We start from the raw sequence: 56,583 nt of genomic DNA, 5'->3' as shown, positions 1-56,583 counted from the left end.
CGTGCCGCCTGCGGTGAGGCGACCGTGCTGCTGTCGGGGCTCGGCGTCGAGGAACTCTTCCTCGGCTACGAGCGCTACCAGGCCGTGCTGCTGCTGCAACGGCTTCCCGCGTGGGCACGCCCCGCCCTCGGCGCCACCACCGTGGTTCCCGGACCCCGGCGCTACCGGGGCCGTGTCGACAAGTTCGGGCGGCTGCTCCAGCTCGGCCCCCGCGACTGGTCGTGGGCGACTCAGGCGTACTACTCGGGGCGGGAGTGGGCGGCGCTGTCGCCGTTCGTCGGACTGGAGGCGGTCACCGAGCGGCATCGCGAGGTGGCGGGCGGCGTGCTGGACGCGGGCGGGACGCCCCTTTCTGCGCTGGCCGAGTGCGACCGGCGACTGTTCCTGCCGGGGCTGAACCTGCTGTACGGCGACCGCGCGTCGATGCGGGCGAGCGTCGAGCTGCGGGTGCCGTTCCTGGGGGAGCCGGTGGTGGCCGCCGCCCTCGGCGCCGTCGCGGAGGAGCAGCTGCGGCTCGGCGACGGCAAGGCGCGCTTTCGCGCGGCGGCGGTGGCGTCCGGTGTGCCGGAGTTCGTCGCCAGGCGCCCCAAGACGGGGTTCGGGGCGCCGGTGCGGTCGCTGCTGCGCGAGCACGGTGACCGTCTGTGGGCCGAGGTGCGGCGCTCCCCGCTGTTCGACGACGTCTTCGACCGGCGGACCGCCGACCGCCTCGTCGCCGAACATGTCCGGGGCCGGCGCGACCGGGGGCTCGCCGTGTTCGGGCTGTTCTGCGCGGCCGTGTGGTGGGAGCGGAACGCGGCGGGAGGCGCGGGGCGGACCGCGGACGTCCTGTCGGGCTACGAGGCGGCCGTCGTCGGCTGAGCGGCCGGGGCGGCGGGGTACCGGCCGCCCGGCAGGACGGCGTGGAGGGCGGTCAGGGCGTCCAGTAGGGGAGCGGCGCTCCATCGGGGCGACTCCCACAGGGACCTGTTCCGCGGGGAGCCGCCGGCCCGTGTGTCCGCGCCGAGACCGGGGTAGCGGTCCACGACGGCGGTCAGCACGGCCCGGGGGAAGTCGGTCCGGACAAAACCGTGATGGGCCGCCCACGCCGCCATACGTACCGCTGTCGCGTCGTTGTTCGGGTCCCGTCTGCTCCGGCCGTCCGCGAAGTAGCGGGGCAGGGGGCCGTCGAACAGGTACCGCAGGTAGTGGTCCACTCCCCGTTCGAGGGGGCGCCGGACGTCAACGTCGAGCAGCGTTCCCGCCTGTTCGAGGCGCAGCAGCACGTACCCCGTGTGGAAGCCGTCCACCCAGCCCAGCCGCGGGCCCCGCCCGTAGGGCCACGAGCCGTCGGGGCGCTGACCGTTCAGGCTCACCTCGACGGCACCGCGGGCGGCATCGGCCAGGCGGTCCGCCAGTTCGCCGGGCAGCGTCCCGATGCATGCCAGGCGGCCGGCGAGCGCGGCACCCATGAGGTTGGCGTTGTGGACGAGGACGTCACTGGCGGGTGTGTAGGTGAAGAAATCGCCGTTGTGCAGGTGTTCCAGGAGCCCGTGAGCGAGGGTCCGTACCGCCTCGTCGCCGAGCGTCCCGGTGTCCAGACAGCCGTCCGCGCAGAAGGTGGTGGCCACGAGGTTCGGGAGGGAGGCGGGGTAGTACGCCCAGCGGGTCTGCACGTCGAACTCGTAACGCCACAGCCCGGCGTAGCGCCCGGACAGCTGCTCGGAGGCCGCCGACCGGCCCAGCCGGAGGGCGCGCTCCCGCCACACGGGGGAGGCCGAGAGCCTGGCGCAGGCGCCGGCCGCGGTTCCGGCGGCCGTCGCGGTGCGCAGCGGGTGAATGCCCAGGACCGGACGCAGGTCGATCCGGCTGCGTTTGACGGTCTGCAGGAGCACCTGCCGAAGCACACGGTGCACGGCCAGCCGTCCCAGCGGGCCGGTCAGCCCGTCGTATGGGTCCGGGCCCGCCCAGTCGCGGGCGTCGGCCCACCGGAAGAGCCGGTCCGCCAGGGCGAGCACGTCCGTGGCCGCCGGCGGCGAGCCGAGGCGGTCCCCCGGGGCGTGGTGGTCAGGTCCGAGGCGGTCCCGGGGTGAGTGGTCGGTGGGGGTTCCGGGCGGCATGAGCCCTCCAGGGGGATCGCCGGTGCTGGTGGATGCGGTGGACGTCAGTGGATGTCGGCGGTGCTGTCGGGCGTGGTGGCGGGTCGGGCAGTTGCTCAGTAGGCGCCCCTGCCCGCCACGACAGCGCCCACGGTCCGGCACAGCACCTCGAGGTCCCCCGACGGGGACCAGTTGTCCACGTACCTGAGGTCCAGGGCGACCGTCTCGTCCCAGGAGAGGTCCGAGCGGCCGCTGACCTGCCACAGGCCGGTGAGTCCGGGCTTGACGGCCAGCCGGCGCCGCTCCACCTCGTCGTAACCGGCGGCCTCGTCGGGCAGCGGCGGTCGCGGACCGACCAGGGACATGTGTCCCCGCACCACGTTGAACAGCTGGGGCAGTTCGTCCAGGGAGGAGCGGCGCAGCACCCGGCCGACGCGGGTGATCCGCGGATCACGGCGGATCTTGAACATTCGGCCGTCCTGCTCGTTGGTCCCGGTCAGCTGATGCCTCAGCCGCTCCGCGTCGACGACCATGGTGCGGAACTTGGCCATGGTGAACGGTTTTCCGCCGCGTCCGATGCGCGTCTGCCGGTGCACGGCGGGGCCCGGGGAGTCCATCCGTACGGCGAGGGCCACCGCCACGAACACCGGGGCGAGCAGCATGATCAGCAGCGCCGCGCCCAGCCGGTCCGTCACCGACTTGAGCAGCGTCGCAAGCCCCCGCCTCAGGGGCGGGGCCACGGCCAGCATGGTGAGCCCGGCCACGGAGAGGACGCCCACCCGGCGCCCGGCGACCTCGGTCAGACCCGGTACGACCACGAGCGGGCACTCCTCGCCGTGCAGGGCCCACGACAGCCGCCGCAGGCGCGTTCCGTTCATGTACGGTCCCGGCACGACGAGGACCACGTCCGCGTAGAGCCGCCGGGCCGCATCCAGTACCGGGGCGGAGTCGGCCGACGGGCGTGGCGGTGCCTGCCGGCCGATACGGGTGGCGACCGGGGCCAGTGTGTGCGGGTCCTCGTCGCCGATCGGGCACACCCCGACGACGACGAACTCGTGGTCGGTCCGCTTCGCGAGGTGGCTCACCAGACCGTCGACGGCGTCGGCCTCCCCGATCACCAGGGCCCTGCGGACGGTCCGGCCGTCGCGGCGTCGGGCGACCAGGTGACGGTGGATCAGATTCTGTACGGCGGCGCTCGTCGGGGCGCAGGGCACCAGGGCGGCCAGCGCAAGGAGGAACGGGGATTCCTCGCCTGTCGCAGCCCGTACCACCGCGAGCAGTCCGATCAGCACCAGCCAGTCCTGTACCGCGGGGCCGATGTTGTCGCGCTCACCGAGACGGGGCTCGCCGTAGCGGTCCCGTGCTCCGCGCACGAGCAGCCATGCTGCGGCCGCCACCATCGCGTAGGCCACGGCATGCGTGCCGCCGGTCAGCGTGAAGGCCAGATACACCGGCACGGCGGCGCCGGCCACTTCGCCGATGACGGCGGCCGGCGCGTACCAGACGGGCTTGCCGGTGCGGCGCCCGGTCGGCGGCTGCTCCCTGATGACCTGTCTCTGCGCAGGTCTTGCCACTGGTACGTGGGGCATCGTCTCCCCGAACAGCCACATTCGCCCTCCAAGCGCATCAAAAAAGGACTATTCGAGTGTGAACGGCTGCCCGGTGAACAGCGGGGTGCGACGCTGGGCTTCGAGCAACTCTCACCCGATGAGCAGAGCTCCATGCCTCGTGCATATGCGGACACCCGGGCCGGGAGGCGAGGGGTCCTCGTGAGGGCACTGAAGGTGTGCGGGGCCGCCCGTCCGTCAGGCCGGGGTCAGCGCGACGCGGAACATTCTGGGCCAGAACTTCCCGGTGATCAGGAACTGATGGGTGCCGGGGACCGCCGCGATACCGTTCAGCGCGGCCCCGGGGACGAGTTCGTCGTCGCGCAGCAGGCCCGAGGCGTCGATGCTCGCCGTCACCGCTCCGGTGACGGGATCGATGCGCACGATCCGGTCGGTGAAGAGCACGTTCGCATACACAGCGGCACCGACGCACTCCAACTCGTTCAGCTCCGTCAGCGGCCGGCCTCCTTCGGTCACGGCGACCTCGCCCGTCTTCGCGAGCGACCTGGGGTCACGGAACGTCAGCCGTGACGAGCCGTCGCTGGTCACCAGCCGGTGCCGGGCCCGATCGAGGCACACGCCCCAGCCGTCGTCCTGGTAGGGGACGCGACGCAGTTCCTTGAGTGTCCTGGCGTCGCGCTCGATGGCGGTCCGGTTCCGCCAGGTGAGCTGCCACAGGGTTCGGCCGAGCACGGTGATGCCCTCACCGAACAAGGGTGCGGGGAGTGCCGCGCGGACCGCGGGCTTCTTGCCCAAAGGCCCTGCCCGTACCGAGGACCGGCCGGAGATGCCGGTGCCTTCGTAGAGCGTGTCGCCGGCCATCTCGAGTCCCTGGGTGAACGCTCGGGGGTCGTGCGGAAAGGTCTCGAGCACCTTGACCCGCAGGTGCTCGACCCGGTGCGCGGCGACCCGCCGCCCACCCGCGGCCCCGTCTGCCGGATCGTCCGGGCCGTGCTCTCCCGTCGCGCACGACGCGAGCAGCAGCACCCCCAGGAGCACCGCCCCGGAGTGGCGCAGGCGCTCAGACACGGCAGGCACCGTCCGGTTTCAGTGTGGCTCGCAGTGGCGTCACCAGGGACTGGCGCAGAAGGACCGGGGCGCGGTCCGCGTGCGGCTCCAGCAGGTGCAGCACCAGCGTGCGGCTGGAGTGGGCGGGCAGCTCCAGGTCCAGCGTGTACACGGCGTGGCCGCGTTCGACGCCGGGCGCGAGCTGCGCCGGGCGGCCGTCCAGGGTGGCGCCGGTCAGGGAGGCGCCGACGCCCGCGTAGTACGACACCAGGAGCCGGTTGTCGCCCGGCCGGGTGCGGTAGGGCGGGGAGTCCTCCCGCAGGGTGACGTAACCGGGCAGTCCGGAGACCGGGGCCCGGTTGGTCAGGGTCACGGTCGCGGTGACCGGGCGGTCGCCGCGGGAGCAGCCGTTCGCTTCCCAGACCAGGCTCCGGTCGAGGTAGTAGTCCAGTTTGGAGCCGGCCGCGTTGTTGACCACCAGCCCCGCGAAGGGGCCGGGAGTGTCCGGGAGCGCGCCCGAGTAGGAGCGCGACTCGAGGAGACGTTGCTCCGCCGCATGCGCGCTCCACACCTTCAGCCGTCCGTCCCGCTGGGCGTCGTTCAGAGCGACGAGCAGGGCGGGCAGCCGGCGCATGTCGCCGGTCGCGGAGATCAGGGGCGCGGCGGCGGCGCGGGCCGCCTCGACGAAGAACGCCTTGCGTCGGGCGACGTCGTCGTACATCGCGTAGCTGGCCCGTTCGGTGAGGTCCACGACGTTGTCGGCGGTCAGCTCGGTGCCGCCCGCCATGCGGGCCGGGCCGGTGACGCGCAGCAGACGGCTCAGCGTGGCGGGGTCGACGGCGAACACTCCGTCCACGCGCTCGCCGGTGTGTTCGCGCCACGCCGCGGCCCAGATGCGGGCCGCGTAGGGGAAGTGCGGGCTCATGTTGGAGTTGGCCCACACGCGGGTGGGGTCGCTGCCCTGGTAGCGGGCCGTGAAGTCGGCTCCCAGGTCGAGGTCCGTCTTCGCCGTGGCCATCTCGGTGTTGTTGCCGAAGCGCTCGAAGGACAGATGACCCCGGTCGGCCGACAGCACGGCGAAAGCCCCCGGAACGCCCCCGGTGCCACGCGCCTCGGCGATGTTCTGGAACGCGAGGAAGTAGCGCCGTTCCCCTTGAGTGCCGAGCAGGGGCGGCAGGACGCGGGCCGCCAGGGAGGCGTCGGTCATCACCGGGCCGAGGTGGTCGATCTGCCGCGCGAGCCCGGCCCGGGCCCGGTCGACCGCCGGCAACCAGGTGGACCGGGGCAGCCCGTGCACGTCGGCCTGCACCTCGGCCGCGGCGCGGGCGGCCCGGACGACTTCCGGCGCGTGCCTCTGCAAGGTCATCAGGGCCTCGGACATCCCGTCACCGCGGCCGTCCGGCGTGGCTGGTGGCAGGGCTCGCACCAGCGGGGACAGCACATCGCCGGCCAGCCGGTCGGCCGCGTACGCGGCCCCGCGCACGGTCCTGACCGGGCCGCCGAAGAAGGGCAGCGCGGCTGCGGGGTACCAGGCCGGGCCGGTGGTGAGGCGATGCGCCCGAGCGGCGTGGGCGGCGGCGGAACGCACCTCCCGTTCCCGCTCCTGGGCGGACGCGGGCACGGCACCGGAGGCGGCGCCGGGCACGGGCGCCACCGACTGCCGCAGCGCGTCGAGGTCCCGTCCGGCCGCGATCAACTCCGAACGGGCGAGCAGTCCGGTGACACCGATCCAGACGGCGCCGGCCAGGGGGAGCGCCGCGGCGGCCAGCAGGGTGTTCCTGAGTACGCGACGGCGCCCTGATGCCCTCTCGCGGGAGTGGCCGGGCCCGCGCATGCGGAAGGCGTCTCGGCCGGGGCCGGGACGCCTTGATTCCGCCGTGCCGATGTCCTGCTCCGTCATGAACTGCGGCGACGGCGCACGGCCAGCATCGTGCCCCCGCCCGCCGCGACCAGCCCCGCCGCGGCGCCGCCCAGTGCCAGGGCCTTTTCATTGCCTGTTTCAGCGAGGTTGGGACGGTGATGGGGGTTCCACGAGCCGCCGGGTTGGCTGCCCGGCCGACCGACCCTGTTCTGCACATTGATGCGGACGGAAAGCGTCAGGTTGGGGTGGCGGGCGATCAGTTTGAACGTGTGGCGGCCCAGCACGGTGCGCCTGGGGATGGTCACCGTGCCTCTGACGACTCCTTTCCTGTCCGCCCTGTACCTGCCCAGGTCGACTTCCTTCGAGAACAGCGCCGCGGTGACCAGCTGCCTGGCGGCGAAGCCGGTGCCGCGGAAGGTCAGTGCACCTCCGGCGGGCAGCGTGGTGCGGCTGAGGGTGAGGCTCGGGGGTGGTGGCGGGTACTGCGCATGGGCGGTCTGCGCCCCCACCAACGGTGCCGCGACGAGCACGGCAGCTGATCCTGCCGATGCCAGCGCAACCCGCCATCTGGGCGATGTCGTCATCTTCTTCACTCTCCTCGACTTCGGTCCGGGCCAAGCCGCAGCGTCGGCCGTGAGCAAGATCTGGGTACCAACATCTAGATACATGGAATAAATGGGACATATAGCCATCGACTGGCGTGATGCCGGGCAGAAGCCACCGGATGGTGGAGTGCTCGCTTCCCGAATGGCCCACGTTCGGCGGGCCGACACAGGGGTGGCTCCCCCGGTTGGTGCGCGCGAGTCCCTATCGTCGGCTGCGTACATAGGGAACAGAACATTCCATTTCGGGTGGTTCCCTCGGTCCCATGAGGGGTGCAGCTTGGATCTCCACGGATTCCTGAAGGCTCTTGCCAGACGCTGGCCGACCGTCGTGGTCTGTCTCGTTCTCGCGACCGGGGCGGCGCTCGCCGCGACGAGCTTGAGCACACCCGTCTACGAGGCGAGGACCCAGCTCTTCGTCGCCACCCGCACCGGCGACGACACCGCCCAGATGAACCAGGGGCAGAGCTTCTCGCAGGCGCGCGTTCAGTCGTACGCCGCGATCGTGACCACCCGTCAGGTGACCCGGCCCGTGGTGAAGGAGCTGCGACTGCGCACCACTCCGGAGGAACTGGCGTCGCGGATCACCGCCGTCGCCCCGCTCAACACCGTGCTCATCGACATCACCGTCCGGGACACCGAGCCCAAGCGTGCGGCACGCATCGCCAACGCCGTGGCGCAGCGGTTCAGCGCGGTCGTCGAGCGACTGGAGGCGCCCAAGCGCCCGCCCGGCTCGGAGCGGTCAGGAAAGAGCCTCCGTACGGGCGACGGCACCTCGCCCGTCTCCCTGGGCGTCACCCAGGAAGCTGTCGCCCCCATCGGCCCGGTCTCGCCCCGCCCGCTGCTGAACCTGGCCGCAGGAGTGCTCGGCGGCCTGCTGCTCGGTGCCGGACTCGTCGCCCTGCGCGAGACCCTCGACACCACGCTCAAGACCAGCGAGGCGCTGGGCGAGTTCACCGCGCTGCCGGGTCTCGGCACCATCCCGTACGACAGGAACGTCCCCAGGCAACCGCTCGTCAGCGCCGACGGGCACTGCCACCGTGCCGAGGCCTTCCGCAAGTTGCGCACCAACCTGCAGTTCTCCCAGGTCGACGAGCCGCCCCGGATCATCGCGGTGACAAGTTCGGTGCCTGGTGAGGGCAAGACCAACACCGCGGTGAACCTCGCCCTCTCGCTCGCCGAGGCAGGTCTCTCCACCTGCCTCGTGGACGGCGACCTGCGCCGACCGTGCGTGGCCTCGACCTTCGGTCTCGTCCAGGACGCCGGTCTGACCACCGTGCTCATCGGACAGGCCCGTATCGAGGACGTGATGCAGCAGGCCGGCGGCCGGCTCTCGGTTCTCGCCAGCGGCGCCGTACCGCCGAATCCCACGGAACTGCTCGCCTCGGCGCGCATGGAAGAGGTACTGCGCGAACTGGCGGACACCTACGAGGTCGTGATCGTCGACACCGCGCCGCTGCTGCCGGTCGCCGACACCCTCGGACTCGCCTCCTTCGCCCAGGGCGCACTGCTCGTCGTGCGCGCCGCGAAGACCAGCCGGGAACAGGTCCGCACCGCCGCGGAATCGCTGGACCGCGTGAGTGTCCGCGTCCTCGGCACCGTCTTCAACATGGCTCCGGTGCCGAGGGGCAATCGCTACGGCACCTACGGGTCGTACGGCGAGCTGCCCGCTCCTCGTGTGTCGGACCCCCGGAAGGAGGCCGCCGCGGCGACACGTCTCGCGGGCGAGAAATGACCCAGGTCCTGTTCGTCTGCACGGGCAACGTGCACCGCTCGGTGCTCGCCGAACGGCTGCTGGCCGCGAGGCTTCCGCCCGGTTCGGCGATCCGGCCGAAGAGCGCCGGAACGCAGGCCCGGCCCTGGTCCGGCATGGAGGCCTCCACCAGGGCGGTGTTGGAGGAACTGGGCGGTGAAGGCTCCGGCTTCGCGGCCCGCCCGCTCAGCGCACAGCTCGTCGCGGAAGCAGCGCTGGTCCTCGGGCTCGCGCACGAACACCGGGAGGCCGCCGTACGGCTCGTGCCGACGGCGCTGCGGCGCTGCTTCACCCTGAAGGAGTTCGTACGTCTCGCTGTGGGGGGAGTCGACACGGTGCGGGGCGGGGAAGGTACGGCGACCACGCATGGCGACGTACCGCAGGGGCACGTCCCGTCGGCCGTGGACGGTTTCGACGTCGTGGTCGCGGCGACCGCCGGCCGTCGGGGTGCCGTCGCCCCGGTCCCGCCGGCCGAGGACGACATCTCGGACCCGTGGGGGAGGCCCCACTCCGTGCTGTACGAGTGCGCCCGCGAGATCGACGGGACGGTGAGCGCACTCGCCCGGCTGCTGTGCGGCGGAGCGAGCCTCTGAGCCGAAGGCCCTTCCGGACGCGATTCGGCTTCTGGGTCACCCTGGCCGACAGTGTGGGGGCCACGGTCGACGGGGAATGGCAGCCTCTCTCAGAGGCCGCGTGACACGCCTGCGCCGGGCCGTCACCCGCGCAGATAGGCAAGGACCGCCAGCACCCTGCGATGGGTGGCGTCGGCCGGAGGCAGGTCCAACTTGGCGAGGATGCTGCCGATGTGCTTGCCCACGGCCGCCTCGGACACCACCAGTTCGCGGGCGATCGCGCCGTTCGACCTGCCCTCGGCGATCAGCGCCAGGACCTCGCGCTCACGCGGGGTGAGCCGCTCCAGTGGATCGCGGCGCCGGCGCAGCAGTTGGCGTACGACTTCGGGGTCGACGACCGTGCCGCCGTCCGCGACCTCGCACAGGGCGTCCACGAACTCCTCGACCTGCCCCACCCGGTCCTTCAGCAGATAGCCGATCCCCGATCCGTCGCCGGTGTCCAGCAGCTCCGAGGCGTACGTCCGCTGCACGTACTGGCTGAGCACCAGGACCGGCAGCGTGGGCCGCTTCTCGCGCAGCCGCACGGCCGCGTGCAGCCCTTCGTCCTCGAACGCGGGGGGCATGCGTACGTCCGTCACGACGATGTCGGGTGCGTGCTGCTCGACCGCGGCGACCAGAGCCGTGGCGTCCCCGACGGCCGCGACCACCTCGTGGCCGCAGCGGGTGAGCAGGCCGACGAGCCCCTCCCGCAGCAACACGCTGTCCTCGGCCAGAACTACGCGGAGGGATCGGTCCGTTCGCAAGGAAACTCCACACGCAACAGGGTCGGTCCGCCCCGCGGACTGGACAGGGAGAGTCTGCCATCCAGCACCGACACCCGGTCCGCGAGCCCGGTCAGCCCGCTGCCGGCGTCGGCGTCCGCGCCCCCACGGCCGTCGTCGCGCACCTGAAGGAACAGACGCCCGTCGCGGTGCTCCCCGCTCACCGCCGCGCGGCTCGCCCCGCTGTGCCTGGCGACGTTGGCGAGGGCTTCGCAGACCACGAAGTACGCGGCGGCCTCGACCGCCCGGGGCAGCCGTCCGGGCAGTTCCAGGCCGTCGATGTCGACCGGGACCGTGGAGCGGTCCGCGGCGTCCGCGACCGCTGCCTGGAGGCCGTAGTCCGTGAGGACCTTGGGGTGGATGCCGTGGATGAGTTCACGCAGCTCCGCGAGTGCCCTGCCCGCCTCCTCGTGGGCCGTGGCGAGCTGGTCGGCCAGTGGTCCGGGCGGCGCGTCCAGACGGGCCAGGCCGAGCGTCATCGTCAGGGCCACCAGGCGTTGTTGAGCCCCGTCGTGCAGATCGCGCTCGATGCGCCGCCGCTCCGCCTCGAAGGCGTCCACCAACCGGACGCGTGAACGCGCCAGTTCCGCTACCTTCGCGCCCAAGTCGCCCTCGCGCGGCGCGATCAGCACGCGCGTCAGTTCCGCTCGGGCGCCGGCCGTGACCCCCAGGACATAGGCACCCAGCGCGAGGAGGACGAGCCCCAGCACGGCTGTGCCGAAGGCCGTCGGCCAGGTGGTGACCGTCCACTGTTTGAGCACCTTGGTCTCCCGGCCGTCGCCGGCCGTGGCCATCAGCAGCGGGGTCGCGGTCATGGACAGCGGGGCGAGCAGGGCGACCGTGATCGCGAGGGCGTCGACCGGCCACAGCAGCCCCGCGAAGAGCAGCGCGTACCCCAACTCCCGCCATGTCACCCGCTCCCTCAGCCGCGTCGTCAGCCAGGACCGCAGGCCCCCCGCCTCGGGCACGCGATGCCGGTCGGGGGCCGGGTCCCGGTCGATCAGGCGCAGCCTGTGCCGCTCCACCCAGGTCACCGGAATACCGGAGAGGGCCGCGAGGAGCAGCAGTGGAAGCCCCACCAGCACGAGGGCGAGGACGCCGCCCGCGGCCACCGTGATCACGATTCCCACGAGGGCGGCGAAGCCGGTCAGGACGCCGGTGAGCAGGTATCCGGCCGAACGCCACGGCCACGACGACAGCAGGAAGTCCGACCTGGGCATGGCCTGCCAGACATTCCGGGGGTGCGGGGGCGGAGGGTTCATGGGCCGTTGCCGGGGATGCATGGGCGTCACCGTAGAAGGGCCGCCCCGGGCGGTGCCATCGGGGCAGGGGGTGGACCGGGGGTATGCCTGGCCCTACCCCAAGTCTCGTTTCTGCCGCACTGCGCCGCGGTGCCTCCACACGGTTTCGTGAAGCCATGAACATCGACGCGATCCAGTTGCACTCCGTCAGCAGGCGGTACAGGTCGGGCGACGGAGTGGTGACGGCACTCGACGAGGTCTCACTCGCCTTCCCGGGGGGAACCTTCACCGCTGTCATGGGCCCCTCCGGCTCGGGCAAGTCGACCCTGCTGCAGTGCGCCGCCGGGCTGGACCGCCCCACATCGGGGTCGGTCACCGTGGGCGGGACCGATCTGACGAAGCTGAGCGAGACCAGGCTGACCCTCCTGCGACGAGAACGCATCGGGTTCGTCTTCCAGGCGTTCAACCTGCTGCCGTCCCTGACCGCCGAGCAGAACGTGGCGCTGCCCCTGCGGCTCGCGGGCCGCCGCCCCGCCCGGGCCCGGGTGCGCGAGGTGCTCGAACAGGTCGGCCTGGGCGACCGGGCGCGGCACCGGCCGACGGAGCTGTCCGGCGGTCAGCAGCAACGCGTCGCCCTGGCCCGCGCCCTGATCACCCGCCCCGAGGTGCTCTTCGGCGACGAGCCGACCGGCGCCCTCGACTCGCGGACCAGCCGTGAGGTACTGAGCCTGCTGCGCGCCATGGTCGACGACGAGCGCCAGACGATCATCATGGTCACCCACGACCCGGTGGCCGCCGCGTACGCCGACCGCGTGGTCTTCCTCGTCGACGGACGGGTCGACGGCGAGGTGGCCGGCGCCGGCGCCGACGACATCGCCGCGCGCATGACCGAGCTGGAGGCCGCGCCGTGCTGAGCGTCGCCCTGCGCACACTGCGCGCTCGTTGGATCACCTTCGTCGGCAGTTTCGTCGCGCTCGCGCTGGGCGTCGCGCTCATCGCGGTGATGGGCCTGTCCCTCGCCTCGTCACTGAACGCGCCCGACGGGAGACCCGAGCGGTTCGCCGCCGCGCCGGTCGTGGTCAAAGGGGCCGACACCCTGCGCGTGCCCACCTCGACCGGCGTCCGGGTGCACAAGCTCGCCCGGCCGCGTGCCGTGCCCGCCGGGACCGTCGCGAAACTGAAGAAGCTCGGAACCGTCGTCGAGGACCGGTCGTTCGCCGTACGGGCCCGGGGCGGCCCCGGCGACCTGGTGGGTCACCCCTGGTCCACCGCCGCCTTCGCCCCGTACGAGATCGACGCGGGACGCGCGCCCCGGGCGGCCGACGAGGTCGTCGTCAGCGGTGACTGGGCGAAGCCGGGGGAGCGCGTACGGACGGATCGCGGCACGATACGGGTGGTCGGCACCGCACGAATACGAATGGCCGGCACCGGACGGGTCGGAGCCACCGGACGGGGCGTAGTCACCGGACGGACCGGCGCCACTGGACGGACCGGCGCCACTGGACGGGTCGGCGCCACCGGACAAGTCAGCGGCGCGGTCGCCGGACGCGGCTTCGAGAACGCCGTCTTCTACGTCGACGCGCGCGCCGCCGCCCTGTCGCCCCGCAGCGTCCAGCTCGTCGTGGACGCCGACGCGGCGGCCGTGCGTGAGGCGGTGCGCGGCAGCACGGGCGTCCAGGTCCTCACCGGCGACGCGCGCCGTTACGCCGACGCGGACCCGGACCGGGACAGCGAGGCGCTCACCGCGATGAACGCCGTGTTCGGCACGGCCGGCGGTGTCACCGGGTTCGTCTCGGTCTTCGTGGTGGCCTCGACCTTCGCCTTCGCGGTCGCTCAACGGCGCCGGGAGTTCGGGCTGCTGCGTACGGCCGGAGCGACGCCGGGACAGATCCGCCGGATGGTCTTCGCCGAGGCCCTGGTGGTGGGTGTGCTCGCCTCGGCCACGGGATGCGTGCTGGGCGCGTACGGTGCGCCACGGCTGGCCGCACGGATGGTCGACGGCGGGCTCGCGCCGGGCTGGTTCACCATCGGCGACGCCACCTGGCCGTACCATCTGGCCTTCTGGACGGGTCTGTTCGTCGCGCTGTGCGGCGTGGTGGCCGCCTCCTGGCGGGCGGGCCGCACGGCCCCCGTCCAGGCGCTGGGCGAGGCCTCCGTGGACGCCCGGGCGATGACCCGGGGCCGTCGGCTGTCCGGCCTGGCACTGCTGGCGACCGCCGCCGTGACCCTGGTCCTGGCCCTGGTCGGCGACCCGGGCGAACTGCTGCACCGGAAGACCTATGTGAGCCGGCCGATGCTGCTGATCACCGCCGTCGCCCTGCTCGCGCCGGTCGTGGTGCGCCCGCTGACCCGGCTGATCGCCTGGCTCCCGGCCCGACTCCCCGGCGCCGGCGGCATGCTGGTCCGGGAGAACGCCGCCGCCGGTGTGCGCCGCACCGCCGCGATCGCGGCGCCGGTCCTGGTCACCGTCGCGCTGGCCGGCTCGCTGCTGGGCGCCACCGCGACCCTGAACAAGGCGAAGGCCGACGAGACGCGCCGGCAGACGGCCGCCGACTTCGTCGTCACCCCGGCGAGCGACGCGGGCTTCGACGCGGCCACGGTGCGCGGGCTGCGAAAGGTGTCCGGCGCGCAGGTGTCCGCGACCTCGTCGAGCGCCGTCTACGTTCTGGAGGACGGCGTGTCACTGGCCAAGTCCGAGGCGCGCGCGGCGGATCCCGGACCGCTCGCCGCCACCACCCGGCTGCCGGTCGAGGCCGGGAGGACGAGCGACCTCGACGACGACACCATCATCGTCAACCGGGAGTGGCAGCGTCATACCGTGGGACAGCGGGTGCGGGTGTGGCTCGGCGACGGCACGAGGAGGTCGCTGCGGATCGCCGCGGTGATGACCACCGGCACCGGCGACAACGGCGTGTACGTCACTGCGCGCAACGCCCCGGGCGCGACCGTCGACCGGGTCGACGTCGCCCTCACCGACGGTGCCGACGCGGACGCCGTGGCCGCCGCACTGCGGGCGGCGGTGCACAGCTCGGGCGGGCAGGTCCTCACCAAGGACCAGTGGGTACGCGGGAGTCACCCCGAGACGACCCGGACGACCCGGCTCGGCCTCCTGCTGGTCCTGGGCATCGCCCTCCTCCACACCGGCATCTCCCTGGCCAACACCATGGTCATGGCGACCTCCGACCGGGTGCGCGACCTGGCCGTGCTGCGCCTGGCCGGAGCGACCCGGTGGCAGGTGCTCCGGCTGGTGGGCGCCGAGGCGCTGACGGTCGTCGCGGTCGGCGGAGTACTGGGGCTCCTCGTCGCGGGGCTCAACCTGCTGGGCATGTGGAGCGCCCTGGGCCTGCTGTCGGCCCCGACCACGATCGAGATCCCCTGGACGGCCATCGGTGCGGTCCTCGGCGCCTGCGCGGTAACGGCCGTCGTCTGGTCCGTCGTCCCCGCCGCACTCGCCCTGCGGCGCCGGGCGGTGGAACTGGCGGGTGTCCGGGAGTGACGCCCAGTGCCTCCCGTACCGCTACGCGGAGGTCCGCGCGGTGGTCGCGGCGATGGTTTCCAGCGAGTTGATGAGCAGGTCCCACAGGCGCTCGGTGTGCAGCTTCGTCGCCACCGAGGTGTTCGCCGGGACGGAGCGGCCGCGGAAGTCGGTGACCGTCATGCCGTAGGTCGCCGCACCCCGCAGCTCGACCTCGACATGGGCCGGCGTGACCTCCATCAGGCTCGGGTCGATGGCCCGGCCGACCGCGCACGCGTCGTGGATGGTGGCCATCGCGCCGTGCACCTTGCCGACGTTGGCGTTGTAGTGGTCGAGGAGATCGACGACGAACCGGGACACGGGTGTGCCCAACGCCCCGATACGGGCCAGCAGTTCAGGTGTGGCGGCGGCCTGCGCCGTCAGATCGAGGCCGACCATGGTCAGGGGCCAGCCCGCCGAGAAGACGACCGCGGCCGCCTCGGGGTCGGCGTGGATGTTGAACTCGGCCGCCGGTGTGATGTTGCCGCGGGTGTACGACCCGCCCATCAGGACGACCTCCTTGACCAGTTCGGCGATACGGGGCTCCCGGCGCAGCGCCAGCGCGATGTTGGTCAGGGGTGCGGTGGGAACGAGGGTGATCTCACCGGGGTGGGCGAGGACCGTCTCGATGATCAGGTCGACGGCGTGCCGGGGGTCGGTCTCCATGGCCGGAGGGATGAACGCGGGGCCGTCCATCCCGGTGTCCCCGTGGATCTCGGCGGCGAGGGTCTGGTCGCGGACGAGGGGGCCGCCGGCACCGGCCGCGATCGGCACGCCGCGCAGGCCCGCCAGGGTGCAGACCTGCCGGGCGTTCAGGGTGACCTTCTCGATGGTCTGGTTGCCCGCGACGGTCGTGATGGCGACGATCTCGACGTCGGGGTTCCCGGCGGCGAGCAGGATGGCGATGGCGTCGTCGAGCCCGGGGTCGCAGTCGATGATGATCTTCTTGGGCATGGGCGTCCTTCGGGTGGGACGGGATGCGGACCGGATCACTGGAAACAGCATGCTCCAGCCGACCCGTGTCGACCCCACCCCACCCCACCGCACTTCGCCCCGCCCCTGTCGTGGAGTCTCACCTCAGCGGATGCGAGGTCCTCCCGGACGCCTCGTCGATCTCGTCGTGCGCCTTGGTCAACAGTTTCATCGCCAGCTCGTTGAGCGCCCGCGCGCCCGCGACCTCCTCGCCGACTCTCGGCTGGTTGGAGTCGGAGGGGTGGCGGCTGGCGTACCCGTGAGCGCGTACCTCGTTCCCGTCGGGGAGCCGGAGGAGAGCGGCGGCGCGGGTGCGGTGGTCGTCCTCCTCGAACTCGATCTCGACGTGCCAGCCGACGGCGGTCCGTGCCTGCGCGGCGGCCGGTTGCGACTGTGTCGTCTGTGTCATTGTGATCACCTCCGAGGCGGGCCCAGCCCCTGATACTGGCCTCGGCCCCTACTACCAGAGTGTGCTTCTTCCCCCGACTCCGCACGGGATGACGCCCGATGGCGACAAAGGGTGACCGGACGACCACGATCCGCCCGTGCCGAGACGTCTTCTCGAAGGGTGCCCCAAGGCGTCCTGGCCGGGCGGCGCCGATGAACCACCGGCAGCCCACCCCGTTGTCGGGCGTCACCACGACCGGGCACCGAACGAAGCCGTGGGCGACAAGGTGCGGACCAGAGCCGTCGATGCCGAGATGAGTCTCCAGTTCGGGCCGTCCGTGACCTGATCGGTCACGATGACGTTCACCGACGCGGACTGGCCGGGCGCCAAGCTCCTTCCGGAGTCAATCGGGTAGGGCCCGGCAGCGACCGCTGACCTGCGCCCATATCACGCCGTATCGCTCGCCGGGGGCGGCGTCCTTCGGAAGGGCGATGGTCACGGTGTCACGGGCTCTGGAGTGAGCGGGGATGTCCAGGCTCAGCCGACCGGGCTTGATCCAGGTGGTGAGCTCGTTACGGGTGCTTCCGGCAGCGCCGACGAAGGCACCCGGCGGATATCGGCCGCGCCGGGGCAGACCGCGACATGCAGGACGTCGTCCGACTTGTTCGACACCTCGATGCGCCGCTTCACGGTGACACCGGGTTTCAGGCTGTCGATGATGTACTGCCTTGCCCGTGGGTCTTCGACGAGGTCGGCGGGGACATCGACGAGCCGGATACCCACGGCGTCCGGGGGGTTCGGGCGCTGTACCGGATCCGATACGAGGGATGTGGCCCGATGACGCTACGAATTCTCATGGGTGCGACCTCGCTTGGTGACCGGGGGAGGTTGGGGCGGCACGGCAGGGCCTGTGCGCAATTTCACCGCTAAGGGGAGCAAGATCAAGAAGCGCACGGACTCCATTGCGTGGAGGCTCGATCCACTCGAACAGCGGAGTTTGAGGGGCGGCTGACGCGGCCATGGCTGCGATCACCACCAAGGACAGTCCCGACTCCGGTCGCCGCCATCGACGCCCCCGGACAACGACGTGCACGAGCGTCCGTGTCTGGCCGTCTGGCCATGGCGACGGCAGGTAGCCGTGTCGAGCGGCGACGGTGACCCCGGTTCGCCGCAGTCGAGATGCGCCGCCGAGCCGAGGACTCTCCGAACCTGGACCGACCTGCGCGCTTTCGCCACCCCGCGCCACCAGGCTTACACGGCGGTGCTCGGTCTCCTGGGCCGTCCCTGGGTCGTCCCTGGGTCGTCCCTGGGCCGTGCGAGGTCGCTCGGCGGTGACCGGCGACGACAACCAGTGACAGGTCGGCTACCAGCGCGGTTGGCGAACGGCCAGGTCACGGGGCCCTGACCGAACGGGTTTCCCCCCAGGGGTGGCGGTCAGGCAAGATGGGGTGTATCTGCCCACTGCCGATTTCAAGCGTCCGGACGGTTTCTCTTGGCTGAGTTCATTTACACCATGCGCAAGACGCGCAAGGCGCACGGCGACAAGGTGATTCTCGACGACGTCACCTTGAGTTTCCTGCCGGGTGCGAAGATCGGTGTGGTCGGTCCGAACGGTGCTGGTAAGTCCACCGTTCTCAAGATCATGGCGGGGCTCGAGCAGCCCTCCAACGGCGACGCGTTCCTGTCGCCCGGGTACAGCGTCGGGATGCTGCTGCAGGAGCCCCCGCTCGACGAGTCCAAGACCGTTCTGGAGAACGTCCAGGACGGCGCCGCCGAGATCATGGGCAAGCTCAAGCGCTTCAACGAGGTCGCCGAGCTCATGGCGACCGACTACTCGGACGCGCTGCTGGACGAGATGGGCAAGCTCCAGGAGGACCTGGACCACGCCAACGCGTGGGACCTGGACGCTCAGCTGGAGCAGGCCATGGACGCCCTGGGCTGCCCGCCCGGCGACTGGCCGGTCACCAACCTCTCCGGTGGTGAGAAGCGCCGCGTCGCGCTGTGCAAGCTGCTGATCGAGGCGCCCGACCTGCTGCTCCTCGACGAGCCCACCAACCACCTGGACGCCGAGTCCGTGCAGTGGCTGGAGCAGCACCTCGCGAAGTACCCCGGCACCGTCGTCGCCGTCACCCACGACCGGTACTTCCTCGACAACGTCGCCGGCTGGATCCTTGAGCTCGACCGCGGCCGCGCGATCGGCTACGAGGGCAACTACTCGACGTACCTGGAGAGCAAGGCCTCCCGCCTCAAGGTCGAGGGCCAGAAGGACGCCAAGCGCGCCAAGCGGCTCAAGGAAGAGCTTGAGTGGGTGCGGTCCAACGCCAAGGGGCGTCAGGCCAAGTCCAAGGCGCGTCTGGCGCGCTACGAGGAGATGGCCGCCGAGGCCGACAAGATGCGGAAGCTGGACTTCGAGGAGATCCAGATCCCGCCGGGCCCGCGTCTGGGCTCCATCGTGGTCGAGGTCAACAACCTCTCCAAGGCCTTCGGCGAGAAGGTCCTGATCGACGACCTCTCCTTCACGCTGCCGCGTAACGGGATCGTCGGCGTCATCGGCCCGAACGGTGCCGGCAAGACCACGCTCTTCAAGATGATCCAGGGGCTGGAGACGCCGGACTCCGGCACGATCAAGGTCGGCGAGACCGTCAAGATCAGTTACGTCGACCAGAGCCGCGAGAACATCGACCCGAAGAAGTCGCTGTGGGCCGTCGTCTCGGACGAGCTGGACTACATCAATGTGGGCCAGGTCGAGATGCCGTCGCGCGCGTACGTCTCCGCCTTCGGGTTCAAGGGTCCCGACCAGCAGAAGCCGGCCGGTGTCCTCTCCGGCGGTGAGCGCAACCGGCTCAACCTCGCCCTCACCCTCAAGCAGGGCGGCAACCTGCTGCTCCTCGACGAGCCGACCAACGACCTCGACGTCGAGACGCTGTCCTCGCTCGAGAACGCGCTGCTGGAGTTCCCGGGTGCGGCCGTGGTCGTCTCCCACGACCGCTGGTTCCTGGACCGGGTCGCGACGCACATCCTCGCCTACGAGGGTGACTCGAAGTGGTTCTGGTTCGAGGGCAACTTCGAGTCGTACGAGAAGAACAAGATCGAGCGCCTCGGCGCGGACGCCGCGCGCCCGCACCGTGCCACCTACAAGAAGCTGACCCGGGGCTGATCGATCTTGCGGCACATCTACCGCTGCCCGCTGCGCTGGGCGGACATGGACGCGTACGGCCACGTCAACAACGCGGTCTTCCTCCGCTACCTGGAGGAAGCACGTATCGACTTCCTGACCCGCCCGGACAAGCAGTTCAAGCAGGGGTCCGTGGTGGCGCGCCACGAGATCGACTACAAGCGGCAGCTCGTCCACCGGCGCGAGCCGGTGGACATCGAGCTGTGGATCACCCAGATAAGGGCCGCGTCGTTCACGATCACGTACGAGGTGAAGGACGCGGACCAGCTCTACGTCCGGGCCGCGACCGTGGTCGTGCCGTTCGACTTCGAGGCCCAGCGTCCACGCCGCCTCACCGCCGAGGAGCGCGAGTTCCTGGCGGAGTACCGGGACGACCAGGCTGAGGAGGCCGTCGCGGCATGACCGTGACCGCGCTGCACCTCACCGACGACGGGGAGGCGGCGGACCTCGCCGCCTTCCTCTCCCGGCTGATCCACTACGACCGCGCCGCCGCCGTACGCCTCCAGGCGTCCGGCACCGCGCTCGCGGTCTTCGGTCGGCCGCCGTCGTTCGAGGTCCTCGCGATCCGTACGGCGCGGCTCGCCAAGCCGTACGAGAACGGTCTCGACGTCACACTCGACGTGACCGTCTCCGCCGGTGAACTCCTGGAGTCCATCGACGAGTCGGCGGCCACCGTCAGCGTTCCCGGGGCGGTCACCGGGCCGCCGTGGGCCGGGATCCTCCCGCCCCGCGGGGGCTGGCAGCCGGAGCCGGGACTGCCCGGACCGGACGCCGTACGCGCGATGGTCGCCACCGCGGTCGCCGAATTCCGGTCCCGTACGCAGGAGTTGGCGCCCGAGGCCCGTACCCGCGCCGAACTCGACCGCATAGGACGGGAGATCTGGTCCCGGCCGATCGGTGACACCGGCCTTCAGGTACGAGCCGTGCACGCGGCGCAGTCGCTCGGGTTCCTGCTGCCGGTGCGTCAGGCCGACCCGGGCGAGAGCCCGTTGGGGCTGTACTCGTCCGGGGCGTGGCTGCGGCTGCGTACGCCCTACGGCTCGATCGCCGTCCGCCGGGCGGGACTCGGGGCGCTGGACGTCAGCGTCCGCTGATCCCCCCCGTGGGGCGCTGTCAGCCGGCCGTGTTGATCATCGACGCCGCCGCGTACGTCAGGTAGTTCCACAGCGTGTGCTCGTGCTCCTCGGAGAGGCCGAGCTCGTCGACGGCCACGCGCATGTGCGCCAGCCAGGCGTCGTGCGCCGCCTGGTCGACGGCGAACGGGGCGTGCCGCATCCGCAGCCGGGGGTGACCGCGGTTGTCGCTGTACGTCGTCGGGCCGCCCCAGTACTGGATCAGGAACAGCGTGAAGCGCTCCTCGGCCGGCCCCAGGTCCTCTTCGGGGTACATGGCCCGCAGCAACGGGTCCTCGGCCACTCCCTCGTAGAAACGGTGCACGAGGCGCCGGAAGGTCTCCTCGCCGCCGACCTGCTCGTAGAAGGTCTGCTCCTGAAGCGTGCCGCGCCGAATCTCTTTCACCTCACCATCGTCTCAGACCGGGTGACCGAGGACGCAAGGCTTAGGACCAGCGACCCAGCGCCCCCAGCGACCTGGCGACCCAGCGGGTGCGGCACTCGCCTCGCGGCCCGTCCCGCCGCACAGTGGAGGTATGAGCGGGCACGCTCTCGACCACGACCACGACCACGACCACGACCTCGACAACCTCGCCACCCTGGCGAGGGCCGCCCTGGTGCGCGAAATCGACCGGAGTGGGGCCTGGGCCGCCGACCCGGTGTGGCGGGCGGCGTTCGAGGAGGTCCCGCGCCACCTCTTCGTGCCGTACTACTACGTCGGTGCCGTGGGCGGCTTCGAGCGGGTGTGGGGCGAGGACCCCGACCCGCGCAGCCGTGAGCACTGGGTGCGCGGCGCCTACGCGGACGCCCCGCTGGCCACCCGGGTGCGCGACGGCGAGCTGGTCTCCTCCAGCAGCCAGCCCTCGCTGATGGCGATGATGCTGACCGCGCTGGAGGTACGGGAGGGAGACGCCGTCCTGGAGATCGGCGCCGGCACCGGCTACAACGCGGCGCTGCTCGCCCACCGTCTTGGCGACCGCCTGGTGACCACGGTCGACCTCGACCCGGAGATCACCGAGTCCGCGCGCCGGCATCTGGCCGCCGCCGGACACCACCCGACCGTCGTCACCGCGGACGGCGCCCGCGGGGTCCCCGAGCGCGCCCCCTTCGACCGGATCATCGCGACCTGCACGCTGACCTCGATCCCGCGGCCGTGGCTCGCCCAGTGCCGTCCCGGCGCCCGCATCCTGGCGCCGCTGGCCACCGGTCTGATCGTGCTGCGCGTCCGGGACGCCGAACACGCCGAGGGGCGCTTCCTGCACACGCCGGCCTACTTCGTGCCCCTGCGCGGCGCGAGCCGACCCGAGGAGTCGGAGCCGCAGGACCTGCGCGAGCTGCCGCGCCGGGCCCGCGGCGACGAGCTGTTCCGGTTCCTGCTGACCCTGGCAGGGCGCGGCCTCGACCCGCACGAGGCGTACGAGCTGTGGGAACGCGAGAACCGGCCCGTGCGCGAGCGGTACGGAGTCACGGTCGACGGCGCGGACACCTGGGCGTGGCTGGACGACCCCGAGGGGCCGTACGCCTGGCCGCTGCCGTGACTCCTGCTGTGACTCCTGCTGTGGCCTCCGCCGTCAGCCTCGCCTGATGGTGATCGTCGTCCAGGCGCCGACATGCACCCGGTCGCCGTCCTGGAGCGGGACCGGCACGAAGGGCTGGATGGGCTCCTCGCCGCCGTTGACCGTGGTGCCGTTGGTCGAGTTCTGGTCGACGACCGCCCAGCTGCCGTCCGGCTGCTGGACCAGGACCGCGTGCTGGTGCGAGACGCCCGGGTCCTCCGGGGGCACCGAGAGGTCGATGTCGGGGGTGTCGCCGGTGGAGTGCCGACGGCGGCCGATCGTCATCTGGTTGCCGGTGAGCGGGCGCTGCTGCTCCGGCGAGTACGCGGGCAGGTTCAGGCCCGCTGCCTCGGGGCCGGAGCGCTGCATCATCGCCATGAAGTACTCGCGGTCGGGACCGATCGTCGCGCTCCAGGACAGCGGCTGCCGCTGCTGCCGGTAGTCGGGACCGGGGCCGGGCGGGGCCTGGGTCGCGCCGGGCCCCGGATAGCCGTAGCCGCCGCCCTGCCCCATGCCGGGACCACCGGGACCACCGGGGCGGCCGCCGGGACCACCCGGCCCGCCGGGCGAATTGCCCGACGGCGGGGAGATCACCCAGTCGTCGTCACCGCCGCCGAAGGACGGGCCCCCGGACTGCGGACCGCCGGACCCGGGCGGACCCTGCTGCGGGAACGCGGGCGCGGCCGGCTGCTGGGTGAAGGCCTGCGGGGCGCCGGGGCCACCGGGTCCGCCGGGCGTGGGCCCGGGCGGCGGCGGAACCGGACGGGACGGGTCCGCACCGAAACCGCCGGGACCGGGACCAGGACCACCGAAGCCACCTGGTCCACCGGGACCAGCGCCAGGACCGCCGGGACCACCGGGACCGCCCGGACGGGACGGGTCGCCGCGGAAGCCCGACGGGTCCTGCCCGTAGGGCGGAATCGGTTCCGCGGGGCGGTTCATCTGCGAGGGCCGCGAGCTCTGGTAGTCGAACGGGTCGTGACCGGGACCGGTCGCGGGGCCGGGACCGCCCGGCTGGCCCTGCGGCGGCTGCTGGAAACGCAGCGCCGGATTGGGCATTCCGGGCGCGGGCGACTGCGGACGCGGCGCCGCCGGGGTGTACGAGGTCGCCGTGTTCGTCAGGAAGTTCCACCGGCACTCCTCGCAGAACGGCGCACCGCCCTCACGGGGCGTACGGCACTGCGGGCAGAGCTCCGGCTCGGGATTGGGCACGGCGGACAGGTGCGGGCGCCCACCTGGGGCGCCGGGGCCGCCGGGACCCCCGGGCGGGGGCGAGCCGGGCGGCGGATAGCCGTAACCGGCGGCGGGCGGCGGCGGTGGAGGGGGCGGAGGCACGGCACCGGCCATGCGGTGACCGCAGACCTCGCACCAGTCGTCGGAACCCGACTGGTGTCCGTTCGGGCAGGTCGGCATGTCGGCGCTTCCCCCTCTCCTTTTCCGGCCGTTGTGACCGGGTTTCTCCAGTTCCCCACGGGAACCGGGCTCGCTACTTCTTTACACGAACAGTCTTTGTGGACCGTGTCTCAAGGGTCATTTCGTCAGCCTCTTCGACCCTTGCCTTCAATCGCACAGTACCTGCCGCGGCGTCGACCACGTCCACCACCTTCGCAAGCAGTTTCGCAGTATCCGCGTTGCCCGACGCACTCGCGAGCTGAACGGCGCGGCCCAGCTTGGCCGTTGCCCCGTCGACATCTCCCGATTTGCGAAGATCCAGACCTTGTTGGATGACTTGCGCCAGTTCCGCCTGGCCTGTGTAGTGCGCGACCTGGGCGTTGATCCTCGTCGAGGCCACCATGTCGTCGGTCCACACGGCCTTGACGAGCCCCTGGGCGCCGAGGTTGTGCACGCCCCCGTCGCTCTGCGGCACGACGAGCGAGACCCGGGCGGCCAGCATCTCCTGGCCCACTCCGGCCAAGGGGACCTCGACGCACACGTGGTAGTCGCGGGACTCGTCGCCCCAGGACCCGGTGGGGTAGTCGCCGGCGCGCGGGCCCGCCTCGGCGCGACGGTCGGTCAGCTCCTCGACCGTGGGGGCCACTTGCTTGACGAACTTGATCTCGGTGCCGACCGGCGTCCACAGGCGCAGCGCGACGTCCGCGACCTCCTTGCCCATGGCCGTCTCCATCATCTGTGTGAAGTCGGCGGACAGGGCGGCCGGGTCCGCGACGATGTCGGCGGTGCCGAGCAGCGCCGAGGCGATCCCGGTGACCTCCTTGACCTCCCAGTCCGTGCCCACTCCACGCGCGTCACAGGTGAAACGTCCGGCACAGGAGTCGAGGGCGGCCTTGAGGTCCTGCGGCGACTCGTGTTCGTTGCGGCCGTCGGTCAGCAGGATGCCGTGCCGGATCGACACCTCGGCCGAGGACAGCAGTCGGTCGGCGAGGCGCAGCCAGGTGCCGATCGCCGTACCGCCGCCCGCGCTCAGCCTGCGCAGTGCCTCCTTGGCCTGGCCGCGGGTCGCCGCGTCGGCCACCGCGAGGCGCCCATTGCCGGGGTAGACCTCCTTGGCGACGTGCGTGCCGCCGATCACCGCGAAGTGCACGCCGTCGCGCAGGGTGTCGATCGCGGCGGCCGTGGCCTCGCGGGCGTTGCGCATCTTGGTCGGCGGGTAGTCCATCGAGCCGGAACAGTCGACCATGATCGCCACGGCGGCGTCCGGGCCCCGGCCCGCCGCGTACAGGTGGGGCGCGCCGACCGCGCTCCCGACGGTGCCGCCGCCGGTGGCGCTCACCGTGACGATCGCGTTGACCTCGCGGCCGCCCTCGGGCAGGTACTCGTTCTGGTACACGTCGACCGAGAACTGCGGCACGTTCGACTTCGAGAAATTGGCCATGCCTTCTTCGTCCCCCTCAAGACCTCCGGTAGTTGGCGGAGGCGATGACTGTATGCGGACCGGTCCCCTCCGGTCCGAGGCCGTCCCCGTGGGCACGGATTGCGCCTTTTCGCGGCCTCAGGCCGATCCTGCCCCCTGCGGCGGGGCCGGGAACGGGACGACGGCCACTGTTACGTTGTCGTGGCCCCCGCCGTCCAGGGCGTGACCCACCAGGACCTGGGCGCTGTGAAGGGGCCTTTCGGCGGCGTCCAGCGGTACGACCTCGGCCATCTCCTCGGCCGCCTCCGCGTAGTTCCACAGTCCGTCGGTGCACACGACCACCACACCGGGCCGGTCCGGCTTGAAAGAAGCGGTGTGCGGCTCCAGCTCGTACGCGTCCGCGCCGAGCCAGCCCGTGATGGCGTGGGCGCGCTCGTCGGCGTACGCCTGCGCCTCGCTCATCAGGCCCGCGGCGACCATCTGCGCGGCCCAGGAGTCGTCCTCGGTGAGCCGGGCGGGGGGTGAAGTCCGGTCGACGGGGACCCAGTAGGCGCGGCTGTCGCCGACCCAGCCGACGATCAGCAGGGCGGGGGTGACGACGGCGCCGACGAGGGTGCAGGCGGGCGCGTTCTGGTGCGGGGCGTGCTCCTCTTGCGCGGGGGGCGCCTCGGCCAGCGAGTTGACGGCCTCGGAGGCCGCGAGGATCGCCTCGTGCATGGCCTGCTGCGGGTGGGTGCCGAGCGGCAGCGCCGCCAGCAGCGCCTCATTGGCCGCCCGCGACGCGGCGAGCGAGGCCTCGTCGGGGCGGGTCGCCGAGGAGACCCCGTCGCAGACGATCGCGACGACCGCGGGGGAGCCGTCAGGCAGCGCGGTCGAGGAGATCGCGAACGCGTCTTCGTTGCGGTGGTGGCGCAGACCCCGGTCGCTGACCGCGGCCACCGCACCCAACTCCTGCTCCATGTGATCCCGTTCGCGCGGCTGGGCGTGCCCGCAGTTCTCGCAGTAGCCGTCGCTGTCCACATGGCCGGAGCGGCAGGCGACGCACAGTTTGGTGCCCGCGGGGGGCGTGACGGGTGCGGCGAGGTCGGCGGTCCGCGGATCGACGACGGGCCCGGCGGGGGCTTCGGCCGGCGGGGCGAGCGGGTACTCGTCGGGCTCCGGGGACCGGTCGAACCGTACGCCCGAAGGCTGCTCGCCCGAAGGCTGTGCGCCCGAGGGGCGGTCGCCCGGCTGCTGGGCCCCCGCGGACTCCGTGTCCGGGTGCGGGAGTTCGGAGCCGCCCGAGTCCATGCCCCGGATGTCGGTCGCCCGGTGCACCGGCGCGGGCGTGTCGGAGCTCGCCGGCTCCGGCGCGAGCGGCCAGTCCAGGGACGCGGCGGCCTCGGAGGGGCGTGTCGACGAGCCGTTCATGGCGATCGTGGGGTGGTCCTGGGGCGGTGTGGGCACCGCCGACAGGTCGTACCCGCACGCACCGCAGAAACGGTCACCCGCCTCCAGGGGCTCCTCGCAACTGGGGCACCGCGAAAGGGCCGTCGGCTGGGGCATCTGGGACATCAATCACACCCACGTCCGGGGGCGGTAACGGTTGGCACGTTCCACCAGGTCGATCCTCTCCTCGCCGCCCTGCGCGAGGCGGGCCAGCGTGCGGTACGAACGCTCCAGTGCGAAACGCAGACCGCGCTCGTCCACCTCACTGCCGAGCAACACCCGTCCGCCGCCGGAGTGCGGGGCGGAACTCTGGCTACCGGAGAGTACCCAGTCCAGGGCGCAGCCTAGGACTTCCGTCGACAACTGCTCGCGTCGCACCGCGTCCAGACCGTATCCGTCCAGAGCCTCGACCTGGCCCGCGGCGGCGGTCAGATCGTCCAGGAACGCCGCTGCCGCCGCCTCCTCGGCCAGCCGCTGCCGCAGCCGCGCCCGCACCGCGGCGACCCGCGCCGCCGTGTAGTGGATCGACGACTCCGGTACGGACTCCAGCGTGCGTACGGAGCCGCGGCGGTCGCCCGCCGCGAGCTGTACGCGGGCCAGGCCGAACGCGGAGCTGACATAGCTGGGGTCGGTCGTCCACACCAGGCGGTAGTACTCGCCCGCGTTGTCCAGCTGCCCGAGCACCTCCGCGCACAGGCCGAGGGCCAGCTTCGGCGCGGGCTCGCCCGGGAAGGCGTCGTAGATCGCGTCGAAGGACAGCGCCGCGGTCTCGTGCTCGCCGGTCGCCAGGGCCGCGACGCCCCGGTACCAGACCACCCGCCAGTCGTCGGGGTGGTCCGCCTCCAGCGCCTCCAGGGCCCTGCTCGCACTGGCCAGTTCGCCCATCTCCAGCCGGGCCCGCAGCTCGCGCAGACGCAGCTCCAGAGAGCCGGTGGGCGCCGCGTGCAGGGCGGTGATCAGCTCCGCGGGCGCCGAGGCCATCAGGCCCGCGAGGAAACCGGCGTTGGGGTCCCCCGGGTCGACCCGGGGGACCGGCAGCGCGAGCGCGGTCGCCGCGGCGTTCAGCGGCTTGACCACAGTGGCCGGGACCGGAGCGGGAGCCAGGGGGAGCGGCGGGGTCCCGTTCGTCACCGCTCCGTTGCTGCCGGGGGGTGGCGCGGGCGCGCGCTTTCTCCCTCGCAAGGGCACCGCGCGGGCCCCCAGCCGTGACACGTCTCCGTCCAGCTTCCCGAACAACTCCGTGTCCGTGACCTTCAGTTCCGGCCCGAACAGGGTGGACAGGGCCGGGCGCGCCCGCCCCGTCTGGAGGGACACGACCTCCCTGAGCACACCCGTCAGCTGCTCCGCCATCTCCTGCGCGGACGCGAACCGGCGCGCCGGATCGGGGTCGGTGGCGCGCACCAGGAGCCGGTAGAAGGACTCGTACGTCCGGAAGACCTCGATGTTGTCCGGGTCCGGCAGGGAGTCCACGAAGACGTTCGTGTACCCCTGGAAGTCGAAGGTCAGCACGGCCAGGGTGCGGGCGACCGTGTAGAGGTCACTCGCCACCGACGGACCGACCTCGGCCACCTCCGGCGCCTGGTAGCCCACCGTGCCGTAGATGGCCGACTCGTCGTCGTCCATTCTGCGCACCGCGCCCATGTCGATCAGCTTGAGCTGGTCCTCGGTCTGGATCGCGTTGTCGACCTTGAAGTCGCAGTAGAGCAGATTGCGGCTGTGCAGATGGCCGAGCGCCTCCAGGGCCTCGATGCCGTACGCGCAGGCCTGTTCCACCGGTAGCGGATCGCGCTTGCCGTCCGCTGTCCGACGGTCGTTGGCGATCTCCTTCAGCGACTTGCCGCCGACGTACTCCATGACGATGTACCCGTCCAGCGAGCCCGTCCGCTGGTCCAGGTGCTCCACGAAGTTGTAGATCCGCACGATGTTGGCGTGCTCGATCTCCGCCAGGAAGCGCCGCTCGGAGATCGCCGCCGCCATCGCGTCCTGGTCGCCGGTGTCGAGCAGACCCTTGAGGACCACCCAGCGGTCGGAGACCGCGCGGTCGACGGCGAGGTAGACCCAGCCGAGCCCGCCGTGCGCGAGACAGCCCACCACCTCGTACTGGCCGTGCACGATGTCGCCCGTGTGCAGCTTCGGCACGAACGAGTACGGGTGACCGCACTTGGTGCAGAACCCCTCGGTGCGCCCCACCCGCTCACCGCGCGAACGGCCCACCGGCGCCCCGCAGTCGGAGCGCGAGCAGAACCGCTTGCGCTCGGGCACCTCCGGGTTCTCCAGCACCATCGCGCGCGGGTCGGGCCGCGGCACGTCCGGCACCTGCACCAGCCCGACGCCGAGCCGGCCGCGGCCACTGGAGGCGGCGGTCGAGCCCGAGCTGCGCACCGACACCGAGCGGCCGGTCGCGTTGCCGGACAGCGAGCGCGACAGGCGTCCGGAGACCGAGCGCCGCGACTGGGAGGAGCGCGAGGACGTACGGGAACTGGAGCTGCGGGAACTCGCCCGCGAACTGCTGCCGGAGCCGCGCGAGCCCTTGCCGCCCGCGGTGAGTCCGGTCGGGGGCGAGCCCACCATGCCGTTCGACGCGACGACGGGTGCCAGACCGCACGTGTCGCAGTACAGCTCGCCGCCGCCCACGTCCTCGTACGACCCCGGGCAACCGGGCCGCTGGCACTTCTGCTGCTCACTCACACTGCATCACCTTCAACGCTCACGCGTGGGGCCCCCTACGGTCGGTCGGGCCACCCTGTTCGGGCACCCGCGGGCTGAGCAGATCGACGGCGGCCCGCTGATAGCGCAGCACCGCCTCCTCCGCCACCCGCAGATCGCAGGGCGCGCTCCACAACATGCGTCGGGCCGCGTCGTAGCGCTCGATGAGGAACGGGTCCTCCGCGAGGCCGTGCCGGGCCACCTTCGCCTTGTACGCGTCGAGGCGGCCGCGCAGCTCCGCGCGGACCGCCAGCGGCGCGGTGACCGCGGTCAACGACTCCCGGGCGCGCAGCAGCTCGTCCTCGGCCTTCTCCTCCAGCGCCTCCAGGAGCGGCGAGAGACGGTGCCACTGGGCGTGTCTGCGGTACTCCGCGGCCGTCGCCAACTGCTCCTGCAGCAGCGTCGGCGGCCCGCTGACGGCCGGCACCTCGGACGCGGCGATCTTCGCCAGCACCTCACCGCGGGCGCTCCTCGCCTCCGCGAGCGTGCGGTCGGCGCGGCTGAGCACGTCCCGCAGCCGCACGAGTCGGGCCTCCGCGTCCTGGCGGACGGTGAGCACCGCGTCGATCTCACGGCGCACGTCCTCCAGGGCGCGCGCCTCGCGGTCGTACGTCGTGGTGTCGGGACGTCCGCCGCCGGGCGCCGAACTGCCCTTCGTGGGCACCCAGAAGGCCAGCGGGTCGGAGACGACCTGCTGGCGCAGGGTGCTCAGCGTCCGGGTGATCCGCTCCAGGTCGTCGCCCGCCGGGTGCTCACCGGGGCGTACGCCCACGGAGTGCGCGAGCTGGCGGGTGCGCTGGAGTTCCGCGGCCAGTAAATCGATCCGGGCGGGCAGCGCGGACCAGACGGCGTCCGCGGCGACGACCATGTCGAGCGAGGACGCGTACAGCTCGTTCATCCGCTCCACCAGCGCGACCAGCGAGAACTGCTCGCTGAGCTTGCCGGTGCCGGAGAGCGTCGGCGCGTTCGCCGTGGCGGTGGTCGAGCCGGCGACCGTGATGCTCGCGCCGCGCAGCAGCTCGGTCAACTCGACCAGGTCCTCACGGCTCGACCAGCGCCGCCGGGAACGGATGCCGCGGGCGGAGCGCAGCGCGTCCGTGTACGCGTCGAAGTACGCCCACAGCAGCGTGATCGACGCCTCCGCGGTCGACCAGCGCTCGTTGGTCGTGCCCGTGAGCTCGGCGCCTTCGAGGAGTCTGCGGCCCGCGTGGTCCTGCAGGGCGAGGAGCGAGGTCTCGATGGCCTCGTGCTCCGCGCCGAGCCGCGCCAGCGCACGGTCCACCTCGTCCCGGTCCATCACCGGCCCGGGGGGTCCCGTGACGCCCATCGATCACCTCTCGCTCTCGGTCGTGCCCGTCGCTTGCGTTCCCGCCGGCCGCGTCGTCCGCGCTGCCGTTACCCGGATTTCCGTTACTTGTAGTGCGCCGTCGGCGGAGTCGCCGACGGGGAGTCCGCCTTCAGGGTCGCGGACAGCCACTTGGTGTACGAGGCCTGCCAGCCGCCGCTCTTGCGGTAGTCCACGAGCACCTGGTTGACCCGGCGTACCAGATCGTCGGCGCCCAACTTCATCGCCACGCCGTAGTAGTCGTCGGTGAAGGTCTTGCCCTTCAGTTCGACCGTCGGGTCCTGCGCCGCCTGGCTGGCGGCGAGCGCGCCGTCGGTCACCACGGCGTCGACCTGACCGAGCTGCAGCCGCACCAGGCAGTCGAGTTGGTTGGGCACGGTGGTGGTGATGTCCGCGGAGGAGGCGAGCGTGCCCGCCTTCTTGTCGGCCGACAGCCGGTCGTACGCCGTCGAGCCCGCCGCCGAGCAGATCCGCCGGCCCGCCAGCGTCTTGTCGTACCCCTTGATGCCGGAGGTCTTGGGGGCCAGTACCTGCTGTCCGGTCAGGAAGTAGGGGGCGGAGAAGGCCACGTCCTTGAGGCGGGAGCAGGTGATCGTCATGGTGCGCACCACCATGTCGACCTGACCGGACTTGATCGCGGGGATGCGCTGGTTGGTGGGGATGGCGTGGAAACGGACGGCGTTCGGGTCGCCGAGGATCTCCCTCGCGATCTCGTGCGCGAGATCGATGTCGAAGCCCTCCAGGTCGCTGCTCTTCGCCGTGTTGTTCGGATCGCGGTAGCCCCAGCGGTAGCTGTTCTGGTCGACGCCGACCGACAGATAGCCGCGCTGCTTGATGGCCGTGATCGTCTTGCCGCTGTCGTCGGAGGACGGGGCGGGGCTCTGGTCCTGCGGGTCGGTGCACGTGTCGGCCCGCGCCTGGATGCCCTGGCCCACGCCCTGGCCGCCGGTGCCCGTGCTGCCGTCCCCGCGGGCGCTGCTCAGCGGCAGCAACAGGGCGAAGACCGCGGTGACGACCAGGGCGAGGGCCATCGCACCCACGCCGCCCCAGCCCTTCAGGCTCGCCCTCAGACGTCGTGCGGTCATCGCCATGCCCCCTTTCACCGCTCCCCCTCTCACCGGTACTCCGAAAGCCTGCGCCCGATGCCGAGCAGCGCGCCCGCCGCGGCCAGCACCGCGAGGACGGCCGCGCCCGCCGGGAGCCCGCTCATCGCGTCCCGGCCGTCGCCTGCCGCCTGCTTGAACTCACTCTCCTCGTGCGTCAGGGCCGCCGCGAGGTTGGTGTCCACGCCGTCGAAGCACTCGCCGGTCGGCTTGTCGGCCGCCGAACCGATCACCTTGTTCAGAGCGCCCTGGTAGTCGCCCGCGTCGTCGGCCGTGCGGGCCTCCTGGTGGCGGGACTTCCAGACCAACATGTTGGCCGTCGCGGCCTCGACGGGCTTCTTGCCCGCCGTGTCGTCGGCGAGGCCCTCGGCCAGCGCCAGGCCCTTGGTGAGGGTCTTCATGTCCTGCTGGAAGTCGTAGTCGTAGAGGTCCATGACCTCCGTCGCGGACACCTGCTTGGTCTCCGCGCCCCGGCTGACCAGCGTCAGGTTCTCGTTGCCCCGTGCCTTCAGGGAGGCGATCCGGGCGTCGTGCAGCACGTTCAGCGAGCGAACCCCGTGGTCGTACGAGGAGTTCAGCCCGGCCCGGGCCACGCTGTGCCCCACCACCAGCCAGAGCAGCACCACCGCGGAGGCGGCCGTGGCGGCGACCAGCCCCTGGTTCAACACCCTGTTCGTCCGGTGGTAATGGCGCCGCTGGGCCCAGAAGAGCCCGCCGAGCGCGAGGACGCCGAGACCGATCGCGGCCCACGGGTAGGGCTTCGCGTCGGCGTAGTCGGCGCTCAGCCGGGCGTTCTCCCGCTTGTAGAGCTCCTCGGCCGCGGGGAGCATCTGCTGCTGCATCTTCTCGTTCGCGTACCGCAGGTAGGCGCCGCCGAGCGGATAGCCCTGCCGGTTGTTGGCGCGGGCCCGCTCGATCAGGCCCTTGTACTCGGGCAGCAGCTTGTTGAGCTGGGCGATCGTGTCCGTGGACGGGGACCCCGGGTCGGAGTTGGCGGCGGCGGTGATGAGCCCCTGCGCGGCCGTCCGGATGTCCTTCTCGTACCGGTCACGGGTGTCCGCGCTCTCCTGGCCGCCCGCGAGGAAGCCGCTGGAGGCCGCGGTGTTGGCGTCCGCGAGCGAACGGTAGATGTCGGCGGCGCCGGCGCTCAGCGGCTGGCTGCTGTGCAGCACGTCGTCCGCCGCGCTCGAACGCTCCGTCATCTGCCAGGCGGTGACCGTGCCGAACGCGACGACCAGGAGGGCGAGGACGGCGCCGATCAGGCGCAGCCGGCCCGGCTCCGTCGTCGCCGCGGCGCGCAGGCGCTCCACGCCCTCCGCCCAGGCGGTGCGGCGCGCGGGAGCGGTGCCGGGCGTGGCGGGTCTGCCCGGTGGCGAGGGGGGCCCGGACCGCGGCGCCGTCGCTGTCGCCGGCGGGCCGTACTGGGCCGCTGTCGCGCCGGACTGCGGCGGGACGGCCGGCATCGTGGGCGTGGCCGGCTGCCCCGGTGGCGCCGTGCCCTTCGGCGGCTGTGTCACTTGACCTCCCCCATGGTCATCCGTCGGTCACCTCCCCCGCGTGCGCGGGAGCACGAAGAGAGGTGCACGGCCGCAAGTATCGCCGCCGGGACTGACATCCGCACAGGCCTTGACTCGATCTTGTTCGGATTGCAGCCCACCCTTCGTACAGTGGTGGCCCGTTCGGACGGCAGCGCGACCGCGGCGCTCCGCGCCACCCCCCTGACCATGAATACGCGGCCGGTGTGTGTTCGGTTCCCTTTCGAATGTGCCGGTATTGGGGTGTGTGCGAGGGGTGGTCTTTTTGGGTGCGGGTGGGTGGGGGCTGGTCGCGCAGTTCCCCGCGCCCCTAAAAGCCTGGGGTCGTCCGGCGTTTGATGGGGGGCCGGGGCGCAGCCCCGCGGCCCGGGGGCGCGGGGAACTGCGCGAACGGCCCCCACCGGCCCGCAGCCGAGGCTCAACCCCCCTCGTAGAAGGCCCGTACGCGGGTGTGGACCTCGGTGGGGGCGTGGACGTGGTCCAGGCCCAGGAGGGCGGCGCCCAGCACGGGGCGGGACGAGATCACGTGGGGGACCGCCTTGGGGGCCCGGGCCGACAGGAGCTCGCGGATCCGGTCGTCGAGTTGGGGATGGCGGGCGGCGAGGACACCACCGCCCAGAAGGACGGGGGTCTCCTCGGCGAGGAGGTCGAGCCGGGTCAGAGCGACCGTGGCCATCGCGACGACCTCGTCCGCGAGCCGGTCCACGAGAGCGCGAGCGGCCTCGTCACCCTCCGCCGCCGTCGCGAACAGCACCGGAGTCAGTTCATGCCGGCGGTCGTGCTCGATGTGCTCCAGGTGCAGCGCCTCGATCAGGGCGTACATGGAGGACAGACCGAAGTGGGCGGGGAGGGTGCGGGACAGGGCCGTGGGCCCGCCCCGGCCGTCCTCCGCACGGGCCGCGTGCCACAGGGCCTCCTCCGCCAGGCCCCACCCCCCGCCCCAGTCCCCGGAGATCCGGCCGAGCGCCGGGAAGCGGGCGGTGCGGCCGTCGGGGCGCATGCCGACGCAGTTGATACCCGCGCCGCACACGACGGCGACCCCGCGCGGCTCCGCTATCCCGGCGCGCAGGATCGCGAACGTGTCGTTGCGTACCTCCACGCTCGTGCCCCATCCGCGCGCGTGCAGCGCGGCCGCCAACTGCTCCTCCTCCACGGGAAGATCGGCGTTGGCGAGGCAGGCCGAGACATGGGCCACGGAGTCGACGCCCGCCTCGGCGAAGGCGCGGGCGACGGCCTCGCCCACGGCGTCCACGGCCGTGGCGACCCCGACCACCGGCGGCCGGAATCCCCCGCCGCGCGCGGCCCCGACCACCCGCCCGTCCACGGACACGACCGCGACGTCGGTCTTGCTGTTCCCCGCGTCGATGGCCAGGACCATGCCCGCGGAGTCGGATCCGGCGGCCGTCCCGGCGCCGGGTCCGGATGACGTCATGCCCACGCGAGATGCTCCCGGTTGTGCGCGATCAGTTGGTCGGTGAGGGCGTCGGCGTACTCGTACTGGCCGATGAGGGGGTGGGCGAGAAGGGTCCGGAAGACCCGGTCGCGGCCACCGCGCAGGGCGGCTTCCAGGGCCAGGTCCTCGTAGGACGTCACGGCCGCCATCAGCCCCGCGTACAGGGGGTCGACCGGCAGCACCGGCAGTGGTGTCGGGCCGTGCGGACCGACGGCCGCCTGCACCTCGATCACGGCGTCGTCCGGGAGGAAGGGCAAGGTGCCCTTGTTGTAGGTGTTGACCACCTGGTAGGGGCTGCCGCCCCCGCCGAGCAGCGCGGCGGCGAGGTCGACGGCCGCCTCGGAGTAGTACGCGCCGCCCCGCTTGGCGAGCAGCTCCGGCTTCTCGTCGAGCGCCGGATCGCCGTACATCGTCAGCAACTCCCGCTCCATCGCGGCGACCTCCGCCGCCCGTGACGGTTTCGTCCGCAGCTCCCGTACGACCTCGTCGTGCGCGTAGAAGTAGCGCAGGTAGTAGGAGGGGACCACGCCCAGGCGGTCCACGAGGGTGCGGGGCAGGCGCAGGTCGTCGGCGATCGTGTCGCCGTGCTCGGCCAGCAGTTTCGGCAGGACGTTCTCGCCCTCGGGGCCGCCGAGGCGCACCCCGGTCTCCCAGCTGAGGTGGTTGAGGCCCACGTGGTCCAGATGGACGTCCACGGGGGCGACACCGAGCATTCCGGCGAACTTCCGCTGGAAGCCGATCGCCACGTTGCACAGCCCGACCGTCCTGTGGCCCGCCTGGAGCAGCGCGCGCGTCACGATCCCGACCGGGTTGGTGAAGTCGATGATCCAGGCGTCGGGGTTGGTACGGCGGACGCGCTCCGCGATGTCCAGGACGACCGGGACCGTGCGCAGCGCCTTCGCCAGACCGCCCGCGCCCGTCGTCTCCTGGCCGATGCACCCGCACTCCAGCGGCCAGGTCTCGTCCTGCTGGCGGGCCGCCTGGCCGCCGACGCGCAGCTGGAGCAGGACCGCGTCCGCGCCTTCGACGCCCGCGTCCAGGTCGGAGGTCGTGACGATCCGGCCGGGGTGCTCCTGCTTGGCGAAGATGCGCCGCGCCAGGCCGCCCACCAGTTCGAGGCGGTCGGCGGCCGGGTCGACGAGGACCAGTTCCTCGACGGGCAGGGTGTCCCGCAACCGGGCGAAGCCGTCGATGAGTTCGGGTGTGTAGGTCGACCCTCCGCCGACCACGGTGAGCTTCATGTGCGTGTCAACCCTTCACTCCGGTGAGCGTGACGCCCTCGACGAACGCCTTCTGTGCGAAGAAGAACACGAGGATCACGGGGGCCATGACCAGTACGGTCGCGGCCATGGTGAGGTTCCAGTCGGTGTGGTGCGCGCCCTTGAACGACTCCAGGCCGTAGGAGAGGGTCCAGGCGCCGGGGTTCTCGGAGGCGTAGATCTGCGGGCCGAAGTAGTCGTTCCAGGCGTAGAAGAACTGGAACAGGGCCACGGCGGCGATCCCCGGCTTCGCCATCGGCAGGACGACCTTCAGCAGGGTCTTCAGGTCCCCGCAGCCGTCGACCTTCGCCGCGTCGAGGTACTCGTTCGGGATGGTCATCAGGAACTGGCGGAGCAGGAAGATGGAGAACGCGTCGCCGAAGGCCATCGGGATGATCAGCGGCCACAGTGTGCCGGACAGGTCCAGTTGTTTCGCCCAGAAGAGGTACATCGGGATGATGACGACCTGCGGCGGCAGCATCATCATCGAGATGACCAGCATCAGTGACAGGTTCCGGCCCCGGAAGCGGAACTTGGCGAGGGCGTACGCGACGGGGATCGACGACACGACCGTCAAGACGGTGCCGGCACCGGCGTACAGCAGGGTGTTCTTCCACCAGGTGAGGAAGCCGGGGGTGTCGAAGACCTTCTTGTAGTTGCCCCACTCCCAGGTGTGCGGGATCAGGTCGCGGCTGAGTGCCTGCGAGTCGCTCATCAGGGAGGTCAGGAAGACGAAGACGAAGGGGAGGACGAAGAAGAGGGCGACGGCGACGCCGAGGGCGTGGATCGCGACCCACTCCAGGAGCGCCTTGCGGCGGGCGGTGCGCTCGGCGGGGGAGACCGGGGCCCGCAACTCCACGGGCTTGTCGAGTACTTGTGTCATGGCTGTCAGTCACCTGCCTGGATGAGACCGCCCCGGCGCCGCATCAGGAACGCGGTGAACACCATGGACAGGGCGAAGAGCACGAGCGCGACCACACAGGCGGAGCCGTAGTCGAAGCGTTGGAAGCCAAGGTTGTAGACGAGCTGCGGCAGGGTGAGCGTCGACTTGTCGGGGTAGCCGGGCTCGAACTGCGTACCGGCGCCCTGGATGACGCCCGAGGCGACCTTCCCGGCGATCAGTGGCTGGGTGTAGTACTGCATGGTCTGGATCACGCCGGTGACCACGGCGAACATCACGATCGGCGAGATGTTCGGCAGCGTGACGTACCGGAACCGCTGCCAGGCCGAGGCGCCGTCCAGCTCCGCCGCCTCGTACTGCTCCGTCGGTACGTCGAGCAGCGCGGCCATGAAGATGACCATCAGGTCGCCGATGCCCCACAGAGCCAGCAGGGTGAGGGCCGGCTTGGACCAGCTGGGGTCGTTGAACCAGCCGGGGGCCGGGATGCCGACCTTCTCCAGGATCGAGTTGACCGGTCCCGTGCCGGGGTTGAGGAGGAAGGCGAAGGCCATCGTCGCGGCGACGGGCGGGGCGAGGTAGGGGAGGTAGAAGAGGGTGCGGAAGACGCCGGTGCCCGTCTTGATCTTCGTGATCAGCAGGCCCACGCCGAGTCCGAAGACGACCCGCAGGCTGACCATGACCAGCACCAGCCACAGGGTGTTGCGCAGCGCGGGCCAGAACAGCGGGTAGTGCTCGAAGACGTAGGTCCAGTTCTTCGTCCCGCTCCACGTCGGCGGTTTGAAGCCGTCGTAGTGCATGAACGAGAAATAGACGGTCGAGAGCAGCGGATAGGCGAAGAAGACCGCGAAGCCGATCAGCCACGGCGACATGAAGGCGAGGGTGCGCAGCGCCGATCGGCGCCGCTTCGAGGCCAGTGTGACGGTGCTCATGTCCGTGCCCGTCCGCTACTTCGCCTGCGCGATGTCCGTGTCGATCTGCGCGGCGGTGCTCTGCAGACCCGCCTTCAGATCCTTCGTCTTGCCGCTCTCGTAGTCGTATCCGAACTGCTGGATCGTCACGAGGTAGGTACCGCCGTTGATGGACGCGGGAGTTGTCGTCGAGTTCGGGTTCGACGCGATGTCCAGGAACGTCTTGAAACGCGGGTCGTACTTCAGTTTCGGCGACTTGAGCGCGGCCAGCGTGGAGGGCACGTTGTGAATGGCGTTGGCGAAACCGACCACCGCGTCCGTGTCCGTGGTCATGTATTTGACCAGTTCCCAGGCCGCGTTCTGCTTCTTGCTGGTGGCCGCGATGCCCGCGATGGTGCCGGTGATGTAGCCCTTGCCGTACTGGTCGGCCTGGTCGTCGGGAACGGGCAGCGGGGCGACGCCGATCTCGAAGTTCGGCTTGGCGTCCTCGGCCATGCCGAGCCGCCATTCGCCGTCCAGCTGCATGGCGACCTGGCCGGTGTGGAAGGGGTGTTTGGGGCCCCACTCGTCACCGAGCTTGGAGCGGTACTTCTCCAGCTTCTGGTAGCCGCCGAGTTCGTCGACGAGCTTCTTCTGGAGGGTGAATCCGGCGGTGAACGCGGGGTCCTTGGCGAGGTTCGACTTGCCGCTGCTGTCGAAGTACGTCGGGGAGAACTGGCCGAAGTAGTGCTCGGTGGTGGACTCCCAGCCGTGGTAGTTCGGCATGAAGCCCAGCTGGGAGTAGGAGTCGCCCTTGGAGATGGTGAGCTTCTTCGCGTCCGCCTCGAATTCGGACCAGGTCTTCGGGGGGCTGGAGATCCCGGCCTTCTTGAATGCGTTCTTGTTGTAGTAGAGGCCGTACGCGTCACCGAGCAGCGGCACCGTACAGCGGTTGCCGTCGAACTGGGTGTACTCGTTCATCGCCTTCGGGAAGGTCGTCGCCGGGTCGATTCCCGCCTTCTTGAAGAAGGGGTTGAGATCGACCAGCGCTCCGGAGGAGCAGAACTTGCCGACGTTGTTGGTGGTGAACGAGGAGATCACGTCGGGAGCCTTGTCGCCGCCGGAGCGCAGGGCCTGGTTGATCTTGTCGTCGGTCATGTTGGCGACGATGTTGACGTGGATGTTGGGGTGCGTCTTCTCGAAGCCCGCGACCAGGGCCTTCACGCCCGCGATCTCGCCGGGCGCGCTCCAGGCGTGCCAGAAGTTGATCGTCGTGTCCTTGGAGGCGTCGTCGCTCGCGCCCGAGGACGACTGGCCGGTACAGGCGGTGGTGAGGAGGGCGAGCGAGGCGGAAGCGGCGAGAGCAGTGGCGACTTTCCTGGATATTCCGGGCATGGCGGGGTCTCCCTAGGGCAGGGCGGTGGTGGTGTTCGCGGAACGATTCGCGGGACGGTTCGTGGGACGGGGGAGTCGGTCGAGGGGTGGGACTCAGCGGGAGGTGTCGAAGACCTCGTCGCGGGTGGCCGCCAGCGCGCTCTCCAACGCGCCGCGCAGCACGGGGTGTTCGTGTACGTCGCCGACCACGAGGCGCGGTCGGGAGGCGGCCAGCTCCTCCAGCTCGGCCTGCACCAGGACGCGCAGTGGTTCACCGCCGGCGGTGAGCGAGGCGCCGCTGAGCACGACGAGTTCGGGGTCGAGCACGGAGACGAGTGAGGCGAGACCGGTGGCGAGACCGGTCGCATACGTCTCCAGGAGCCGCAGGTGCGGCCCCTCGTTGATGCGGGCGGCCTGTTCGACGAGGGCGGCGGCGACCTCGGCGTAGGGCCCCGTCGGCACCGGCTGGATGCCCAGCTCGCGGGCGAGCTTGGGAATGGCCTGCGAGCCGGCCAGCTCCTGGTAGCCACCGCTGTTGGCCTTGGTCACCTGGCGTACGAGGGGTGCGCCGGGCACGGGCAGGAAGCCGACCTCGCCCGCGCCGCCGGTCCAGCCGCGGTGCAGTCGCCCGCCGAGGACGAGGGCGGCGCCGAGGCCGCCCTCGTTCCACAGCAATACGAAGTCCTCGTGTCCCCGCGCCGCCCCGAGCCGCTGCTCGGCGATGGCCACCAGGTTGACGTCGTTCTCGTACTCGACGGGCATCGGCAGCGCGGCCGCGAGCTCGTCGAGGAGGCTGGGGGAGTGCCAGCCGGGCAGGTGGGAGGCGTACCGCAGCCGCCCGGTGTTGGGGTCGAAGGCGCCGGGTGTGCCGATGACGAGCCGCTGGACGTCGCCCCTGGCGAGCCCAGCCGCCTTCACCGCGCCGTCGAGGGCGTCGGTGACCTGGCGTACGACGGGCTGCGCGGGGCGCCGGCCCGGGGTGATCAGCTCGTACTCGCCCACGGTGCGGCCGGTGACATCGGCGACGGCGGCGAGGATGCGCTCGGGCGTGACGTCCAGGCCCGCCGCGTGGGCGGCCCGCGGATTGACGGCGTACAACTGGGCGTTGGGGCCCGGCCGTCCCTCGCTCGTGCCGGTGGCCAGCACGAGTCCGGCGGCCTCCAGCCGGGCGAGGAGCTGGGAGGCCGTGGGCTTGGACAGCCCGGTCAGCTTCCCGATCCTGGTCCGCGAGAGCGGTCCGTGCGCGAGCAGCAGATCGAGGGCGGCGCGGTCGTTCATGGCGCGCAGGACGCGCGGGGTGCCCGGCGTACCGGCGGATCCTGCCATGTTTGTCGACACCTGCCTTTCAACTGCCCAGTCGTTCAGCTTCCCAGGGTGGCCGCGGGGAAGTCCACTGCAAGATCATTGTTAGGAAAGTTTCCTATTGGTGGGAGGACGGTAGGCCGCGGGTCGCGGAGGCGTCAAGAGATACCGCCCCCGAGGCAACAGAGTCGTTACCTGGGCCGGAGGTCCGCGTCCCCGTCCCGGACTTCCCCCGGACGCGCGAAGTCGCCCCCGCCGCAGACGAATCCGTCTGCCGCGGGGGCGACTTGGGGTGAGTCGGGGGAGGGCCCCGTCCTCGTTTACTTCACGTCGACTACTTCACGTCGACGTAGTCGCCCGTGGCCGTGGCGGTGCCCGTGGTGGACGTGCCCGCGAACTTGTAGCGGTACGAGCCGTCGGCCGAGGCCTTGACCGTGGTGGTGAGGGCGCCCGCCGTGCCGGAGGTCACCGTCTTGACCGTCTTGTAGGCGGTGGCGCCCTTGGCCTTGAACTGGAGGGCGACCGGCTGGCCCTGGTAGCCGGAGTACTTGCTGGTCTCCCAGTTGGCGCGGGTCAGCGCGCCCTTGACGGTGAGGGTCTTGCCCTTCGTCACCGGCTCGGGGGTGGCGTTGGTGGTCAGCTTGGCGGCGCGCTTGACCTGTGCGGTGCCGGGGACGCCCCACATGTCGTAGCCGAACTCCGTGCTGATGTGGTTGTCGGAGTCGTCGTTGTCCGTGGTGGTGCGGCCGTAGAAGCCGGCCACCTTCCAGGTACCGGCGTCCGCCGCGTCGTAGAAGTAGAGCCGTGGCTCGATGGCGATGACCTCGGTGCAGGACTGCGTGACCGTCGTGGCGGTCGTGGCCGTCGTGGTGCAGCTCGGGGCGTCGTCCGGCCCCAACTCGTTCTGCTGCTTCGAGAGCGACTGCCCGCGGTACAGAAGGATGCCCGCGGTGCTCGTCACGCCGTCGATGACGAGGTCGGCAGGGCGGACCAGGGTGTACGTGACCGGGACCTTCACCGTGCTGGTGGTGCCGACAACGATCGCCTTGCCGTTGTTGACCACCGCGTTGGAGAAGGTGAGGTCCGGCGTGGCGGCCGACGCGGACGGCACGGCCAGGGCGGACAGGGCCAGGGCACCGGAAACGGCGGCGCCTATGGCGAACTTGCGCATGGATTCCCCACATTCGAAGCGGGCCCCTGGGCGTTGAGCTCCAGAACAAGGGTCCGCTGTGGGGGCGACAGTAGACGGTTGCGGGATGTGGCCGGAATGCGGGGGGCATGTGAAGAGGATTAATTCCGAGGGCTCCCTCCAGACGCATCACGGCTTCGTCACGATCGGCAGACATGCAGGTGGGAGAGGGTGCGAGACTTTGAGATGATCTGCCCCGTTGGGAACGGTGATGCGCCCTCAAGGGGGGATGGTGACGGGGCCGATATCCGGTCACCTTCACAGGTTCCTGTTCATAGGATCCGGCCACATGAGAGTGAACCGTTTGGTGCGGGGTGGGGCGGGGCGGGGGCCTCGCTCATGAGGCTCGTAAAGCTGCTGATGGCTTGCTGGCGTGCGGCCGCGGCCAAGTGCGTGTCGTTGGCGCTCACCATGACGTTCATCGACCTTGTGAACGACGGTTTCACGTGGGATTCCGTGAGCGGGGAGCTGGTCTTCAGTCCTCTGACGTGGGGGATCCTCACGTTCGCGGTGGCGGCCGTCGGGGTGCGGTCGCTGCGCCGGCGGGCCGGTGCGGTCGGCATCCCGCTCTCCGTCGAGGCGCTGGACGACCGGCAGACGCACGTCCTGCGCCCGGTGCCGGTCTCGGACGGGTGGCAGGAGCGGGTCCGCGAAAAGCTGGCGGCATCGGAGCGGGCGTTCCTCGTCGCCGAGAAGGGCCACGAGGAGATCCACTTCCGGTGGCGTCCCGGGCGGGGGAAGCAGTCCGTTTGGGGATCGATGTCCTTCGACGCGCCCTCGGGAGACGTCGTCCTCGACGTGCGGGACGGGGAAGGACACCTGGGGGTGGCCGGACTGGGCAAGGGGTCCTCGTTCGCCGCGGTGTGTCAGATAGCCGGGGTCACCGGGCTGGCGTCCGGGAGCGCTCGTGGATGAGCCGTCGTGGTACGGCGTCCGGTGTGTCTTCCGCCATCGTGAGCTGGGCGTCCACGAGGAGCGGGTGACGCTGTGGACCGCCTGCTCCCTGGACGAGGCCATCGGCTGCGCGGAGGCCGAGGCGGGTGAGTATTGCGCGGCGCTGGGGGAGGCCGAGTACACGGGCTTCGCCGAGGCGTTCCGGATGGACGGGACGCCGGGCGTGGGGGCGGAGGTCTTCTCCCTCATGCGGGAGAGCGACCTGCCTTCCGGCGCCTATGTGGGGAAGTTCTACGCGGCGGGGCGTGAGCGGACCGGCTGATGCCGGAGCCATGGGCTTGCTCATGCGTGCGCCGGAGCTGTGGACTTGCTCCTACGTGAGAGGGGCCTACTTCGGTGCGCTCGACGCGGCCGGGGCCGAGGCGGGGGCCGGGATGGGGGCGGTCGCCTCCGACTGGGGGGAGGCCGGGTTGCCGAGGACCGACGGGGCCGCCACCGCGGCGGCCGGGTCGACGGGCTCCTCCTCCGGGGGCACCGTGGGGCCCCCGACGATGCGGATGTCCGCGGCGTCGAAGGCGCGCTTGACGCGCCAGCGGAGTTCGCGTTCGACGGAGAGGGACTTGCCGGGCATGGTCTTCGCCGAGAGGCGGACGACCATCGAGTCGAGCAGGACGCTGTCCAGGCCGAGGACCTCGATCGGGCCCCACAGGCGCTCGTTCCAGGGCTCTTCCTTGGTCATCGCCTCGGCGACCTCGTCGAGGGTGCGCTTCACCTTGTCCAGGTCCTCGTTCGAGCGGACCGTGACGTCGACGCCGGCCGTGGCCCAGCCCTGGGAGAGGTTGCCGATGCGCTTGACCTCGCCGTTGCGGACGTACCAGATCTCGCCGTTGTCGCCGCGCAGCTTCGTCACGCGCAGGCCCACCTCTATGACCTCGCCGGAGGCGACCCCCGCATCGATCGTGTCGCCGACGCCGTACTGGTCCTCAAGGATCATGAAGACGCCGGAGAGGAAGTCCGTGACCAGGTTGCGGGCGCCGAAACCGATCGCCACTCCCGCGACACCGGCGGAGGCCAGCAGTGGGGCCAGGTTGATCTGGAACGTGCCCAGGATCATCAGCGCGGCGGTGCCCATGATCAGGAAGGACGCGACCGAGCGGAGGACCGAGCCGATCGCCTGCGAGCGCTGCCGGCGGCGCTCGACGTTCACCAGCAGGCCGCCCAGGGCCGTGCCGTCGACCGCCTGGACCGTGCGGGTCATGCGATCTATCAGCTTGGTGATCGCCCGCCGCACCACCACTCTCAGTACCCCCGCGATCACCAGGATCAACAGGACGCGCAGACCGATCGCCAACCATGTGGACCAGTTCTGCTCGACCCAGCTGGCGGCGTTGGTCGCGCTCTGCTGGGCGTCCTGAAGCGTGGCGGTCGTCGGGTCCGTCGTCGCCGAGGGGGACGGCGACGGGGTGGACCCCAGGGCCGACAGGGCGGTCAAGAACACGGCAGGTACCTCCAGGCGTAGCGGTCCGCCCGCGGCTCGGGGACATGTGAGGGCAGCGGCGGGCAGAACCACCACACTAACGGGGCATCGTGTGTGGATCGTTGCAATGTTCGGGGGAGAGACCGTACTCACCTGGGGATGAAGGAGGGTGTGGTCGAAAACACTCCCAGCCCGTTACCGGGACATGGTGGCGCTTCCACCAGGCAAGAGGGGAGACTGACTGCAGATCGTCCCGGCGCGAGCCACGCGCCGCCGGCGTACAAGGAGGCATCCGTGCCGCACGTCCTGGTCCTCAACGCGTCGTACGAGCCACTCGGCGTCGTACCGCTCCACCGCGCGCTCGTCCTCGTCCTTGAGAACAAGGCCATCTGCCTCGAGGAATCCGGCGCCTTTATGCACAGCGCAACCGTTACTGTCCCCGCACCCAGCGTGGTCCGGCTGAAGAGGTTCGTACGGGTCCCTTACAGGGGGCCCGTTCCGCTGACCCGTCGGGCACTGTTCGCCCGCGACGGCGGCCGGTGCATGTACTGCGGTGGCGTCGCAACCAGCGTCGACCACGTCATCCCGCGCTCCCGCGGAGGTCAGCACGCCTGGGACAACGTGGTGGCATCATGTCGCCGCTGCAACCACACCAAGGCCGACCGCCACCTGGTCGAGATCGGCTGGCGCCTGCGCCACAAACCCGCCCCGCCGACGGGGCTCGCCTGGCGCATCATCGGAACGGGGCATAGGGACCCGCGCTGGCTGCCCTACCTGCAGCCGTACGGCGCGGAGGATGCGATGGCCCGGATCGACGGCATTTCCGCCTGACGATCCGGGCCTTTGTGTTCCCCCGGCCCCGGGACCCGTGGTCCGCCCCGTGGCCCCGCGTCAGCCGCGGGGTCCTTCGGGGCGGGCGCCGCGCAGCGCGTAGAGTGCCGAGCCCAGCACGTAGAGTGCGAGGGCGGCGGCCCAGGCGCCGGTCTGCGGGCCCGTCTGCATGGGCCAAGTGAGGATTGTCTCCCCGCTCATACGCGGCGAGGCGGCCGACAGGTACACGGCGCTGAAATACAGCATCGTCGGCATCCAGCTCGCCCGGGCGCCGAACAGAACCGCCCCGCCCGCCGTGATCCCGACGGCGCCCAGTGTGTTGCGGACCATTCCCGCCGAACCGAACACCTGTGCTTGTCCCGGTACGGCGAGCGCGAGCACCGTCGCCGCCAGCGCGCTGAGGACCAGCAGATGAGCCAGGCGCCTCGGCCACCAGGGGCGTACGGCGGTCTCGTCCAGGTCCCGCGCGTACGAGTGGAGGCTCAGTCCGATCGCCGCCGAGGCCAGCAGCGGGGCGAGGGAGAGCAACGGGACCCTGCGGTACGGGTCGAGGAAGGCGTCCGGGCGGCCCGCCACCCAGAAGGTGAGGAGGGCGGCACAGACGAACGCGGCCAGGGTGGTCGGGACGGCGCGGGAACGGGCGTAAAGGGCGAGCGCGGTCGGCGGGGTGACTCTGCGCGGGGAGTTCACAGGGACGGGACCTCGTTCGGGTTCGGGTCGCAGTCGTGGGCCGTGGCGAAGTAGCGGCTGAGCAGGGAGCGGCGCTCGTCGTCGGTCATGGCGGTGAGGTGCGCGTACGCCTTGTCCTCGGCGCGGAACGTCGCGAGTTCCTTCGTGTCACCCCGCTGCCGGGCCGAGGCCGCGGAGCGCTCACGTATGTCCTTCTGTGCGGAATTCGGGGCCAGCCAGCGCAGTACGGCCTCGTCGGTGACCTGGATGCGCCGTGCGGACGGCGACTTCTCGCACTCCGGGCGGACCAGCACCACGGCGGCCTCCCAGGCGTACCGCTCGGGATCGGTCACCTTGCCGCGGACGGCGCTCCAGCCGAACGGGGTGAGCATCGGCAGTTCCGCCTCGTCCTTGTGCGGGCGGCGCGGCAGATCCTCGAAGCGGACCGGCAGGTTCCGCACCCCGTCCAGGCGGCCGGTGAGACCGGACAGCACATGGGTCACCTCCGGCAGCATGCCCGGATAGACGGCGCTGACGCAGACACGCGGGGTGGTGGAGTCGTCGCACACCTGGCGGTGGGCGAGCGGGTTGTCGCGCAGCATGCCGTCGCCCGTGTGGACCAGGACGATCGCGGCACCGAACGCGGCCGCGAGCGGCAGCAGCGCGGTGGCTCGGCGGTACGCGGCATGGGCCAGGGCCGCGGTGGCGGCGAGCCCGGCCGGCCACAGGGCCGATACGAGCGGATACCACCAGACCGGGACGTCGTCGTCGCCGACCAGGCTCAGGTAGGCGGGGGCGAGGTTGTGGAAGCCCGACTCCGAGAGGCCGAGGGTGCCGTACAGGACGTATCCGCAGATCGCGAGTGCGGGAGCGGTCAGCCGCCAGGGCAGCAGCCGCCCGGCCACCTGACCGAGCAGCGTGCACGCGGCGATCGAGAGCGCGGCCCCGGCGAAGACGGTCGGGACCGGACCGCCCGCCGACGCGTACGGCGCGCAGGCGAGCAGCACGCCGGCCACCGCCACGAGGTATGCCGCCGCCAGCCAGCAGGCGAGCGGCAGGGCGGCCGTCAGGAGCTGGGCGAGCGGGGTACGAGCGGTCGAGGCCCGCAGCTCCGTCATCCGCAGCCGCCGCTCCCGGCCGCCCTGCCATGCGCCGGCCGCGAGCGCGAACGGAACGCCGATCACTCCGGCCGCGGTGCTCAGCTTGCCCGTCGTCACACCCCAACTGCCCTGCCACTGCGCCGACGTGGCGGCGAGAGTCCAGGCGAGAGCGAGCAGGAGTGCCCCGGCCGCCCAGGGGGCGAACCCGCGCAGGGACTCGACGCGGAGGGGGTGGGGGGCGGAACCCGCCCTCCGGGCGGGCGTCTCCCGGGTCGGTGCGCCCATCCGGGGGCTTCCGTGGGACGGGCGCAGAGGGCGCTCTTCGTCGGAATGGGGGTGCGTGGTCGGCGCGCGCTCCCCGTCGGGCTGGATGCGTACGTTCACCGGGCGGCCCCCGTCGAGGCGCGGTGGCCGCGCAGGACCGTGGTGTAGCCGCGCTCGATCGCGTTGCCTTCGGACTCGTGGCCGTCGGCGCCGATGGCGGCGAGGGACTGCGGTGTCCCGCGGTAGGCGACGTGGCCGGCCTCGATCAGGGTGACGTCCGTGCAGGCCGCGGCCACGTCCTCCACCAGGTGGGTGGAGACGATCACCGTGGCGGTCCGGCCCAGCTCCCGCAGCAGCGCCCGGAACTCCACGCGCTGCTCGGGGTCCAGACCCGCGGTGGGTTCGTCGAGGAGCAGGACGCGGGGGTCGTTCACGATGGCCTGGGCGATGCCGACGCGCCGGATCATGCCGCCGGACAGCGTCTTGACCTTCGCGTCGATACGGTTGGCGAGCCCGACCCGGGTGACGGCGTGCTCGACCGCGGCCGGGGCGGCAGCGGCCGGTACCTCCTTCAGCCAGGCCACGTACGCCACGAACTCCCGCACCGTGAACCCCGGGTAGTAGCCGAAGTCCTGCGGCAGATAGCCCAGTTCGCGGCGGACCGCACCGCGCTTGTGCCGGTGACGGAGGTCGTTGCCGAGCATCCGCACCCGGCCCGCGGTGGGCTCCGCGATCGTCGCCAGGACCCGGATGAGGGAGGTCTTGCCCGCACCGTTGGGGCCGAGCAGACCGTGGACGCCGGGACCGAAGTCCAGGTCGACGGCGTCCAGCGCGGTGGTCCTGCGGCGGTGCCGCACGGTCAGAGCCGAGACTCGTATCGAGGCGGTCGCGGTGCCCACGCCGTCGTCCGTCATCGAAGTGCCGGGCCTACCAAGGGGGTTCACATTGTCTCCAGACGGTCATACGCGGAACGGCGCGCGGCGAGGAGGAGGGCGCACAGCGCGGACGCGGCCGCCCAGCCCCACTGGGGCGAGGCTCCGGTGAAGTAGAGGGAGAGTTGCCGCGCGAGACGGGCCGTCAGACCGGGGTCGGGGGCCGTGAGGAGGGGCGCCGCGAGCGCGAGCAGCCAGCCGCCGCCGACCACCGCGGAGGCGGTACGGCAGCCCACGTACCCGGACAGCGTCAGCGTGGCCAGTGTCAGCGCGAGCCCGGGCAGCAGCCAGGCGGCCGCCGCGGGTGCCTGTGGCAGGCGCGGGTCGGTGGCGGGGAGCAGCAGCCCCGTCATCGTCAGCAGCGGCACGCTCACCGCGAGTACGGCGGCCGTCCGCATCAGCACCAGCCGCAGACCGCCGGAGGGCGACGTCGCGACGATCTCGTGCAGCGGATCGGCGTGCCGCCCGTACGAGAGGGCGACCCCCGCCACGGGCACGAGCGGAGCCACGGCCAGCAGCAACGGCCGTGTGCCGTCGAACCCGCCCCCGTAGGCGAGCGCGAGCGCCCCCACGGCGACCAGCGCGACGGCACCCGCCCAGGCCCCGCGCAGGGCGGGCCCGGCCGCCCAGAGGATCCGCCCGAGCCGCCCCCCGACGGCTCGGGGGCGCCTCGATGCGGCGGGTACGGGGGGTGCGGTCGGTACGGGGGACGCGGTCGGTACGGAGGGTGCGGTCGGGACGGAGGGTGCGGTCGGTACGGCGGCGGGGGTCGGTGCCGACACGGAGGGTGAGGCGGCCGTCGCGTGCCTGGCCGCCGTGGCCGGAGCCGACTCGAGTACCGCCGTCAGCACCGCGTCCCGCACCTCCGCCAGCACCACCCCCGCCGCCCCCTCCCGGGCCGCGCGCGAGACCCTCGCGGCGCACGTGCCGCAGCCTTCCAGGTGTTTCTCCAGGGACCAGGCGTCCGTCTCCGGAAGGGAACCGTCCGAGTAACGGGCGACGGCGTCGTCGGACGCGTGCCAGCCGGTCATGCCGTGCCTCCCAGTAGCGATGGGTCCATGAACGGGGCCGAGGGCGGATTCAGGTGCGCGAGCGCCGCGCGGAGTTCCGCGCGGGCGCGCCTCGCCCGGGTCTTGACCGTGCCCTCCGGGATACCGAGCAGCCGGGCGGTCTCGCGGGTGGTCAGCCCGTCGACGACCGTGGCGCGCAGCACCTCGCGGAGTTCGGGCGAGATGCGGTCCAGGGCCGTACCCACGTCCCCGTACTCCAGGCCCGCCAGCACGCGCTCCTCGGCGGAGGGCGCGGGCACGGGCGTCGCGTACTCGACGCGCTCGGCCCGCTCCTGCACCCGCCGCGCGTCGACGAGCCGTCGCGCCGCGATCGTCCACAGCCAGCCGCCCGCCTCCGCGCCGCGGTGCGTGGCCGCCGACCGCCACACGGTCACGAAGGTGTCCTGCAACACCTCCCGCACGACCTCGGGATCGCCGCACCGTCGGGTCAGCCGTGTGTGCAGCCACCCGGCGTGCCGGTCGTACAGCGCGGCCATCGCCGCCGAGTCCCCGTCCGCCACGGCCCGCAGCAGCGCCGCGTCCGTCACGTCCTCCCGGTGGCCCCCCATGGGGCGGAACAGTCTCACACCCTGTCTATCGACCCCCGCGAGCCCATCGGTTCACACCACGGCCCATCTCTTCACGGCAGTCCCGAGCCGTCCCGCATGCCGCGTCGCCCATGCCGCGTCGCCCATGCCGTGTCCCGCATGCCGTGTCCCCCATGCCGCGTCCCGCGTCCCGCTCGCCGTGTCCCGCACGCCGGCACTCGCGCGTGCCCGCACGCCGTGCGGAGCGCCCCGCGCCGGTACGGTCTGTGACCAAACGCACCTTGTCCGTCCTCGTACGTCTGCCCCGGCGCCCGCTGGGTAGAGCTGCGGTAACCCGCTTCCAGCCGTACGACGACAAGGAGACCCCCGTGGCCGCATCGGCACACCTTCTGCTCTCGGCCCTCTCCAAACGCCCGACGGAGCCCTCCGTCGAGCCCCACGTGTGCGTCTTCAGCGCCGAGAGCGCCTCCGCCGAACCCCCGCTGACCAGCGAACCTCCCCTCCCCGACGCCGAGCCGCTGACCAGCGAACCGCCGCTGGCCGACGCCGCGCACCTGACCAGCGAGCCCGTCTCCACCGGCGCCGCCACGGACACCTCGGGGGTATAGATGGCGCCCCGCCCGCCCGCGGACCCCTCGCCCGCCGGCCCCTCGCCGGCCGACCCTCCCGACCCGCACGCACCGCTGGCGCGGCTGGCCGCACTGCACGGCGTCGCCACCTCCTACAACCCCTCCCCGGACCGTACGGTCGCGGCCACGGACACCGCGGTCGTCGCGGCCCTGGCGGCGCTCGGCGTCGACGCGAGTACCCCGGACGCCGTCCGCGCGGCCCTCGCCGACCGGGAGACCGGGACACGGGAGCGGCTGCTGCCGCCGACGGTGGTGTGCTGGGGCGGCAGCCCGCCCGCCGCGCTCGCCGGACTGCCGGCCGGCACCCGGCTGCGCATCACCACCGAACAGGGCGAGACCCGCGCCGCCGCCGAGCAGCTCCCGCCCGGCGTCCACACCCTGCACGTCACCGCCCCCGACGGCCGCACCGCCGAGGCCCACCTCGTCGCCGCCCCCGCCCGGCTTCCCGCGCCGCCCGGACGCACGTACGGACTCCTCGTCCAGCTCTACTCCCTCCTCTCCCGGCGTTCCTGGGGCATGGGCGACCTCGGCGACCTCGCCGAACTGACCGCCTGGGCCGGCCGGGCGCTCGGCGCCGGATTCGTGCAGGTCAACCCCCTGCACGCGGCCGTACCCGGCACCCCCACCGACCCCTCCCCGTACCGGCCCTCCTCCCGCCGCTTCCCCGACCCGGTCCATCTGCGGGTCGAGGACATCCCCGAGTTCGCCCACGTCGACGACCCGGGGCGGGTACGGGCGCTGCTGGAGCGCGCCGAGCGACTGCGCGAATCCGTGCTCCACAAGGGCGCGTTGATCGACCGCGACGCGGTGTGGGAGCTCAAGCGCGAAGCGCTGGAACTGGTGCGCGAGGTGCCGCTCGGGCCCGGCCGCCGCGCCGCCTACGTCGACTTCCTCGCCGAGGAGGGCGAGGCGCTGGAGGACCACGCCACCTGGTGCGCGCTCGCCGAGGCGTACGGCCCCGAGTGGCAGCGGTGGCCGGTGGGCCTGCGAGACCCGCGCTCACCCGAAACCACGCGCGCCCGCGGCGAGTTGATGGACCGCGTCGACTTCCACAGCCGCCTCGCCTGGCTCACCGACGCCCAGCTCGCCACCGCCCAGCGCTCCGCGCGCGACGCCGGGATGGCGGTGGGCCTCGTGCACGACCTCGCGGTCGGAGTGCATCCGGGCGGTGCCGACGCCTGGGCGCAACAGGAGTACTTCGCGGCGGGCATGTCCGTCGGCGCGCCCCCGGACGCCTTCAACGCACGCGGCCAGGACTGGGGCCTGCCGCCCTGGCGCCCGGACCGCCTCGCCGCCTCGGGCTACGCCCCGTACCGCCGCCTCCTGCGCGCCCTCTTCCGGCACGCGGGCGCCCTGCGCATCGACCACGTCATGGGCCTGTTCCGGCTCTGGTGGGTGCCGCAGGGACAGCCGCCCACCGAGGGCACGTACGTCCGCTACGACGCCGAGGCGATGCTCGCGATCCTGACCCTGGAGGCCTCGCGGGCCGGGGCCCTGGTGATCGGCGAGGACCTCGGCACGGTCGAGCCCGGCGTACGCGAGACGCTGCACGAGCGCGGGGTGCTCGGCACCTCGGTGCTGTGGTTCGAACGGGACTGGGACGGCGACGGGAAGCCCCTGCCGCCCGAGCGCTGGCGCCCCGACTGCCTGGCCACCGCCACCACCCACGACCTGCCGCCCACCGCCTCCCGGCTCACCGGCGACCACGTCGAACTCCGCGACCGGCTCGGCCTGCTCACCGGCTCCCTGGAGGACGAGCGGACCGCGGCCGCGGCGGACACGGGGGAGTGGCTGGCGCTGCTCGCCCGCCTCGGGCTGCTGCACGGGGCGGGCGACGCGGGTTCGGCGGTGTCGGAGGAGGCCGAGATCCAGGCCGTGCACCGCTTCCTGCTGCGCACCCCGGCCCGCATGATCGGCGTGTGGCTCCCGGACACGGTCGGGGACCGGCGCCCGCAGAACCTGCCGGGCACGTGGGACCAGTACCCGAATTGGCGGCTGCCCATCGCCGACGCGGACGGCCGCCCGGTGACCCTGGAGGAACTGGCGGCCTCGCCCCGGCTGTACGCGCTGATCGATGTGCTGCGTGGGCGTGACGGAGGCGTGTGAACGGGGCGTGCGGGCGGGCGTGAGGTCTCCGTACGGCACCCCGGGCGCGCGACTCATTCAGGTGTTCGCTACGTTTGCACCGTGGACAAGAAGAACGCCCTGCGCGCCGGCGCCCTGGCTTCCGGTACGACGCTGATGATGCTGCTCATGTCGTCCCCCGCGCTCGCGCTGACCCGCGACGACGGTGACGACCCCGGCAAGGGCCTGAGCGTGATCGAGACGCTCGGCCTCTACGTCGTGACGCCGATCGTCCTGTTCCTGGTCATCGCGGGCCTCGTGATGGTCCTGGACAAGTCCGACAAGCAGCCGAAGCGGACCTGATTCCGGCTCGCTTCCCGGAGCCTCGGCCGCGTGTCGAGGCCTGGATCCTTCTCGATCGAGGGAGTCCGCGCACCCACGGGGTGCGGGGACTCCCTCGACGTGTTTTCGGGGCCTGTCACGGGTGCGGCGCCGTGAGATACCGCTGCACCGTCGGTGCCAGCCATGCCACGACCTCCTCGCGTGGCAGCGCGACGGCGGGCTGGAAACGCAGGACGTAGCGGGCCATCGCCATGCCCAGCACCTGTGAGGCGGTCAGCGCGGCCCGCGCCGGCGCCTGCTCCGGGTCGGGGCACACGCGCAGCGCGACCGGCATGAGCTGGTCCCGGAAGATGCCCTGCATGCGCTCGGCGCCGTCCGGATTGGTCACGCCGACCCGGAGCAGCACGGTGAGGACCTCGTTCTCCTCCCAGAGGTCGAGGAAGTGGCCCACCAGGACGCGGCCCACCTCGCGCGGGTCCAGCCCGTCCGGGCCCGGCAGCCGCAGGTCGACGTCGAGGACCGCGGCGAACAGTCCCTCCTTCGAGCCGTAGTACCGCATCACCATCGACGGATCGATCCGCGCGTCCTTGGCGATCGCGCGGATCGTGGCGCGCTCGTAGCCGTCGGCGGCGAAGCGTTCGCGCGCCGCGGTGAGGATGGCGGTGCGGGTGGTGTCCGAGCGGCGGGCCGCGGGGGACGGGGCGGGTGCGGGGAGTTCCTTGTCGGGCATGCCAACAACCGTAGGCCAACAGTTGTTGACAGTCCAGAGCGGTGTCTCTATGTTGGTAAACAAGCGTTGGCCAACAAACGTTGACCAGCGGACGTTGGCCCACGAGTGCTGGCATCAGGAGGCCGCCATGAACGGCAAGACGAACGGCAAGGTGAACGGCACCACCGCGTCCCGGAACGTGATCGTCGTCGGCGCCGGCCCCACCGGCCTTCTGCTGGCCGGGGACCTCGCCACCGCCGGAGTCCCCGTCACCCTCGTCGAGAAGCGCCCGCACAAGATCAGCAACCTCTCCCGCGCCTTCGTCCTGCACGCCCGCACCCTGGAGCAGCTCGACGCCCGCGGTCTCGCCGACGAGCTGGAGAGCCACGGCCGGACCGTCGACCGCATCCGCCTCTTCGGCAGGCTCTCCGTCGCCCTCGACACGCTCCCCTCCCGCTTCAACCACCTGCTCGTGATCCCGCAGTACGAGGTGGAGAAGGCGTTGGAGCGGCGGGCGGTCGAGGCCGGGGTGCGGTTCGTGTACGAGACCGAGGTGACCGGACTGCGCCAGGACGCGGCGGGCGTCACGCTCGAAGTCCGGGGTGCGGACGGGGAAGCGGGGGAGCTGGCGGGCGCGTACGTCGTCGGGGCGGACGGGATGCGCAGCGCGGTGCGTGAGGCGGTGGGGCTGCCGTTCCCCGGGAAGTCGGTCATCCGGTCCGTCGTCCTCGCCGACGTCCTGCTCGCCGAGGAGCCGGAGTCGATCCTCACCGCCAACGCCGTCGGCGACGCCTTCGCCTTCATGGTGCCCTTCGGCGACGGCTACTACCGTGTGATCGGCTGGCACCGCGGCCGCAATGTCCCCGACAGCGCGCCGCTCGAACTCGACGAGGTCAAGGAGATCGTCCGGCTCTCCCTCGGACGCGACTACGGCATGCACGACGCCCGCTGGATGTCCCGCTTCCACAGCGACGAGCGCCAGGCACCCGCGTACCGGGTCGGCCGGGTCTTCCTCGCCGGTGACGCCGCCCACGTCCACACCCCGGCCGGCGGGCAGGGCATGAACACCGGCCTCCAGGACGCGGCGAACCTCAGCTGGAAGCTCGCGCTGGTCGTCAACGGTCACGCGGGCACGGACCTGTTGGACACCTACCAGGCCGAGCGCCACCCGGTCGGCAAGGCGGTACTGCGCAGCAGTGGCGGGATCGTCCGGCTCGCGATGGCCAAGCACCCCTGGACGCTGGCGCTGCGCTCCGCGTTCACCACGGTCCTCAACGGCGTCGGCCCCATGCGCCGGAAGGCGTCGGGCCAGATCACCGGCATCGGCTTCGCCTACCGTGCCCCGCGCGGCTCCCACGCCCTCGTCGGCACCCGCGTCCCCGATGTCGCCCTGAAGGGCGGCCGCCTCTACGAAGCCCTGCGTGGCGGCCGGTTCGTCCTCGTCGCACCGACGGCGGCCGTCCGGGCGTACGGCCTTGGCGACCTCAAGGACCTCAAGGACCGCAAGGACCGTCTCACCGTGGAGAGCTGGGCGAGCGACCGGCGTACGACCCTGCTGGTGCGGCCCGACGGATACGTGGCCTGGGCCGCCGAGTCCCCCGATGCGGCGACGGTCGAGACGGCGTTGGCGGCGGCGTTGGGCGACTAGTTCTCAACGTCGGCGGCGGCGTTGGGAGACTGGATCTCAACGTTGGCGCCGACGTGGGGAGACGGGATCTCAACCCGTGGGTTGAGGCGGAAACCCACCCTCGGCTCCACCCTGGAGCCGAGGTGGTTCCGCGTCGTGAAGCGCAAGCTCATGGGCATGACGACGACCGATTACGCGATCTCCGCGACCCTCATCCTCCTCGTGATCCCGCAGATCCGAGGCGTCCGGCAGACGCTGCACAACACGCTGCTGCCGCTCGTGGCCGTCGCCGCCGCGGCCGCCTACTACCTCAAGTCCTTCCCGACCCAGGGACACGACCTCAGGCTCGACGTCGCCGGTGTCCTCGCCGGCGCGGTCCTGGGCATCGCCTGCGGCGCGTCCACCCGGCTGAGCCGCGCCTCGGACGGGATCGCGTTCGCCCGTGCCGGGGCACTCGCCGCACTCGTATGGATCGTCGGCATGGCCTCGCGCGCCGGATTCGAGTACTGGGCCACTCATGGCGGTTCCGGGAGCGTGGCGCGGTTCAGTCAGGACAACCTGATCACCGGCTCCGACGCCTGGACCGCCGCGCTGCTGCTGATGGCACTGGCTCAGGTCCTGGGCCGGCTCGCCGTGATACGCGTCAGGTCGACCCGGGTCGCCGCGGCCGGCTGAGGGCCTCCGAGCCGAGCCGAGCCGAGCCGGTCCGAGCCGAGCCGGTCCGAGCCGGGCCTGGCCGGGGATCTAGGCGCCGGTGCCCGTCAGCAACTCGCGCAACAGGTCCGCCAGTTGACCGGCTCGTCCCTCGTCGAGGTGGGCCAGGGCCTCCGTCTGGACGGCGAGCCCCGCGCCGACGGCCTCGTCGATGAGCCGGAGCCCCTTGTCCGTGAGCGTCACCTGGAGCCCGCGCCGGTCATGCGGGTCGGGGGAGCGTCGTAGCAGCCCCGCGCGTTCCAGCTTGTCCAGGCGCCCGGTCATTCCGCCGGTGGTGAGCATGAGCGTCGCCGAGAGCTGCCGGGGCGAGAGGGTGTACGGGGCGTCCGAGCGGCGCAGGGTCGCGAGCACGTCGAACTCCCCGCGCGAGATCCCGAAGGGTGTGTACGCCTTCTCCATCCGGTCGCCCATCGTGCGGGCGAGCCGGAAGACGCGACCGAAGACCTCCATCGCGGCGGTGTCGAGGTCCGGCCGGACGGTGGCCCACTGCTCGATGATCGCGTCGACAGGGTCCTGGGGCGTCTTCATGGGGGCGAGTATCCGCCGAGGGGTCGATCGCCCGCAAGAAAGTAGATGACGAGAAAGTAGATGACAGGGAAGTGGATTGCCAGGAAGTAGATGACGAGAAAGTCTCTTAGGGATAAGCTACTTTCTACTGACCTACTTTGGAATCGGGTGCCTCCATGGCCGCGAACGCGAACCGTCCCGCCCTCATAGCCCTGACCGCGCTGGCCCCCATCTCCTGGGGCAGCACCTACGCCGTCACCACGGAGTTCCTCCCGGCCGACCGGCCCCTGTTCACCGCGGTGACGCGAGCTCTGCCCGCCGGGCTGCTGCTCCTCGCGCTGGCCCGGGTGCTGCCGCGCGGCGCCTGGTGGGGGAAGGCAGCGGTGCTGGGCGCGCTGAACATCGGCGCCTTCTTCCCGCTGCTGTTCCTCTCCGCGTACCGGCTGCCCGGCGGCATGGCGGCAGTCGTCGGCTCGGTCGGGCCGCTGTTCGTCGCGGGTCTCGCGGCGCTGCTGCTCGGCGACCGCCCGACCCTGCGGACGCTCCTCGCCGGCATCGCCGCGGCCCTCGGTGTCAGCCTCGTCGTACTGAAGGCGGCCGGCGCGCTGGATGCGGTGGGGGTCCTCGCGGCGCTCGCCGCGACCGCGTCGATGTCCACCGGCACGGTGCTCAC

At 71.8% G+C, this 56,583-nt stretch carries 51 protein-coding genes (2 of these 51 only partly in view); 18 read left to right on the top strand and 33 right to left on the bottom strand.

The window, feature by feature from the left end:
* Positions 1–861, top strand: partial view of an asparagine synthase-related protein gene (locus tag ACFZDJ_RS05755; protein ID WP_391056330.1) — the end only. 1,047 nt of this gene lie to the left of the window's left edge; 861 of the gene's 1,908 nt are visible here — the last part of the coding sequence; the start codon falls outside the window, past its left edge; it ends in the stop codon at positions 859–861.
* Here ACFZDJ_RS05755 and ACFZDJ_RS05750 read toward each other — a convergent pair.
* The 5 genes from ACFZDJ_RS05750 to ACFZDJ_RS05730 all read right to left on the bottom strand — a co-directional run bounded on the left by ACFZDJ_RS05750 (position 837) and on the right by ACFZDJ_RS05730 (position 7,147).
* Entirely contained in the window at positions 837–2,099 is a 1,263-nt protein-coding gene (locus tag ACFZDJ_RS05750; protein WP_391056328.1) for a hypothetical protein, read from the bottom strand. The genes ACFZDJ_RS05755 and ACFZDJ_RS05750 overlap by 25 nt on opposite strands.
* A gap of 95 nt (positions 2,100–2,194) precedes the next feature.
* Positions 2,195–3,667 (bottom strand): exopolysaccharide biosynthesis polyprenyl glycosylphosphotransferase, encoded by a 1,473-nt coding sequence (locus tag ACFZDJ_RS05745; protein WP_391056325.1) that lies wholly within the window; start codon positions 3,665–3,667, stop codon positions 2,195–2,197.
* 216 nt (positions 3,668–3,883) lie between these two features.
* Complete coding sequence (locus ACFZDJ_RS05740) at positions 3,884–4,714, bottom strand: glutaminyl-peptide cyclotransferase (protein ID WP_391056324.1); 831 nt, start codon at positions 4,712–4,714, stop codon at positions 3,884–3,886.
* Positions 4,707–6,593, bottom strand: a complete 1,887-nt coding sequence (locus ACFZDJ_RS05735) for a DUF4012 domain-containing protein (RefSeq protein ID WP_391056322.1) — start codon at positions 6,591–6,593, stop codon at positions 4,707–4,709. Before ACFZDJ_RS05735 ends, ACFZDJ_RS05740 begins: the two co-directional genes overlap by 8 nt.
* Positions 6,590–7,147 (bottom strand): hypothetical protein, encoded by a 558-nt coding sequence (locus ACFZDJ_RS05730; RefSeq protein ID WP_391056320.1) that lies wholly within the window; start codon positions 7,145–7,147, stop codon positions 6,590–6,592. The genes ACFZDJ_RS05735 and ACFZDJ_RS05730 overlap by 4 nt, the downstream gene beginning before the upstream one ends.
* Before the next feature lie 289 nt (positions 7,148–7,436).
* Between ACFZDJ_RS05730 and ACFZDJ_RS05725 the strand changes: the two genes are divergently transcribed.
* Positions 7,437–8,891 (top strand): polysaccharide biosynthesis tyrosine autokinase, encoded by a 1,455-nt coding sequence (locus tag ACFZDJ_RS05725; protein ID WP_351830648.1) that lies wholly within the window; start codon positions 7,437–7,439, stop codon positions 8,889–8,891.
* A complete protein-coding gene (locus ACFZDJ_RS05720) occupies positions 8,888–9,502 on the top strand; it encodes a low molecular weight phosphatase family protein (RefSeq protein WP_351830650.1) in 615 nt (204 codons plus the stop codon). The genes ACFZDJ_RS05725 and ACFZDJ_RS05720 overlap by 4 nt, the downstream gene beginning before the upstream one ends.
* A 122-nt stretch (positions 9,503–9,624) precedes the next feature.
* Here ACFZDJ_RS05720 and ACFZDJ_RS05715 read toward each other — a convergent pair whose 3' ends face one another.
* Together ACFZDJ_RS05715 and ACFZDJ_RS05710 are read right to left on the bottom strand one after the other, a co-directional pair.
* Positions 9,625–10,284 (bottom strand): response regulator transcription factor, encoded by a 660-nt coding sequence (locus ACFZDJ_RS05715; RefSeq protein ID WP_351830653.1) that lies wholly within the window; start codon positions 10,282–10,284, stop codon positions 9,625–9,627.
* Positions 10,257–11,522 (bottom strand): sensor domain-containing protein, encoded by a 1,266-nt coding sequence (locus ACFZDJ_RS05710; protein WP_391056316.1) that lies wholly within the window; start codon positions 11,520–11,522, stop codon positions 10,257–10,259. Before ACFZDJ_RS05710 ends, ACFZDJ_RS05715 begins: the two co-directional genes overlap by 28 nt.
* A 197-nt stretch (positions 11,523–11,719) precedes the next feature.
* Between ACFZDJ_RS05710 and ACFZDJ_RS05705 the strand changes: the two genes are divergently transcribed.
* Together ACFZDJ_RS05705 and ACFZDJ_RS05700 are read left to right on the top strand one after the other, a co-directional pair.
* Positions 11,720–12,457: an ATP-binding cassette domain-containing protein gene (locus ACFZDJ_RS05705; protein WP_390927202.1), complete on the top strand. Its 738-nt coding sequence runs from the start codon at positions 11,720–11,722 to the stop codon at positions 12,455–12,457.
* A complete protein-coding gene (locus ACFZDJ_RS05700) occupies positions 12,451–15,039 on the top strand; it encodes an FtsX-like permease family protein (protein WP_391056313.1) in 2,589 nt (862 codons plus the stop codon). The genes ACFZDJ_RS05705 and ACFZDJ_RS05700 overlap by 7 nt, the downstream gene beginning before the upstream one ends.
* 21 nt (positions 15,040–15,060) lie before the next feature.
* Here the strand turns inward: ACFZDJ_RS05700 and ACFZDJ_RS05695 are convergent, their stop codons facing one another.
* The 3 genes from ACFZDJ_RS05695 to ACFZDJ_RS05685 all read right to left on the bottom strand — a co-directional run bounded on the left by ACFZDJ_RS05695 (position 15,061) and on the right by ACFZDJ_RS05685 (position 17,200).
* Positions 15,061–16,011 (bottom strand): nucleoside hydrolase, encoded by a 951-nt coding sequence (locus tag ACFZDJ_RS05695; protein WP_391056310.1) that lies wholly within the window; start codon positions 16,009–16,011, stop codon positions 15,061–15,063.
* A gap of 118 nt (positions 16,012–16,129) precedes the next feature.
* Positions 16,130–16,438: a DUF1876 domain-containing protein gene (locus ACFZDJ_RS05690; protein ID WP_101405115.1), complete on the bottom strand. Its 309-nt coding sequence runs from the start codon at positions 16,436–16,438 to the stop codon at positions 16,130–16,132.
* A gap of 516 nt (positions 16,439–16,954) precedes the next feature.
* Complete coding sequence (locus ACFZDJ_RS05685; RefSeq protein ID WP_391056307.1) at positions 16,955–17,200, bottom strand: hypothetical protein; 246 nt, start codon at positions 17,198–17,200, stop codon at positions 16,955–16,957.
* 709 nt (positions 17,201–17,909) lie between these two features.
* Here ACFZDJ_RS05685 and ettA point away from each other — a divergent pair.
* Genes ettA through ACFZDJ_RS05670 form a run of 3 tightly spaced genes read left to right on the top strand, consistent with a single transcriptional unit; the run spans position 17,910 to position 20,686 of the window.
* Entirely contained in the window at positions 17,910–19,574 is a 1,665-nt protein-coding gene (gene ettA, locus ACFZDJ_RS05680) for an energy-dependent translational throttle protein EttA (RefSeq protein WP_075031883.1), read from the top strand.
* A gap of 6 nt (positions 19,575–19,580) precedes the next feature.
* Positions 19,581–19,994: a thioesterase family protein gene (locus ACFZDJ_RS05675; protein ID WP_067370347.1), complete on the top strand. Its 414-nt coding sequence runs from the start codon at positions 19,581–19,583 to the stop codon at positions 19,992–19,994.
* Positions 19,995–19,996: 2 nt separating this feature from the next.
* The gene (locus tag ACFZDJ_RS05670; protein ID WP_391056862.1) at positions 19,997–20,686 is read left to right on the top strand and encodes a hypothetical protein; all 690 of its coding nucleotides are present in this window, start codon (positions 19,997–19,999) and stop codon (positions 20,684–20,686) included.
* Positions 20,687–20,705: 19 nt separating this feature from the next.
* Here ACFZDJ_RS05670 and ACFZDJ_RS05665 read toward each other — a convergent pair whose 3' ends face one another.
* A complete protein-coding gene (locus tag ACFZDJ_RS05665) occupies positions 20,706–21,110 on the bottom strand; it encodes a globin (protein WP_054231791.1) in 405 nt (134 codons plus the stop codon).
* Between the two features lie 130 nt (positions 21,111–21,240).
* Here ACFZDJ_RS05665 and ACFZDJ_RS05660 point away from each other — a divergent pair, with 130 nt between their 5' ends.
* Entirely contained in the window at positions 21,241–22,242 is a 1,002-nt protein-coding gene (locus tag ACFZDJ_RS05660) for a methyltransferase domain-containing protein (protein WP_391056304.1), read from the top strand.
* Between the two features lie 33 nt (positions 22,243–22,275).
* Here ACFZDJ_RS05660 and ACFZDJ_RS05655 read toward each other — a convergent pair whose 3' ends face one another.
* The 14 genes from ACFZDJ_RS05655 to ACFZDJ_RS05590 form a co-directional block, all read right to left on the bottom strand.
* A complete protein-coding gene (locus ACFZDJ_RS05655; RefSeq protein ID WP_391056302.1) occupies positions 22,276–23,673 on the bottom strand; it encodes an FHA domain-containing protein in 1,398 nt (465 codons plus the stop codon).
* A gap of 73 nt (positions 23,674–23,746) precedes the next feature.
* Positions 23,747–25,093, bottom strand: a complete 1,347-nt coding sequence (locus tag ACFZDJ_RS05650) for a VWA domain-containing protein (protein WP_391056300.1) — start codon at positions 25,091–25,093, stop codon at positions 23,747–23,749.
* A gap of 117 nt (positions 25,094–25,210) precedes the next feature.
* Entirely contained in the window at positions 25,211–26,629 is a 1,419-nt protein-coding gene (locus ACFZDJ_RS05645; protein ID WP_391056298.1) for a protein phosphatase 2C domain-containing protein, read from the bottom strand.
* Positions 26,630–29,188 carry a tetratricopeptide repeat protein gene (locus ACFZDJ_RS05640; RefSeq protein WP_391056295.1) on the bottom strand — a complete coding sequence of 853 codons (2,559 nt, stop codon included), beginning with the start codon at positions 29,186–29,188 and terminating at the stop codon, positions 26,630–26,632. It lies immediately after the preceding gene.
* 19 nt (positions 29,189–29,207) lie between these two features.
* Complete coding sequence (locus tag ACFZDJ_RS05635; protein WP_391056292.1) at positions 29,208–30,533, bottom strand: hypothetical protein; 1,326 nt, start codon at positions 30,531–30,533, stop codon at positions 29,208–29,210.
* Positions 30,534–30,616: 83 nt separating this feature from the next.
* Entirely contained in the window at positions 30,617–31,636 is a 1,020-nt protein-coding gene (locus tag ACFZDJ_RS05630) for a glutamate ABC transporter substrate-binding protein (RefSeq protein WP_384905736.1), read from the bottom strand.
* A 29-nt stretch (positions 31,637–31,665) separates the two neighbouring features.
* Positions 31,666–33,117, bottom strand: a complete 1,452-nt coding sequence (locus ACFZDJ_RS05625; protein ID WP_391056858.1) for a hypothetical protein — start codon at positions 33,115–33,117, stop codon at positions 31,666–31,668.
* 490 nt (positions 33,118–33,607) lie between these two features.
* Positions 33,608–34,621: a BadF/BadG/BcrA/BcrD ATPase family protein gene (locus ACFZDJ_RS05620; RefSeq protein ID WP_390927225.1), complete on the bottom strand. Its 1,014-nt coding sequence runs from the start codon at positions 34,619–34,621 to the stop codon at positions 33,608–33,610.
* The gene (locus tag ACFZDJ_RS05615) at positions 34,618–35,883 is read right to left on the bottom strand and encodes a 6-phospho-beta-glucosidase (protein WP_391056289.1); all 1,266 of its coding nucleotides are present in this window, start codon (positions 35,881–35,883) and stop codon (positions 34,618–34,620) included. The genes ACFZDJ_RS05620 and ACFZDJ_RS05615 overlap by 4 nt, the downstream gene beginning before the upstream one ends.
* 7 nt (positions 35,884–35,890) lie before the next feature.
* The gene (locus ACFZDJ_RS05610) at positions 35,891–36,784 is read right to left on the bottom strand and encodes a carbohydrate ABC transporter permease (RefSeq protein ID WP_384905733.1); all 894 of its coding nucleotides are present in this window, start codon (positions 36,782–36,784) and stop codon (positions 35,891–35,893) included.
* Between the two features lie 5 nt (positions 36,785–36,789).
* A complete protein-coding gene (locus tag ACFZDJ_RS05605) occupies positions 36,790–37,731 on the bottom strand; it encodes a carbohydrate ABC transporter permease (RefSeq protein ID WP_067370321.1) in 942 nt (313 codons plus the stop codon).
* A gap of 15 nt (positions 37,732–37,746) precedes the next feature.
* Positions 37,747–39,084 (bottom strand): ABC transporter substrate-binding protein, encoded by a 1,338-nt coding sequence (locus tag ACFZDJ_RS05600; RefSeq protein WP_168508720.1) that lies wholly within the window; start codon positions 39,082–39,084, stop codon positions 37,747–37,749.
* 93 nt (positions 39,085–39,177) lie between these two features.
* Positions 39,178–40,389, bottom strand: coding sequence for an ROK family protein (locus tag ACFZDJ_RS05595; protein ID WP_391056286.1), 1,212 nt, complete (start codon positions 40,387–40,389; stop codon positions 39,178–39,180).
* A 310-nt stretch (positions 40,390–40,699) separates the two neighbouring features.
* Positions 40,700–41,536 (bottom strand): hypothetical protein, encoded by an 837-nt coding sequence (locus ACFZDJ_RS05590; RefSeq protein WP_391056283.1) that lies wholly within the window; start codon positions 41,534–41,536, stop codon positions 40,700–40,702.
* Positions 41,537–41,893: 357 nt separating this feature from the next.
* Here ACFZDJ_RS05590 and ACFZDJ_RS05585 point away from each other — a divergent pair, with 357 nt between their 5' ends.
* Both ACFZDJ_RS05585 and ACFZDJ_RS05580 read left to right on the top strand, forming a co-directional pair.
* On the top strand, positions 41,894–42,469 hold the full coding sequence (locus ACFZDJ_RS05585) for a hypothetical protein (protein WP_391056281.1): 576 nt from the start codon (positions 41,894–41,896) through the stop codon (positions 42,467–42,469).
* Positions 42,462–42,770 (top strand): hypothetical protein, encoded by a 309-nt coding sequence (locus tag ACFZDJ_RS05580; protein ID WP_391056278.1) that lies wholly within the window; start codon positions 42,462–42,464, stop codon positions 42,768–42,770. The genes ACFZDJ_RS05585 and ACFZDJ_RS05580 overlap by 8 nt, the downstream gene beginning before the upstream one ends.
* 66 nt (positions 42,771–42,836) lie before the next feature.
* Here ACFZDJ_RS05580 and ACFZDJ_RS05575 read toward each other — a convergent pair whose 3' ends face one another.
* On the bottom strand, positions 42,837–43,961 hold the full coding sequence (locus ACFZDJ_RS05575; protein WP_391056855.1) for a mechanosensitive ion channel domain-containing protein: 1,125 nt from the start codon (positions 43,959–43,961) through the stop codon (positions 42,837–42,839).
* 258 nt (positions 43,962–44,219) lie between these two features.
* Between ACFZDJ_RS05575 and ACFZDJ_RS05570 the strand changes: the two genes are divergently transcribed.
* Positions 44,220–44,756 (top strand): HNH endonuclease, encoded by a 537-nt coding sequence (locus ACFZDJ_RS05570; protein WP_099941398.1) that lies wholly within the window; start codon positions 44,220–44,222, stop codon positions 44,754–44,756.
* Between the two features lie 60 nt (positions 44,757–44,816).
* On the opposite strand, the gene ACFZDJ_RS05565 is transcribed toward ACFZDJ_RS05570, so the two are convergent.
* The 5 genes from ACFZDJ_RS05565 to ACFZDJ_RS05545 all read right to left on the bottom strand — a co-directional run bounded on the left by ACFZDJ_RS05565 (position 44,817) and on the right by ACFZDJ_RS05545 (position 49,339).
* Complete coding sequence (locus ACFZDJ_RS05565) at positions 44,817–45,446, bottom strand: hypothetical protein (protein WP_391056276.1); 630 nt, start codon at positions 45,444–45,446, stop codon at positions 44,817–44,819.
* Positions 45,443–46,810 (bottom strand): hypothetical protein, encoded by a 1,368-nt coding sequence (locus tag ACFZDJ_RS05560; RefSeq protein ID WP_390927241.1) that lies wholly within the window; start codon positions 46,808–46,810, stop codon positions 45,443–45,445. Before ACFZDJ_RS05560 ends, ACFZDJ_RS05565 begins: the two co-directional genes overlap by 4 nt.
* A gap of 95 nt (positions 46,811–46,905) precedes the next feature.
* A complete protein-coding gene (locus ACFZDJ_RS05555; protein WP_391056273.1) occupies positions 46,906–47,703 on the bottom strand; it encodes an ATP-binding cassette domain-containing protein in 798 nt (265 codons plus the stop codon).
* Between the two features lie 26 nt (positions 47,704–47,729).
* Positions 47,730–48,752, bottom strand: coding sequence for a zf-HC2 domain-containing protein (locus tag ACFZDJ_RS05550; RefSeq protein ID WP_391056271.1), 1,023 nt, complete (start codon positions 48,750–48,752; stop codon positions 47,730–47,732).
* On the bottom strand, positions 48,749–49,339 hold the full coding sequence (locus tag ACFZDJ_RS05545) for a sigma-70 family RNA polymerase sigma factor (protein ID WP_390927247.1): 591 nt from the start codon (positions 49,337–49,339) through the stop codon (positions 48,749–48,751). The genes ACFZDJ_RS05550 and ACFZDJ_RS05545 overlap by 4 nt, the downstream gene beginning before the upstream one ends.
* Positions 49,340–49,686: 347 nt before the next feature.
* Between ACFZDJ_RS05545 and ACFZDJ_RS05540 the strand changes: the two genes are divergently transcribed.
* The 3 genes from ACFZDJ_RS05540 (at position 49,687) to ACFZDJ_RS05530 (ending at position 52,374) form a co-directional block, all read left to right on the top strand.
* Positions 49,687–49,926, top strand: coding sequence for a hypothetical protein (locus ACFZDJ_RS05540; RefSeq protein WP_168491597.1), 240 nt, complete (start codon positions 49,687–49,689; stop codon positions 49,924–49,926).
* Positions 49,927–52,053, top strand: coding sequence for a 4-alpha-glucanotransferase (malQ, locus tag ACFZDJ_RS05535; protein WP_391056269.1), 2,127 nt, complete (start codon positions 49,927–49,929; stop codon positions 52,051–52,053).
* 81 nt (positions 52,054–52,134) lie between these two features.
* Positions 52,135–52,374, top strand: coding sequence for a hypothetical protein (locus tag ACFZDJ_RS05530; protein WP_054231770.1), 240 nt, complete (start codon positions 52,135–52,137; stop codon positions 52,372–52,374).
* Between the two features lie 115 nt (positions 52,375–52,489).
* Here ACFZDJ_RS05530 and ACFZDJ_RS05525 read toward each other — a convergent pair whose 3' ends face one another.
* Positions 52,490–53,083 carry a TetR family transcriptional regulator gene (locus ACFZDJ_RS05525; RefSeq protein WP_168508708.1) on the bottom strand — a complete coding sequence of 198 codons (594 nt, stop codon included), beginning with the start codon at positions 53,081–53,083 and terminating at the stop codon, positions 52,490–52,492.
* 127 nt (positions 53,084–53,210) lie between these two features.
* On the opposite strand from ACFZDJ_RS05525, the gene ACFZDJ_RS05520 reads away from it, so the two are divergent.
* Positions 53,211–54,710 carry an FAD-dependent monooxygenase gene (locus ACFZDJ_RS05520; protein WP_391056266.1) on the top strand — a complete coding sequence of 500 codons (1,500 nt, stop codon included), beginning with the start codon at positions 53,211–53,213 and terminating at the stop codon, positions 54,708–54,710.
* A 156-nt stretch (positions 54,711–54,866) separates the two neighbouring features.
* Positions 54,867–55,364, top strand: a complete 498-nt coding sequence (locus ACFZDJ_RS05515; RefSeq protein WP_391056263.1) for a hypothetical protein — start codon at positions 54,867–54,869, stop codon at positions 55,362–55,364.
* A 69-nt stretch (positions 55,365–55,433) separates the two neighbouring features.
* Here the strand turns inward: ACFZDJ_RS05515 and ACFZDJ_RS05510 are convergent, their stop codons facing one another.
* On the bottom strand, positions 55,434–55,931 hold the full coding sequence (locus ACFZDJ_RS05510; RefSeq protein ID WP_168508706.1) for a MarR family winged helix-turn-helix transcriptional regulator: 498 nt from the start codon (positions 55,929–55,931) through the stop codon (positions 55,434–55,436).
* Positions 55,932–56,086: 155 nt separating this feature from the next.
* Between ACFZDJ_RS05510 and ACFZDJ_RS05505 the strand changes: the two genes are divergently transcribed.
* Positions 56,087–56,583: the 5' portion of an EamA family transporter gene (locus ACFZDJ_RS05505; RefSeq protein WP_391056261.1), read on the top strand. It continues 466 nt past the right edge of the window; only the first 497 of its 963 coding nucleotides appear in the window; its start codon is at positions 56,087–56,089; its stop codon lies beyond the right edge, outside the window.

It is taken from the genome of Streptomyces sp. NPDC007896, from assembly GCF_042959425.1.
Classification (GTDB): domain Bacteria; phylum Actinomycetota; class Actinomycetes; order Streptomycetales; family Streptomycetaceae; genus Streptomyces.
Note: the sequence above shows the minus strand (reverse complement) of the source record. Positions and strands in the feature narration are given on the sequence as shown.

Excerpts from the sequence above, each read along its gene's own strand:
- ACFZDJ_RS05750 (WP_391056328.1), bottom strand. The coding sequence starts at position 2,099 with ATGCCGCCCGGAACCCCCACCGACCACTCACCCCGGGACCGCCTCGGA.
- ACFZDJ_RS05745 (WP_391056325.1), bottom strand. The coding sequence starts at position 3,667 with ATGCCCCACGTACCAGTGGCAAGACCTGCGCAGAGACAGGTCATCAGG.
- ACFZDJ_RS05735 (WP_391056322.1), bottom strand. The coding sequence starts at position 6,593 with ATGACGGAGCAGGACATCGGCACGGCGGAATCAAGGCGTCCCGGCCCC.
- ACFZDJ_RS05720 (WP_351830650.1), top strand. The coding sequence starts at position 8,888 with ATGACCCAGGTCCTGTTCGTCTGCACGGGCAACGTGCACCGCTCGGTG.
- ACFZDJ_RS05710 (WP_391056316.1), bottom strand. The coding sequence starts at position 11,522 with ATGCCCAGGTCGGACTTCCTGCTGTCGTCGTGGCCGTGGCGTTCGGCC.
- ACFZDJ_RS05705 (WP_390927202.1), top strand. The coding sequence starts at position 11,720 with ATGAACATCGACGCGATCCAGTTGCACTCCGTCAGCAGGCGGTACAGG.
- ACFZDJ_RS05695 (WP_391056310.1), bottom strand. The coding sequence starts at position 16,011 with ATGCCCAAGAAGATCATCATCGACTGCGACCCCGGGCTCGACGACGCC.
- ACFZDJ_RS05690 (WP_101405115.1), bottom strand. The coding sequence starts at position 16,438 with ATGACACAGACGACACAGTCGCAACCGGCCGCCGCGCAGGCACGGACC.
- ACFZDJ_RS05660 (WP_391056304.1), top strand. The coding sequence starts at position 21,241 with ATGAGCGGGCACGCTCTCGACCACGACCACGACCACGACCACGACCTC.
- ACFZDJ_RS05655 (WP_391056302.1), bottom strand. The coding sequence starts at position 23,673 with ATGCCGACCTGCCCGAACGGACACCAGTCGGGTTCCGACGACTGGTGC.
- ACFZDJ_RS05650 (WP_391056300.1), bottom strand. The coding sequence starts at position 25,093 with ATGGCCAATTTCTCGAAGTCGAACGTGCCGCAGTTCTCGGTCGACGTG.
- ACFZDJ_RS05635 (WP_391056292.1), bottom strand. The coding sequence starts at position 30,533 with ATGGGCGTCACGGGACCCCCCGGGCCGGTGATGGACCGGGACGAGGTG.
- ACFZDJ_RS05630 (WP_384905736.1), bottom strand. The coding sequence starts at position 31,636 with ATGACCGCACGACGTCTGAGGGCGAGCCTGAAGGGCTGGGGCGGCGTG.
- ACFZDJ_RS05625 (WP_391056858.1), bottom strand. The coding sequence starts at position 33,117 with ATGCCGGCCGTCCCGCCGCAGTCCGGCGCGACAGCGGCCCAGTACGGC.
- ACFZDJ_RS05620 (WP_390927225.1), bottom strand. The coding sequence starts at position 34,621 with ATGACGTCATCCGGACCCGGCGCCGGGACGGCCGCCGGATCCGACTCC.
- ACFZDJ_RS05615 (WP_391056289.1), bottom strand. The coding sequence starts at position 35,883 with ATGAAGCTCACCGTGGTCGGCGGAGGGTCGACCTACACACCCGAACTC.
- ACFZDJ_RS05610 (WP_384905733.1), bottom strand. The coding sequence starts at position 36,784 with ATGACACAAGTACTCGACAAGCCCGTGGAGTTGCGGGCCCCGGTCTCC.
- ACFZDJ_RS05605 (WP_067370321.1), bottom strand. The coding sequence starts at position 37,731 with ATGAGCACCGTCACACTGGCCTCGAAGCGGCGCCGATCGGCGCTGCGC.
- ACFZDJ_RS05600 (WP_168508720.1), bottom strand. The coding sequence starts at position 39,084 with ATGCCCGGAATATCCAGGAAAGTCGCCACTGCTCTCGCCGCTTCCGCC.
- ACFZDJ_RS05595 (WP_391056286.1), bottom strand. The coding sequence starts at position 40,389 with ATGGCAGGATCCGCCGGTACGCCGGGCACCCCGCGCGTCCTGCGCGCC.
- ACFZDJ_RS05590 (WP_391056283.1), bottom strand. The coding sequence starts at position 41,536 with ATGCGCAAGTTCGCCATAGGCGCCGCCGTTTCCGGTGCCCTGGCCCTG.
- ACFZDJ_RS05585 (WP_391056281.1), top strand. The coding sequence starts at position 41,894 with ATGAGGCTCGTAAAGCTGCTGATGGCTTGCTGGCGTGCGGCCGCGGCC.
- ACFZDJ_RS05560 (WP_390927241.1), bottom strand. The coding sequence starts at position 46,810 with ATGGGCGCACCGACCCGGGAGACGCCCGCCCGGAGGGCGGGTTCCGCC.
- ACFZDJ_RS05555 (WP_391056273.1), bottom strand. The coding sequence starts at position 47,703 with ATGACGGACGACGGCGTGGGCACCGCGACCGCCTCGATACGAGTCTCG.
- ACFZDJ_RS05550 (WP_391056271.1), bottom strand. The coding sequence starts at position 48,752 with ATGACCGGCTGGCACGCGTCCGACGACGCCGTCGCCCGTTACTCGGAC.
- ACFZDJ_RS05545 (WP_390927247.1), bottom strand. The coding sequence starts at position 49,339 with ATGGGGGGCCACCGGGAGGACGTGACGGACGCGGCGCTGCTGCGGGCC.
- malQ (WP_391056269.1), top strand. The coding sequence starts at position 49,927 with ATGGCGCCCCGCCCGCCCGCGGACCCCTCGCCCGCCGGCCCCTCGCCG.
- ACFZDJ_RS05525 (WP_168508708.1), bottom strand. The coding sequence starts at position 53,083 with ATGCCCGACAAGGAACTCCCCGCACCCGCCCCGTCCCCCGCGGCCCGC.
- ACFZDJ_RS05520 (WP_391056266.1), top strand. The coding sequence starts at position 53,211 with ATGAACGGCAAGACGAACGGCAAGGTGAACGGCACCACCGCGTCCCGG.
- ACFZDJ_RS05515 (WP_391056263.1), top strand. The coding sequence starts at position 54,867 with ATGACGACGACCGATTACGCGATCTCCGCGACCCTCATCCTCCTCGTG.
- ACFZDJ_RS05510 (WP_168508706.1), bottom strand. The coding sequence starts at position 55,931 with ATGAAGACGCCCCAGGACCCTGTCGACGCGATCATCGAGCAGTGGGCC.